This window comes from Desulfovibrio sp. Fe33 (genome assembly GCF_028532725.1).
GTDB lineage: Bacteria > Desulfobacterota > Desulfovibrionia > Desulfovibrionales > Desulfovibrionaceae > Pseudodesulfovibrio.
The window spans coordinates 1-56,760 of the sequence record NZ_JAQKGU010000003.1; the positions used below are offsets into that span (position 1 = coordinate 1).

Sequence of the window (56,760 nt, forward strand, 5' to 3'; positions counted from 1 at the left end):
CGAACGCGAAATCGCCTGGGCCGACAAGCCCGAGCGCCAGTAGGAGTCGGTCATGGCGATCAAGACCGGCGGCGGGTTCCTCAACGAGATCAACGTCACTCCCTTCGTGGACGTGATGCTGGTGCTGCTGATTATCTTCATGGTCACGGCCCCGCTCATGACCCAGGGGGTTGAGGTGGACCTACCCGCCACCCGGACGGTCCGCAACCTGCCGCAGGATTCCGAGCATCTGGTCCTGACCGTGAAAAAGGACGGCAACATCTTCCTGGACGAGTACAAGGTGGGACTGGACGAGCTTGAGGAGCATCTCAAGCGGCTGGTGGCCACCCAGAAGAAGCAGCTTTTCCTGCGCGCGGACCGGGAAGTGCCCTATGGCACGGTCGTCCAGGTCATGGGCGAGATCAAGGCGGCGGGCATCGACAAGCTCGGCATCGTGGCCGAAGAGCCCAAGCCGGACAAGAAAAAGTAATCATACAGAGTTGATAGAGATATGCGGCAGGGCCTCGGCTTTTTCCTTTCCCTTTTGTTCCACGCGGGCGTATTCGTCTTCGCGCTTTACGGCGTGAACTATACGGCGCCGCGCGTGAGCCTGGATCGGCCCGTGTACAACGTGGACCTCATCTCGCTCGCTCCGCCTCCGTCCGGTCCGCCGGTCAAGGTGGAGGCCAAGGCCGAGGCTCCGGCCGAAACCCAGGCTGTGCCTGTGGTGGAGGCCAAGCCGGAACCGGCCGTAGAGGCGAAGCCCGTGCCCGTGGTTGAGGCCAAGCCGGAGCCCGAGCCCAAGGTCCAGGATATCAGCCCCAAGAAAGTCGAAAAGAAGACCGTGGTTAAAAAAAAGGAAGAGCCCAAGCCCGAACCGAAGCCCGAACCGAAGCCCAAGCCCAAGCCGAAGCCCCAAAAAACCGCCCAGCAATTGTTGGCGGAAGGCATGGCTGCCGCCAAGGCGCAGGCCAAGCGCGAAGATGCCGCCCAGAAAAAGAATTTGGCCGCCGAGCTGGCCGCGCTCAAGAAGCGTGAGGGAAGCGACGTCTATGCCCACGGCGGACAGCCTGGCGGGCAGGAGGGCGGTCGGGAAGGCGGCTTCGCCGGTGGTTCCGGTTCCGGCCTGTCCGAGGTCTATGCTCTCATTGTCGGGTCCGCCATCAAGAAAAATTGGCGCTATCCCGCATTCGCAGGCGAGGCCAACCTGACGGCGACCATTGGGATGACCCTTGCGGAAGACGGCAAGATTCTTTCCTCGAAGGTTTTGGAGTCATCGAATAATCCTGAGTTCGACAGTTCCGCCCTTCGGGCCATCAAGGAAACCGAGTATGTCGAAAAGCCGAGAACTCCGCGCGATCGGCTCATTCGCATCAATTTCAACAGCCAGGAACTCTCAGAGTAAACGGTATGAAACGGATAACGCCCCTTTTTGTTTCGATTGCATTCATCTGCCTCGCGGCTTCAGCCGTTTTGGCGCAAGGCCCTTTGACCGTGGATATCCATGGTCCCGGCCAGCGCATGGTCAACATAACCCTGCTCCCGCCCAAAGGACTCGACGGAAATCCCGTCCCTGCGGCCGCCAGCAAGGAATTCGAGGATCTGGTGAAGAACGATCTCACCTACATTCCTTTCCTGAAGCTGGTTCCCGTGGGAGAACTCCTTGGAGGCGACCCGAGCCGGGGCGTCAGTGCGCAGGATATCGATTTCAAGCCGTTCCAACTCGCCCGCGTCGACTTGTGCATGACTACCGGATGGAACGGGCAGTACCTCGAAGCTCGCGTATACGAGACGTTCAGCGGACGTCGTGTGGTCGGCAAAGCCTATCGCGACGTGGCCGACAAGCTGCCCATGGTGGCCGACAGGTTCTGCTCGGCGTTTCTGGAGGCCCTGACCGGCAAGAAGGGGTTTTTCGATTCTCCTATCGCCTTTGTTAAGCAGCAGGGCAAGACCAAGGAAATCTACACCGTCCTGCCGCAGGGCAGGGGGCTTCGGCAGATTTCCGATCTGGGCGGATTCAACCTCAGTCCGGCCTGGTCCGCCGAGGGCGATGAAATCGCTTTCACCCACATCGGCAACGATCGTCATGAGCTGTGCATCTACGACAGCAAGACGCAGAAAATCCGCCGCTACGCCAAGGGCTTGGGCGATACGGTTATCAGTCCTGTCTACGGCCCGGACGATGTGCTCTATCTTTCCCTCAATCTGAACGGGACCACGAACATCTACGAGTTGAGCAAGTCCTACAAGATCGGCAAAAAGTTGGCGCCCAGTCCCTACATCGATGTCTCTCCCAGCTTTGACCGGACGGCCTCCAAGATGGCCTTCACTTCCGGCAGGGCGGGCAACCCGCACATTTATCTTCTCGACATGAAAACCGGGCAGGTCCGGCGCGTGACCACCACGGGCAAGTATAACACGCATCCCTGCCTGAGCCCCGATGGCCGGTATGTGGCCTACACCCATCAAACCGGCGACGGGCACCGCATCTTCCTGCATGATCTGGAAACCGGCAGGGAGAAGCAGTTGACTTTCGGCCCCGGAAACGACGAGTACCCCGCCTTCGGCCCGGACGGATACTTCGTGGCCTTCGCCTCCAGCAGGACCGGCGAATACCAGCTTTATTTAACCACCCGGCACGGAGACAAGCCGCGAAAAATATCCACAGGCAAGGGAGCCGCGTTCGCTCCGGCCTGGGACACTTCCATGCAATGGTAAAATGTAATATAACCGGACTTGATTTTTATTGGGGAAAATGTACATCGTAATAGTCGCGAAAACCGAGCGCTTTCGGATCAATGTAATATGGCCGGGCGACGGCTTTACCAAGGAGTTAGCATGAAAATCAAATGGTATGTCGGTATGGTGGCCCTTATGGCCGTGTCCCTTCTTCTTTTTGCCGGGTGTGCAAAGAAATCCACGACCACCGAGCCTACTCAGGGCCAGGTTGAAGTGAAGGACGACACCCAGTGGACTCCGCCCGCTCATGAGGAGCCTGTTGTCGACGAGGCCGCTCTGGCAGCCGAAGCTCAAGCCCGCGCCAAAGCCGAGGCTGTTGAAGAGCTGACCAATGTGACCATTCGTTTCGCATTCAATTCGTATGACCTCAGCGACGAGGCGCGTTCCTCCCTCGCCCAAAAGGCCAATATCCTGCGCAAGTTCAAGGACGTCAATGTGGTCATCGAGGGGCATTGCGATGAGCGCGGCACCGAGGAATACAACCTCGCCCTGGGCGAACGTCGCGCCCGCGCCGCCTACGAGCATCTGGTCATCCTGGGCGTGGAGCCCGAGCGTATGAAGATCGTCAGCTTCGGCGAAGAGTATCCCGTCGATCCCGCCCACAACGAGACCGCCTGGGCCAAGAACCGTCGCGACGAGTTCATTGTCAAATAGCTCGACGCGCACTGGTGAGAAAATCAACGCCGTCCCGAAAGGGGCGGCGTTTTTTTTAACTTCCTACTTTCGCGACGGAACGCCGCAGAACGAAAAAAACTGCGCCGAAGGCGCTAACATGGGATGCAAGGGTGCGAGCCCTTGCCCGCCGGAGGCGAAATCACCCGACCATTGCCGTGAAGCGGCTTGCTCGATCTGAAAAGGACGGCGTGAGCGGAATGGAGAAGCGAATAATTTAGCCGAAGTCGTCGGATCAGCCGGGAGTTTGACGGGACGGTCTATCCTACCAATGAGACGACGTAGGCCAGGAGGTGTAGACAACCCATGGCGTACAGTCCGGCCACACCGTCATCGAGCATGACCCCGAACCCCCCGGGGAAGGTGTTTTCCGCCCATTTTACGGGCCACGGCTTGAGGATGTCGAAGATGCGGAACAGGACGAAGGCCGCGGGCAGATACCAGATGGGCATGGCGGTGAAGAAAAGCAGTGTGAGCCATTGACCGAACAATTCGTCGACGACCACGCAACCGGGGTCCTTTTTTCCCATGACGATTTCCGCTCGGCCGCAGGCCCAGGTGCCCACGATAAAGACGAGGGCGATGGCGGCCACGCGCATGGGAAGCGTAAGATTTAGGAAAAGCCAGGGCGCGGCCACAACGGCGGCCAGGGACCCCCAGGTGCCGGGGGCCTTGGGGAAGTGGCCCACCGGGCCGAGGGTGGCCAGCGCTGCGGCCAGTTTATCGAGAGGATTGGATGTGGACATGTCGGCTCCAGGCTGTTTTTTCGCTGTGATAATCGGAAACGTGGCCGCAGGCAACATCCTTGGTAAGGGCCGGGGGCGGCCGCCGGTCGATCGCATCAAGGCATCTTGCGAACAGGGAAAAGCGGCATTAGGGTGGCTGACACAGCCCCCTGATAGAGCAGGTGAAGCAAGGAGCAGACGGAATGCAGCCCGCAACGGAACAAGACCTCCCGAGAATCGTCGAAATCTACAATTCCACGGTGGCCACGCGCATTTCCACCGCCGATACCGAAGAGGTCGCCGTGGAGTCCAAGCTGGCCTGGTTTCGCGGCCACACGCCCGGCAAGCGGCCTATCCTCGTGGAGCGTATCGACGGCGATGTGGCGGCATGGGTCAGCTTCGAGTCCTTTTACGGCCGTCCGGCCTATGACCACACCGCTGAAATAAGTATCTACATCGCGCCCGAGCATCGGCGGCAGGGCTTGGGGGGCAGGCTGCTCAAGGAGGCGTTGGATATGACCTTCGAGCTGGGCATCAAGACCGTGCTCGGCTATGTCTTTTCGCACAACGAGGGCTCCATCCGGCTTTTCAAATCCTTCGGTTTCGAGGAGTGGGGAAGGTTCCCCGACATCGCGGAGATGGACGGTCGGGAATACAGCCTGTCCATTCTGGGAAAGCGGGTCAATCCGTAGCCGTTCCGTTTTTTGACGTCCTCGCCGTCGGTGCGTATTAGGTATGATTCGTGAACATTTGCCCGGAGAAAATATGGACGCCAAGCCCAAAGCCGCCGGCAAGAGCAGTTTCGGCCACATTGATCAGGACCTCGCCTTCGACAGCATCATTGTCGGGCCCAGGGCCACGTACCTTGATCTTGGTTGCGGTGCGGGGCTCTATGCCCTGTCCCTGTCCCGCCGGTTGAAGGCCGGGTCCATGATTTACGCATTGGACCTTTGGGAGGACGGCATAGCTGCCCTGGCCGAGTCCGCCCGCCGGGAAGGTCTGGGAAACATCGAACCCATGGTGGCCGATCTTTCGCAACCTCTTCAATTGGACGCCGGGTCCATTGACGCCGCATACATGGCGACTGTGCTGCACGACCTTCCGGAATCCGCCAGACCGGGGCTCATCGCCGAAGTGAGTCGGGTGCTTGTGCCGGGAGGACGCTTTTCCATCATCGAATTCAAAAAACTCGACCATGGCCCCGGCCCGTCCATGGATAAGCGCATCGGTTCAGATGACGCCGAACAATTGGTCGCGCCTTCGGGGTTTGTTCAGGACGGCGTGGCCGAACTCGGCGAATTCACGTATATCGCCAGGTACATCAAGCCATAAGGAATGGGGCTGCGGGAGGCGTGTTTGTTTAAGACGCGTCTTCCCGAAATCTGCGGGTTATGCCGTATACGGCGATGTTGGCTTCGCAGAGGGAACGGATCACTTCCGGAATGATCTGCATGGGAATGATCACTGTGTACGTCCGGTCTGATTTTTCGGGCTCGGGAAAGCCGAAGTTGCAGTGGGACCTGATTATGCGCAGCGCATTTTCCTTGTAGTCGGCCACTTCGAAGCCGACTTCAAAAAGCCTGTCGGAGTAGTCGAGAATATCGCCCTGGTTCGTCATGAAGTCTCCTGCGTCGTATGTTGTCCTGTCGCGGGGGCCGAATGGCGCAACGGCTGCCTTTATACATTCCCCGGCGTCACTATGCCGTATTTCAACAACATTTCGAGAAGCCGCGCCATGGGCAGGCCGACCACGTTGGTGTACGAGCCGCGTATGGCGGTGACCAGAAAGGTGCCCACGCCCTGAATGGCGTAGGCTCCGGCCTTGTCCATGGGCTCGCCGGTCTCGATGTAGCTCATCAACTCGCCTTCGGTGGAGACGCGCATGTCCACGTCCGTGCTCACCGCTTCGGAGAATATCGCGCCGTCGGGCAGGACCACACAGAATCCGGTGACCACCTGATGGGTTTCGCCGGAAAGCGCTTCCAGCATGTCCAGCGCGTCAAGCTTGGAGTGCGGCTTGCCCATGATGCGGTTGCCCAAAACCACGGCGGTGTCCGCGCCGATCACCGTCGCGCCGCGGAATTTTGCGGCCACGTCCAGGGTTTTCAGTTCGGCCATGCGGAGGACGTAATCGGCGGGCCGCTCGTCCGGTTTGGGCGACGGTTCCTCCAGAGGGCTGGGGTGGACGTCGAAAGTCAGTCCGAGGTCGGAAAGGAGTTCGCGCCGCCGGGGCGAGCCCGAGGCCAGGACGATAGGGGATCGATTGGTGAAGGGACCGGTTCTTTTCATGCCCGGAATGTTCCCCATATCATCCTGCGCGTCAACGACGGACTCTTGACGGACGGAACGGCTTGGCGCGGAAAGGACCGTTCTTGGATCGACGCTGTGTTCTGCTTTCCCTTTTATTCTAATAGGTTGTTCCTATGGCAAGTTTTTTGCTTCAAATCGTGCGCGCAAGGCGCAGGAGAAAAGATGCAAAAAATGAGTGCGAAAGACCTTCAGGGATTCACTTCGTTTCACCAGATGGACGGCGCGGACCCGAGCAGAGGGGCCAATGATTGGGCCGTGCCGTGGTCGGACCTGATGATGGTCATGTTCGTCCTGTTCGCCGTATTGTTCATCTATGCGAGCAGTCGGCAGGACGTGAAGATCCTGTTCAGCCGTCAATCCGCTGAAAAGGCCCAGTCGGCCAGCGCCCTGGACCCGCTTATCGGACTCATCGGCCAGATTGCCAGCCGGGCCGAGACAGGCGGATCGTCGGACCTGGTTCGGGTGCCCGAAAACGAGGTGTTGTATCGATCCCGGGCCAACGGCATCACCGTGGTCCGAGAGTCGCCGGGGCAGGTGCGCGTCACCTTGCGCGGCGAACTTTTTTTTGATGGCAATTCCGGACAGCTCAAGCCCGAGTCGGTCGTCTATCTCGACGAAATAGGCGAGGTGGTCCGGCTGAGCCCTGGAATGGTGCACGTCATAGGATTCGCGGATCAAAGCGAAGCGGAAGGGGCGAGCAGCTTCATTTTGTCGTCCGAGAGGGCTGCCGACGTGGCGGGCCGTCTCATCGCGAGGCTCGGCATCGATCCGAAACGGTTGGTCATATCGGGCCGGGGCGCATACCAGCCTGAATTGCCCGATACTTCGGCGGCCAACCAGGCCCTGAACCGCCGGGTTGAAATCGTCATTTCCAACAACTGATCCATCGGAGGCTTTCATGGGCAGAAAAAATATCATCGGCGTGTGCCTGAGCCTGGCCGTTTTCGTGTGCAGTTTTATGCTCACCGGGGCGGCAGGGGCGTATTTCAACCTGGCGGCTTTTCTCGTGGTCGTGTCCGGTCTGGCCGCTGCCATGCTCATCAGCTACCCGGTCCAGCACGTGAAAAACGCATTCGGTGTCGCTCGAACCGTGTACGCCAACGGTCGCACCACGGCGGAGGATATCGTCGATACGCTGCTCGATTTGTCGGTCAAATCCAAGGTGGACGGGGTGCTTTCTCTGGAGCGGTCCGCCAACAAGGCGACCAGCGCGTTTTTGAAGAGCGGGCTGTGTCTGCTGGTGGACAATTACAAGGAAGAAGAGATTCGTGAATGCCTCAACGCGGAGATGGCCTTTTTCAACCTTCGCCGCCAGCAGTCCGAGCGGTTCTTCCAGACCCTGGCCCGAACGGCTCCCGCTTTCGGCGTGGCCGGATCGGTCATAGGTCTCATTGGTCTGCTCATGGGCATCAACGATACAGCTGTTATTCTCAAGAATATTCCGGTGGCCTTCATCTCCACCCTGTACGGCCTGATCCTGTCCCATCTCGTGTTTGCTCCCGTTGCGGAGAACATCAATTATTCCACGAGAGAGGAGTTGCTTAACCAGAAACTCGTCCTGGAGGGCATCGTGGCCATCAGCAAGGAGCAGAATTCCTACAAGCTGGAGCGCAAGCTCGCTTCGTTCCTTTCTCCGGCCGAGCGGGAAGGCAAGACGGAAACCCTGCGCCGCATTACCCGCAAGTATGTGCAGAGGAAGAATCAACCTGTTGAGTTGGCCGACATGCCCGGCGGCGAGGAAAATGGCGAACTGCGCAAGAATACGGAAGCGGCCTGATTCGGAAACACACGAATCGGCAGGAAAAGGAGCCTCTCGGCTCCTTTTTTTTTCGGCCGATTGTGATAGGGTGCATCCCACGGAGGAGAAGGGCGCATGGCCAAAATTCTGGCCGCCGACATCGGCGGCACCAATAGTCGTTTCGCCTTGTTCGAGGCGCATGGCGACACCCTTGAGATGGTGGAGTCCGTTTGGCTCGAAACCCATGGGGCGCGGACGTTTCCTGAACTCGTCGACCAGCTTTGGGACAGCGATTTTCCGGCTGTCCCCGGAGGTTTCAAGGCGGCGGTGCTGGCCCCCGCCGGGGCCGTGTATCATGGCGTGACCTGCCCGAACCTGCCGAACGCCCCTTGGGGCATCGATCTCCGGGAGGTGAATTTCGGCACATCCGCCGTGCGTCTCATCAATGATTTTTCCGCCCAGGCATTCGCCTGTCGAACGAGCGCGGTGGATGACGCCCTTGTCGTTCAGGAAGGAGAGTCTGTTGAAGGCGAGACCATCGGCGTCATAGGAGCCGGGACCGGGCTAGGCTATTCCGCCTTGCTCAAGACCGGCGGAATCTGGACGGCCCTGCCTTCCGAGGGGGGACATATGGCTTTTCCCTTCGTTGGGAGGGAGGAGGCCGGGTACGCCGAATTCAATCGCGTCGAAAGCGGCCGGAACTGGCCGGAAGGAGATTCAGTCGTCACCGGGCTGGGACTCAGGCTGCTGCATCGCTATTTGACGGGTGAGGACCTGTCGCCGAAGGAAATATCCGCCAAGCTTGTCCCGGAAAGCGAAACCACCGTATGGTATGCCCGATTTTACGCCAGAGCGTGCCGCAACTGGGCCATCGGGCTGATGACCACCGGAGGGCTCTTCATATCTGGCGGGGTGGCCGCCAAGAATCCGATGTTCGTGCAGGTGCCGGAATTCATGAATGAGTTTCATAACGCTCATGTTTATCAGGATTTTCTACATGCAATCCCGATTCGGCTCAACGGCAACGAGGCGAGCGGCCTGTTCGGCGCGGCCTTTTATGGCGCACAGATGCTGGCGGGACGTGGCGAGAACGCGTGAGCATGAGGCGTCCCGGTTTCTCCCTGCGCCCGATGCCGGTCTCGTCCTGTTGTTGCCGTCGAAGCGTCCAAGGCTCGGAAGGCGTTTAATTTCCTCTTATATTACAAAGGGGCGACTGGCCTCTTGATTAATTGGCCGGACACGGGTACGAAGCCCGTCATTCCCACACCGCGCAAGGAGTTTATCCGCATGGCAGACAAGAGCCGATATCAGAAGATGTTTCCCGTTTCCTGGGAGCAACTGCACCGCGACTGCCGGGCGCTTTCCTGGCGGCTGGTGGAAAGGGGGCCGTGGAAGGGCATCCTGGCCATCACGCGCGGCGGGTTGGTTCCTGCCGCCATTATCGCCCGTGAGCTGGATATTCACCTCATCGATACCATCTGCCTGTCCTCCTACAATTGGAAGAACCAGGGTGAGGCCAATATCCTGAAGGCAGTGGATTGCGACGGGGAGGGCTGGCTGCTCATCGACGACCTGGTGGATACCGGCAAGACGGCCAAGATCGCCCGCGACATGGTGCCCAAAGCGCATTTCGCCACGGTTTACGCCAAGCCGGAGGGCCGCCCCACGGTGGATACCTTCATCACCGAGGTCAGCCAGGACACCTGGATACTGTTTCCGTGGGACGCCGGATCACAATTCGTGGAACCTATCGTCCAGGTTACCGAATAGGGCTTAGGCTGAAAAAAACAGCATTGAATTTCAATGAACTCGCTGCTTCCCGGCCAAATTGGGTCTTGCCCGATACCGGTAGCTGGGATATGCGTTTTTGATATTTAACCGCTAACGGAGAGGTCCTCATGAAGAAATTGCTGAAACTGATCGGTATATCCGCGGCGCTGCTGATGGCGCTGTCTCTTTTCGCCTGCGGTGAAGCTCCGCAGCCGGAGAAAAAGGCCGAGGAACCGGCCAAGACCGAGGAAGCTCAGGCTCCCGTCGAAGAGCCCAAGGTCGTCAAAGCCGGGTTCATCTATGTCTCTCCCGTAGGCGACGCCGGTTACTCCTTCGCTCACGACATGGGCCGCCAGGCCGTGGAGGCGCTGCCCTTCGCCACTACCAAGTTCGCCGAATCCGTTCCCGAAGGCGCGGACTCCGAGCGCGTCATCCGCAACATGGCCCGCGAAGGCATGGACATCATTTTCGCCACCAGCTTCGGCTACATGGACCCGGTCATGAAGGTCGCCAAGGAATTTCCGGACACCAAGTTCATGCACTGCTCCGGCTTCAAGAAAGGTCCCAACGTCAACAATTACTTCGGCCGCATCTATCAGGCCCGCTATCTGACCGGCCTGGTCGCCGGCTCCATGACCAAGTCCAATGAGATCGGCTACGTGGCCGCTTTCCCGATTCCCGAAGTCATTCGCGGCATCAACGCCTTCACCGTCGGCGTGCGCGAAGTGAACCCGGAGGCCCAGGTCCGCGTGGTCTGGACCAAGACCTGGTATGACCCGGCCCTGGAAAAGGATGCCGCCAAATCCCTGCTCGACGCCGGTTGCGACGTCATCACCCAGCATCAGGATTCTCCCGCTCCGCAGGAAGCGGCTCAGGAAGCCGGCGCTTACTGCATCGGCTACAATACCGACATGGCTTCCTTCGCTCCCAAGGCGAACCTGACCTCCGCCATCTGGAACTGGGGTCCGATGTACGTGAAGACCGTGGAAGCCGTCCGCGACGGCACCTGGCAGGGCGACCAGTCCACCTGGGGCTCCCTGCAGGACGGCGTGGTCGATATCGCTCCCCTGGGCGCCATGGTCCCGGACGACGTCAAGTCCATGGTCAATGCCAAGCGGGACGAACTCAAGTCCGGCAAAGACATGATCTTCGCGGGTCCCGTCAAGAACCAGGCCGGTGAAGTGGTCTTCGCCGAGGGCACCGCCCCCGACGATGCAGCACTGCTCGGCATGGACTGGTTCGTTGAAGGCGTGATCGGCACCACCAACTAGACGGTACAAGTGCTGAAGATCAGAAAAAGAGATGAACCCTGGAAGTGGGGCGCCCTGGTTGTTTTCCTGGGCGCCCTGCTCTTTTCCCTCGCGGTCAGCGGCCTGCTCCTTGAAGGGCAGAGCAAGGACGCGATCTACGGTCTGACCGTGCTCTGGCAGGGCTGTTTCGGCAGTTTTTGGGCCATTGAGGACGTGCTTCTCAAGGCCATCCCCCTCTTCCTTTGCGCGCTGGGCGTGGCCGTGGCCTTCCGTATGCAGTTGTGGAACATCGGGGCCGAAGGGCAGTTCGCCCTTGGAGCCATCGGGGCCACATGGATGGCCTTGGCGTTCCCCGATCTGCCGAGGTTCGTCCTGTTGCCGCTCATGTTCATCATGGCTTTCATCCTGGGCGGGGCCTGGGCCCTGATCCCGGCCTTCCTAAAGCTGAAGCTTCGGGTCAACGAAATCATTTCGACCCTGATGCTCAATTACATCGCCATCCTGCTTCTCGACTACCTGGTCTTCGGCGTGTGGAAGGACCCCGCAAGCTTCGGCTTTCCCATGACTCCCGAATTTTCCGAAGGCGCGATCATTCCCGGCATCGGCGGCAGCCGCGTGCATTGGGGCATATTTTTCTGTGTGGCCGTGGGCGTCGGCCTGTGGGCGTTCATGCGTTTCACCCGGCTCGGCTTCGAGCTCAAGGCCAGCGGCGAGGGCGCGCGCGTGGCCCGCTACGCCAAAATCCGCTATGGGATGCTCGTTCTGTTTGTCATGGGGCTTTCCGGCGGCTTCGCAGGCTGGGCGGGCTGCGTGGAGACCTCGGCCATCCTCAACCGGCTTCAGCCGTCGCTCATGGTCGGCTACGGCTATACCGCCATCGTGGTGGCCTGGCTGGCGCGTCTGGAACCGTTGAACATCGCTTTCGCCTCCTTCCTTCTGGCCGCTCTCAGGGTGGGGGTGGAGAACATGCAGCTCAAGCTCCAGATTCCCGCAGCCTTCGGCACCATCATGGAAGGCGTCATTCTTCTCACCGTCCTGGCCGGGCAGTTCTTCCTGACCTACAAGCTGGTCCGCAAACCGAGGCAGGAGTAGGGTCATGTGGGATTTTCTTATACCGTTGTTCGCGGCCACGGTGCAGTCAGGCACCCCCATTCTTTACGCCACCCTGGGAGAGATGCTCACCGAGAAGGGCGGTGTGCTTAACCTCGGCGTGGAAGGCATGATGGCTTTGGCCGCCCTGGCCGCATTTTGGGTCAGCTATGTCACCGGCTCTCCCTGGCTCGGTTTTCTTGCTGGCGGGTGCGCCGGAATGTTATTGGCCTCGCTGCACGCTTTCGTCTGTATTTCCTGTCTGGGCAACCAGGTCGTGTCCGGTTTGGCTCTGACAATTCTGGGCGGAGGGCTGACTCATTTCCTGGGCGTGCCCTATGTCGGCCTGGCCGCGCCCGGTTTCGATCCCTTCAATTTCCCGCTGCTGTCGCAAATCCCGGGAGTGGGCGAGATATTTTTCAAGCATGACATGCTGGTCTATGTCTCCTTCGTCATCCCGTTCCTGTTCTGGTTTTTCTTCCGGCGGACCAGTCTCGGTCTGCATGTGGCCGCTACCGGCGAGATGCCTGCCGCCGCCGCGGCCGCAGGTCTCAAGCCCATTCGGTTGCGTTACTTCGCGGTCATTGCGGGCGGATTTCTGGTCGGGCTCGGCGGGGCGTATCTGTCCCTGGCGTATACCCATCTCTGGACCAACGGTCTTTCCGGTGGTCGCGGCTGGATCGCCGTAGCCCTGGTCATCTTCGCCTTTTGGCGTCCCGGTCGGGCCGTTGCGGGCGCGTACCTGTTCGGCGGGGTCATGGCCTTTCAGCTCAGGCTTCAGGCAGCGGGCACGCATTTGCCGTCCTCCCTGTTGCTCATGCTTCCGTATTTGCTGACCATTCTCGTTTTGATTCTGTCCGCATGGCGCGGCCGCCGCATTGATGCTCCGGCCGCTCTCGGCACCAACATCGAGCCGGAGGGGTAGGGGATGACCGACCTGCAATTCGTCCGGCCCGTGCGGACCCGGCCACTTGCCGAGGGCGTGCGCCCTGTGGTCAGTCTCAAGGGATTGACCAAACGGTTCGGCAAGGTTGTGGCCAACGACGGCATCACCCTTGATGTCTATCCGGGACGCATCAAGGCGTTGCTCGGCGAGAACGGCGCGGGCAAGTCCACCATGATGTCCATGTTGGCGGGCCGGTACAAGCCCGACGAGGGAACGATCGAGATTGACGGTCGGCCTGTCCGGTTCAATTCCTCCAAGGACGCCATTCAGGCGGGTATCGGCATGGTCTACCAGCATTTCATGCTCGTGGATTCCATGACCGTGGCTGAAAATGTTCTTCTTGGGCAGGAGGGCGGCTTTTTCGTCTCTCCGCGGGAAATGGAACATCGCGTGGGGGAACTGGCAGAGCGATACGGCCTGAATATCGAGCCCGGTGCGCGCATTTGCGATCTGTCCATGGGCGAGCGGCAACTGGTGGAGATTCTTAAGCTTCTTTACCGAGAGAGTCGCATCCTGATTTTCGACGAGCCCACGGCGGTCCTTACCCCGGAGGAGACGCGCAACCTTTTCGAAGCGTTGTGGCGCATGACCGAGCAGGGCAAGTCCATCATCTTCATCTCCCACAAGCTGGAAGAGGTCATCGCCCTGGCCGACGAGATCGCCATTCTCAGGCGGGGGCGGATCGAAGGCGAATTGGACCCGGAATCCATCGAATCCAAAGCCGATCTCGCCTCGCGTATGGTCGGCAAGGAAGTCCTTCTCGAAGTGGACCGCCAGCCCGCCGAAATCGGCGATACTGTCCTTGAGGTCAGGAATCTGACAGGTCTCGGCCTGACAGAGGTGGACCTGAAGGTACGTCGGGGCGAGGTCGTGGCGCTCGTGGGCGTGGCCGGAAACGGTCAAAAGGCGTTGGTGGAGGCCGTGACCGGCCTGACCAAGCCGCCTCTCGATACCGTATTCATCATGGGCCAGCCGTGGCGCAAGTTCTTTGCCGAGTCCACTTGGAACAGGTCCATGTGCTACATCCCCGAGGATCGCCTCGGCCTGGCCACGCTGCCCAACCAGAATTTGGTGGACAATCTGCTTCTGACCACCCGAAAGGGATTCGCCAAAGGGCTGTGGCTGGACAAGAAGAAGGCCGCGAAACACACGGTCCGGCTCATCGAGAAGTTCGATATTCGCCCCGGCCGCATTCACGCCCTGGCGTGGCAGCTCTCTGGCGGCAACCTTCAGAAAGCCGTCCTGGCCCGCGAACTCTATCGCGAACCCAAGCTCATCGTGGCCGAGCAGCCGACACAGGGTTTGGACGTGTCCGCCACCGAAGAAGTCTGGAAGCGGCTGCTTGAAGCCCGGTCCATGGCCGGTGTGCTTTTGGTCACCGGGGATCTCAACGAGGCCCTGCAATTGGCCGATCGTATCGCGGTCATCTACCGGGGCCGCATCCTGAATGTCCTGGACAATACCGACAAGGACATTTTCCGCAAGATAGGGCCTCTCATGGCCGGGATTGTCGATTAGACCCTCCCGTCATGGAGAGTTTGTATAATTTTCCCGCCACTCCGGCCGGATTGATCCATTAATTGTTTTTTACAAGGAGACAGATATGAAGTTCAGCAAATCGCGTGTTATCCTCATGCTGGTCATGGCTCTTACGCTGTGCGTTTTCTCTCTTGCCCAGGCCGGAACCACCCTGGACAAGGTCAAGGCCGCCGGTGAAATCACCGTGGGCAACTCCCCCGACTATCCGCCTTTCGAAGCCATCGGTGACGGCGGCGAACGTGTTGGTTTCGACATCGATCTGCTTGACGCCATTGCCGCCAAGATGGGCGTCAAGGTCAAGTGGGTGACCATGGACTTCGCCGCCATCGTCACCGCCACCCAGAGCGGGCAGGTGGACATGGGCATGTCCGGCTTCTCCATTTCCCCCGAGCGCGCCGAACAGGTGAGCTTTTCCGCTCCGTACATCGCCAGCGGCCAGGTCATCGTGGTTCGCAGCGATTCCGAGATCAAGTCCGCCGCCGACCTCAATGGCCGGAAGATCGCGGTCCAGCTCGGAACCACCGGCGAGCAGGAAGCCGACAAGATCGAAGGCGCCGAAGTTGTCAAGCCCGAGAGCTACAACATCGCCTTCATGATGCTGAACACCAAGGCCGCCGACGCGGTCATCGCCGACATCTCCGTGGCCGACGAATTCGTCAAGCGCGGTATGTTCAAGCGTGCCGGAGAGCCCCTTTCCTACGAGGAGTTCGCCATGATTACCCGCAAGGGCAACGATGATCTGCTCCAGGCCCTGAACAAGGCCCTGGAGGAAGTGAAGGCTGACGGCACCTACGCCGCCATCGTCAAGAAGTGGAATCTGTAGTTTTGGCGTAACCGGGCCGGGGGCGCGAGCCCCCGGCGTTTTCAGGAGTTTAGGCGATGGATTTTTCCCTTATCTTCAAACACCAGGACATGCTCCTGCATGGCGCATGGATCACGCTGCAGATAACCTTTGGGGCATTGTCCCTGGGGCTCCTTCTCGGCATCCTGGCCGGAACCGGGCGCATCAGCCGCCGTTTGCATATCCGCATCATAGCCGACATCTACATCCAGATTATTCGCGGCACCCCCATGCTGTTGCAGATCTTCTTCTTTTATCTCGGTTTTCCGCAGATATTCATGGCGATCACCGGCGAGAGCTACACCCCTGATCCGCTTCTTACGGGTATTGTGGCGTTGGGCATCAACAGCGGTGCATATAACGCCGAAATCATTCGCGCCGGTATCCAGTCCATCAACAAGGGGCAAATGGAGGCCGCCCGCGGCACCGGGTTGACGCATGTGCAGGCCATGTTCCATGTCATTCTTCCCCAGGCCCTTAAACGGATGATTCCGCCCCTTGGCAACGAACTCATCGTCCTGCTCAAGGATTCGTCCCTGATTTCAACCATCGGCGTAGCGGAGCTCATGTTCACCGCCAAGGTGCTGGGCGCACGGTATTACACCTATGTGCCGTTCCTGGTCGGAGTCGGAGTTATCTATCTGACGTTGACTTTCGGGTTTTCCCGCTTTTTCAACGCGCTTGAGCGCAAACTGTCTTCGGGAAGCGGCGCGCGCGAGAATAAAGGTGCGGTCCCGGATTTGGGTTGATCCTGCTTCGGATCGGCCTGAAAGCCCCTTCGCGTTGCGACGCGGAGGGGCTTTTTTGGGTGGGGCACTGTCCCTTTAAAGAAGAGGGAAATCTGGCGTTGAAAGCCGCTCTGCGGCAATAGTCGGGTGATTTCGCCTCCGGCGGGCAAGGGCTCGCACCCTTGCATCCCCTGTATGCGCCTTCGGCGCGGGCTTTTTCGCTCCACCACGTTCTGCGGCAAAAGCCGGGAGTAAATCTATAGGTCCTTTTTTTTTGGGGGGGGGACTATTCCGTTCGCTCCATGAAGAGCGAAAATCAGAAGTGAAAGCCGCTTCGCGGCAATTGCCGGGTGATTTCGCCTCCGGCGGGCAAGGGCTCGCACCCTTGCATCCCCTGTATGCGCCTTCGGCGCGTGCTTTTTCGTTTTGCGGCGTTCTGCCATGAAAGCTGTAATTTGTTGAGGGACTCATTTTCTCCTGTTGACAATTTTGATTCGCAATCATAGTAAACAGTATGAATAAAAATTACGATCCATTGATCCCAGATCGAGATGTGGCTGAATTCCTACAGTTCATGGAAGGGATTTTTCAGTGTTGCCGGGAACGGATGCAGGACCAGAGCGAACGGTTCGATCTTCCTGACGCGGAATTGCGCTGCCTTTTGCAGTTCGACGGGGAACGCTATCTTACGGCCAAGACGCTTGCCTATCGGCTCAATGTCGCCAAGAGCAGGGTGACCAAGCTCGTGTCTTCCCTGATTCGACGCGGTCTACTTGTGTCGTTGCCCGATCCGGCAGATTCGCGTGTTAAGCTCCTCTCGTTAACGCCGAAAGGGGGCAGGCTGCTCAGAGATATTTCCATATTTCGTTTCAAGATGCATCGGGCCGTGCTCGAACAGTTCAGCGCCGGGCAGCGTGTCGCCTTGCTTGATTCCCTGTCATTGCTTTCCCGTCACATGAAGTCGGCGAAGGATATGGTTGAGTAATTTTTTTGATATAAAAGTTAACACTATGAACAATTTGGAGGATGTCATGGCCCATTCAACCAAGACCGGAGGCATGAACCAGAAGCACGCCTTCATTACGTCAAGAGGAACATTGGACGGCGCAATGCCCGCGCTGGTCATGGCGCTCAACTCGGTCAGGCTCGGCAATTCCGCGACCATTTTCTACACGTTCATGGGCATGGACGTTATTCGGCCCGGCGGAATCGAAAAACTGAAGTTTTATCCGGAAGGAACCATGGGCGCGATCCCGGGCATGTCACACATCGCGACTGGCATGATGAAGAAATGGATGAACGAGGCTCATATCCCGGATGCGGCGGAGATGTTCGAGATGGCGCAACTGGAAGGGGTCAAGCTCGTTGCCTGTCACATGACCATGGAGATGATGAAGCTGAAGCAGGAGGATTTCGTGGAAGGCGTCGAAGTCTGGACTGCGGAGGAATTCATCAAATATGCAGGCGAATGCGACCTGTGCCTGTTCACTTGAACAAAAAAAAGCCCCGGGATTCCCGGGGCTTTTTCATGAAATCTACTGCTCTTTGATGAATTTGATTTCACACTTTCCAAGGGTAACCTGTTCACCGTTTTCGTCGATGAATACATAGGTGTCCGAGGATACGTCGTACACGGGATTGTCCTGAGCAAAATAAATTTGCCCAGTCGTGGTGGTGATTTTGTAGCTTGTTGTCGTGCAGGCCGCCAGGACCAAAAGGCACGCTGCAAGCAATTTCGGCAATGCGGACATGAAAACTCCCGAATGTTTCGATATTGGGCAGATAATAGCCCTTTATCGAGCGATTTATCAATGCCTAAATGATTAAGTCGGGTAATATTAACCGAATAGTTTGCCTGCGCGGCTTAAAAACGCGTCGAGACGTTCCTCGGACATGTTGAGCCGCTGGGAAATTCGCTGGATTTCCTTTCCCGCGTCGTACAAGGGATAATCGCTGCCGAACAGGATACGGTCGGGAGTGAAGGCCTCAACGAGACGTTCAAGCAGGTCGTCGTTGACGAAATCCATGACGCTGGAGCAGTCCACGTACACATCCAGCCCGGCCAGGTGTTCGATGGCGTATTCCCATTGCTTGAGTCCGCCCATGTGGGCGGCGATCATGACGGGTTTGGGGAAGGTTTTGCGCAAGGCGGCCATTTTCTTCGGGCAGGACGGGTTCAGGTCGGGCGGCAGGTCGTCGCCGACATGAAACATGCAGATGAATCGCTCGTCCACCAGTTCCATGAGGTCATAGAACGCGGGATCGTCCATGCGGAATCCCTGGAAGTCGGGATGAAACTTGAGGCCCCGGATTCCGTTGGCGGCAAGCCGCTCCAGTTCCTCGCCGTTGCGGTCATAGCCGGGGTGCAGCGTGCCGAAGGGAATAAAGCGGGGAGCGGTTTTCTTCAACTCGATGGCCCAGTTGTTGGCCGGGATGACTTGGCTGGGCGATGTGGCGGCGGCCAGCACGACGGCCTTGTCCAATCCTGCACGGTCCAGCCGTTCGATGAGGTCGTCGGCCTTGCCCGTCCCCACAGGAGTGATGCCGTAGTGATCCACCAGATGGTGGACCGCCTTGTCGGCTATCTTGTTGTGAAAGGCGTGTGTATGTATGTCGATTCGCATGACGGAAGTGTACCCGGTCCTCTCCGGGTATGTAAACGGTTGTTTGAAATACTTGTCGGGAATGCCATGATAATAGAATGATTTTATTGAAATAAATCGCGAAGCCAGCCGGGAATGGGAATGGGCTTGCCGTCTGGGTTGACGCAGGCGTGGCTGGTGGCTCCGGTGGCGTGGAGGACGGTCTTGTCGTCGTTCCATATCTCATAGACGAAGTTCACCGAGGCCCGTCCCCATTTGGAGATGCCGCAGCGCACGTGAATGCGTTCGTCGTAGCGCGCGGGCGTGCGGTAGCGGCAGGAAGCGTCACGCACCGGGAGCATGATGCCGCGTTCCTCGGCCTCGCGATAGCTTAGGCCGGATTCTCGAATGAACTGGCTGCGCGAGCGTTCGAACAGGTGCAGGTATTCCGCATGGTAGAGCACGGCCATGGCGTCGGTTTCGCCATAGGAGACGTAGTGGGTGTACCAGGTGTCTTGCTCGGGGAAGTCCTTTGGGCTCGCCATTACCGTATCCCGAAGATTTTAAGGGCGCGGGCGAGCAATTCGTGCCCGTTGTCCAGTTTTCGTCCCGAGGCAGCGTTCTTCTCGCTGAATCCATCCACACCGGAAGGGGCGCAGCCTGGGCCATTGAGGAGGAAGGGCACCGGGTCGGAAGTGTGTGTCCTTTCCCTGATGGGCGTGAAGTGGTCGCAGGTGACGATCCAGGCGGTCTCTTCATCCTTGAGAGCTTCACGCAGAGGGGCGACGATGCGCGCGTCGAAACGGGAGATGGCCTCCACCTTGTCCTTCGCGCTTCCGCCATGGCCGCATTCGTCCGGGCCTTCGAGGTGGACGAAGACGAAATCGTGGTCCTTGAGGAAGGACAGGGCCGCCTCCACCTTGCCTTCGTAATTGGTGTCGAGCAGCCCGGTGGCGCCCGGCACGTCCAGAACAGCCATGTTCGAAGCGAAACCGAGTCCCTTAATCAGGTCCACGGCGGAAATGACTGCGCCGTCGAGCCCGTTGGTCGCCTTGAAGTCGGGCAGGTTCAAGGGGCGTCCCTGACCCCATGGCCAGATTGAGTTGGCCGCCGAGCGGTTATTGGATCGGTCGGCCAGGATCTGGTGGGCTTCGAAAAGCAGGTCCCACAGGTGCGGGCTCTTGGAAAAGGCGCGCAAATCCGGCTTGATGGGCTTGTCCGTGATGTCGTGCGGCGGGTTGATGAACAGACGGGCATCGTCGGTCAACGCCCCGTTCTTCTGAACCAGCAGATGCCGGTATTGAATGCCGGGGTAGAAGGTATAGGTTTCGTCGCCGAGCTTTTCCTGGAGTTTTTCCACCAGGGGGCGGGACACTTCCGAGGCGATGTGCCCGGAGGAGTAATCGCGCATGGCCCCGTCGATGGCCAGTTTGGAGACCGTCACCAGATTGAGTCGCCAGACAAGGTCGTCCGGATCGAGGGATAGCCCCTGGGCGGCGGCCTCAATGGGGCCGCGGCCGGTGTGGTAGACAGCCGGGTCGAAACCGAGCAGGGCCATGTTGGCCACGTCGGACCCGGGGGCCATGCCCTGGGGCACGGTCTGCGCCAGGCCGACTGCGCCCGTCCGGGCCAGTTCATCCATATTCGGCGTATGCGCGGCCTCCATGGTGGTCTTGCCGCCCAGTTCATCCAGGGGCCAGCCGCCCATGCCGTCCGCTATGAGATAAAGAAGCTTCATGTGCGATCCGTTTACAGGATTCGAAATTTGACGCAGGGCTCCACGGAGAAGTCCATGGCGTCGATTTCAGCCAGCACCGCGTCCGCGTCCCTGGCCGAGGTCTCGTGTGTGATTATCACCAGCGGAATGCCTTCGGCTCCGCCTTCGCCTTTTTGCACCGCCTGAGCGATGGAGACGTTGTGATCGGCCATGGACCGGGTGATGGCGGCCATGACGCCGGTGCGGTCGGCCACGGTGAAGCGGAAGTAGTACTTGGACTCGGAGTCCTCAGGCGGCAGGATGCTCGCCTTGGGGATCGGCTGGTTGTGGAAGCCGGTGTTGTCCGGGCCCGTGCAGCCGTCGCTTATCTTGCGCACCAGGTTCATGATGTCCGCCAGTACCGCGCTGCCCGTGGGGAGGTCTCCCGCGCCTTGGCCGTGCAGCATGATCGGCCCCACCGCATTGCCTTCCAGGCGAACGGCGTTGTAGTTGCCGCCCACTCGCGCCAGCAGGTAGGTGTAGGGGACCAGGGCAGGGTGCACGCCGGCTTCCAGGCGGCCGTCCACATCCATGACGTGGGCCAGCAGCTTGATGCGGTAGCCGAATTCGCGGGCGAACTCGATGTCCATGGGCGTTACGCCGGTAATGCCCTGCACCGGCAATTCGGCCAGGGGATAGTCCACGCCGTAGGCCATGCGGATGAGCACGCACAGCTTGTGGGCGGTGTCGAAGCCCTCGATGTCGAAGGTCGGGTCCGCTTCGGCGTAGCCCAGGTCCTGCGCGTCGGCCAGCGCCGCCTCGAAATCCATGCCCTTGGTGGTCATCTCGGACAGGATGTAGTTGGCCGTGCCGTTCATGATGCCGAGCATCTTGGTGATCTCGTCGCCCGCCAGGCTCTCCTTGAGGGTCTGGACGATGGGGATGCCGCCGGCGCAACTGGCCTCGAACATAAGCCCCACGGCATTGTCTGCCGCTGCCTGGAACAGTTCCAGGCCGTGTTCGGCGAGCAGGTGCTTGTTGGCCGTGACCACGTGCTTGCCCGCGGCGAACGCCTTGAGCATGAGATCGCGGGCCGTGTCCAGCCCACCCATGAGTTCCACCACGATGTCCACGGACGGGTCGTTTACCAACTCGTCCGGGTCATCGGTGAAGACCACGGTCGGACCGGGATCGAAAGCGCGTTTCTTGTTCAGGTCCCGAACCAGGACCTTGGCGATTTCCACGCGCTTGCCGAGCCGCTTTTCAATGCGTCCGGCGTTCATGTCGAGGATTTTGGCCAGGCCGGAGCCGACCGTGCCGAAACCTCCAAGACCGAGTCTGATTACATCCATGTTTATCCCTTGGCGAAGAATTTACGCAGGTTGCGAACGGCCTGGTTGGTGCGGTGACGGTTCTCGACGAAGCTGAAACGCACATGGTCGTCGCCGCACTGTCCGAAACCGAGGCCGGGCGAAACGGCCACACTGGCTTCCTGCAGGAGCATCTTGGAGAACTCCACGGACCCCATGTGGCGGAACTCCTCGGGAATCTGGGCCCACAGGAACATGGTCGCCTTGGGAGGAGTCACGGGCCAGCCGATGCGGTTCAGGCCTTCGCACAGCGCGTCGCGGCGGTCCTGGTACACGGCCATGATCTCGCGGACGGAGTTGTCCATCTCGTCCTGCGTGAACTTGGGATCGGGGTCCAGATCGCCGTTCAGGGCGCAGGCTGCCGCGATCTGGATGGGCTGGTAGATGCCGTAGTCCAGATAGCTCTTGATTCGGGTCAGGGCCTGCACCATTTCCGGGTTGCCCACGCAGTAGCCCACGCGCATACCGGCCATGGAGTAGCTCTTGGTCATGGAGAAGAATTCCACGGCCACATCCTTGGCGCCGTCGGCCTGCATCAGGCTCGGTGCGACATAGCCGTCGAAAACGAAGTCCGCGTAGGCCAGGTCGTGGATGACGTACAGGTCGTTTTCCTTGGCGAAATCAACGATGCGCTGGAAGAAGGGCAGATCCACGCACTGGGTGGTCGGGTTGTGCGGGAAATTGATTATCAGGAGCTTGGGCTTGGGCCAGGTATGCCGGATGGCCGTCTCCAGGTTTTCAAAGAAATCCTGGCCGGGGCCGATGGGCACGCGGCGCACGTCCGCGCCTGCGATGATCGAGGCGTAGGGATGGATGGGGTAGGCCGGGTCCGGAGCCAGAACGACATCGCCGGGGGAGAGCATGGCCAGCGCCAGGTGGGCGAGGCCTTCCTTGGCGCCCATGGTCACGCAGACCTCCTGATCGAGATCAAGGGTGACGTCGAAACGGCGGTAATACCAATCGCGGATGGCCTTGCGCAGGCCCTTGATCCCCTTGGACGCCGAATACTTGGAGTTGCCGGGCTTGTAGGTCGCTTCCGCCAGCTTGTCGAGAATGGGCTTGGGAGTGGGCACATCGGGGTTGCCCATGCCCAGGTCGATGATGTCCGCGCCTGCGTGGCGCAGCTTCATCTTGAGCTCGTTGACCTGGGCGAACACATAAGGGGGCAGTCTATCGACTCTCGCAAACTGTGACATGGTGGAAAACTCCTCAAAATGTATTAGTACAAGGAGTTTTTATTACTCTGCGCCGTGTGTGGTGTCAAAATGAAAATGGCCGGGGGCGTCTCCCCGGCAAGGCCCCGGAATCAAGGATTTGGCGGTTGCGTCTTGACCTTGGAGGCAGTTTTTTTTAGCGTCCATTTTCCAATCAAGAGATGTACGGCTACGCCGAAATTCATAAGGAGACATTTCATGGTTCAGAAATCCGAAACCATTTGGTTCGACGGCAAACAGGTTCCCTGGGATGAGGCCAACGTTCACGTCCTGACCCACGCCCTGCATTACGGCACCGCCGTGTTCGAGGGCATCCGCGCATACGAGTGCGCCGACGGCTCTTCCGAGGTGTTCCGTTTGCAGGAGCATATGGTCCGCCTGGTCAATTCCGCAAAGATTCTCGGCCTGAAGATGCCGTATACCGCGGACGAGCTGACCGAAGCCACCATTGAGACCCTCAAGCGCAACAAGCTGGCGGGAGCCTATGTCCGGCCCCTGGTCTTCGTCGGCGAAGGCGCCATGGGCGTCAACCCCGGCGACAATCCTGTCCAGACCATTATCGCGGCCTGGCCGTGGGGCGCGTACCTCGGCGAGGACGCCCTGGAAAAAGGCATCAAGGTCAAGGTCAGCTCCTTCAGCCGCCATCATGTCAATGTCATGATGACCAAGGCCAAGTCCGCCGGCAACTACGTCAACTCCGTGCTGGCCAAGACCGAGGCCCTGGCCGACGGCTATGACGAGGCGATCATGCTCGACACCACCGGCCACGTCTCCGAAGGTTCCGGAGAAAACATCTTCATGGTTCTCAACGACATCATCTACACCCCGCACACCGACGGCGTGCTGGGCGGCCTGACCCGCGACTCCCTCATCGCCCTGGCCGGCGACCTGGGGTACGAAGTTCGCGAAGAGCCCATTACCCGCGACATGCTTTATACCGCCGACGAGGTCTTCTTCTCCGGCACCGCCGCCGAGCTGACTCCGATCAGCTCCGTGGACCGCCGCCAGATCGGCACCGGCCATGCCGGTCCTGTCGCCAAGCTGCTCCAGACCGAGTTCTTCAATATCGTCAAGGGCGAAAACCCGGACTACGAGCACTGGCTCTACCGCTACCAGGTTTAATAGAAAGTCTAGAAAACCGGGCCATCATCTGGTAAGTAGGGGGAAATCCGGCGCGGAATGTCGGATTTCCCCTTTTCCGTCAATCTTTCCCGGCAAATGCCGTCTCCGCGCCACAGCCCCGAGCATACCCATGAGCACAGCGAATCTCACGGCCAAGTATCGTCCCCAGACCTTTGAGGAAGTTGCCGGACAACAGGCGGTCAAATCCATTCTTTCCAGGGCGGCCGCCCAGGACAGGATCGCGCCCGCTTACCTTTTTTCCGGCACGCGGGGCGTGGGCAAGACCACCATCGCCCGCATCTTCGCCAAGGCGCTCAACTGCGTGAACGCGCCCACGGGCGAGCCGTGCAACGAATGCGACCATTGCAGGCAGATCACTGCGGGCGTGGCTCCGGACGTTATCGAGATCGACGGCGCGTCCAACCGGGGCATCGACGACGCCCGCCGCCTCAAGGAGGACATCGGGTACGCGCCCATCGAATGCCGCTACAAGGTGTTCATCATCGATGAGGCCCACATGCTCACCAAGGAGGCGTTCAACGCTCTCCTGAAGACCTTGGAGGAGCCGCCGCCGCGCGCCACCTTCATCATGGCCACTACCGAGCACCACAAGTTTCCGGCCACGATCATCAGCCGATGCCAGCACTACACGTTCAAGATGCTGCCTCAGGCCGAACTGACGGCGCATCTGGAAAAGATCATGAATCTCGAAGGACTCAAGTACGAGCCCGGCGCGCTTTCCATCATCGCCAAACGCGGTGCGGGCAGCGTGCGCGATTCCATGTCGCTGCTCGGCCAGGCTTTGGCAATGGACGAGGACGTGCTCCGCGAAGCGGATGTGCGCGGTTTCCTCGGACTGGCCGGCCAGGATGTCTTCTTCGGGCTTATGGAGTCCATGCACAACCGCGATCTGGTGGCCGTAGGCCATGTCCTGCGGCAGGTCTTGGACCAGGGGCTCGACCTCGGGTTCTTCCTGCGCGAGCTGACCAGTTGCTGGCGGAACATGTTTCTGCTCCGGCAGGCCGGGGAGGCGGCGCTGCCTCTGCTCGGCATGTCCGGGGAGGAGGCGGCCGGTTGGCTGAATTGGGCCAACAAATTCGAACCCGCCCATATCCATGCCTGTTGGCAGATGACTCTGGACGGCCAGCGCAAGGTCATGACCAGCCTGGAACCGGCTTTGGCTCTTGAGCTGCTTTTGCTCAACCTGACCAGTCTGCCCGACCTCATCAATCTGGAGACCATGGGCCCCCGTTCCGGCGGCGTGTCCAGGCCTCCCGCTTCCGGAGGCGGGCAGGGCGGCTCGGCGCAGGGCGGGCCCGGCGGTTTCATGCCGGGCGGCCGGGGCGACGCGCCCCAGGGCGGACGGCAGTTCGCTCCGCCGCAGCCTGTCCAGCAGCCTCCCCGGCGGCAATCGGTCCCGCCGCAGCCTGTTCAGCCCTCCGCCGCGCCCCCGAGCCGGGCGCCTCGGCCGACGCACGACGCGCGGGAACCGCACGGTTCCGGACCGGTTCCGCCCAAGAGCGCTCCGTCGGCTCGGCCCGACCCGGAGCCCGAGCCCGTTGGCCCATCGGATGCGACGCCCCTGTCCGAAACCGTGACGCAGCGCGTAACGCCCGCGTCCATCCCCGGTCCGCGCGACTGGGAAGGGTTTCTCAAATTCGTGGAGGCGCGCAACGGAGAGGCGGGAGTCCGGGTTTCCATGCTCCATCTGACCTCGGGCGAACGGGAAAGGAATGCGTTGAAGATCGTCTGCAAGAGCAGAACGATGTGTGCGCAACTCAAGGAAAAATCCACCCTGGCCGCCCTCGACGGTCTGACCAGGGAATATTTCGGTCCAACGGTTGAGGTTCGTGTGGAAACAGGCGATATTGCCGAGCCGAAATCGGACAAGCAACTTATGGAAGAGGCGGAAAATCATCCAGGCGTAATCAGGGTCATGGAGGCCTTCAACGCCCAGATGCTTTCTGTAAGTCATAGAAAACACTAAGATACGACTTGAGGAGAATATAATGAAAGGCATGAACGAGATGCTCCGTCAGGCCCAGATCATGCAGCGCAAGATGACCGAGGCCCAGGATGCCCTCAAGACCCGCGAGGTCGAGGCCACCAGCGGCGGCGGCATGGTCACCGTCAAGGTGACCGGCGCTCAGGAAGTCACCGAGGTGCGCATCGAGCCTTCCGTCGTGGAGGCGGGCGACGTTGAGATGTTGCAGGATCTGGTCATGACCGCGGCCAACGAAGCGCTCAAGAAATCCAAGGAGATGATGGAGGAGGCCATGAAGGGCGTCACCGGCGGCATCTCCATCCCCGGCATGTTCTAGCTCCGGCCGGTCGAAGGCGTGCGGAAGCGGCCCGGCGAAAGGTCCGGCCGTCCCATTCGCACGCCTTCGGGCGTCGGTTTTCCCCAAGGAGTCGAATTGCAGAATCTTCCCGGACCGCTCAAGGAAGTGGTCGACCAGTTGTCGAGCCTGCCCGGCATCGGCCCAAAATCCGCCCTGCGCATTGCCCTGACCCTGCTCAAGATGCCCCGCGAACGGGCGGCCGGAGTGGGGCAGTCCATCATCGAGCTGCGCGAGCGGCTTTGTCTTTGCGAGGACTGCGCCTGTCTGGCCGAGTCCAGCCCGTGCGCCATCTGCGCCGATCCCTCCCGCGATACCGGGCAACTCTGTCTGGTGCCTGAGTGGGACGCGCTCCTGGCCATGGAGGAGATGGGCATTTATCGCGGCAAATACCTCGTTCTTGGCGGGCTGCTGTCTCCTCTGGACGGCGTTGACCCCGGGCAGCTTGAAATCGACCGGCTGCGGCGCAGGCTCTCCACCGGCGACTTCACCGAATTGATTCTCGCCCTTGGGGCCACCCTCGACGCCGAGGCGACCGCCTCCTACGTCAAGAACTTGGTGGAGTCCGAATTTCCGGGCGTTTCGGCAACCCGGCTCGCCCAGGGCATTCCCATCGGGGGCGAGGTCAAGTTCATGGACAAGGAGACCCTCAAGCAGTCCCTCGTCCATCGGCAGAAGGTTTAACGGGCTCTTCGCATGAGCGACGAACAACTCATTTCCCTGCCTGACGTCGAGGTTGTCGGCGTCGTGTATCACAACAAGGAAAACGGCTACGCCATCGCCCGGGTTCGGACCAAAAACGAGCCTGGACAGATCACCATCGTCGGGACCTTGGGCGAACTGGCCGGGGGCGCGACGCTGAACCTTCAGGGCAGATGGACGGTGCATCCCAAGTTCGGCCGCCAGTTCGAGGTGGTCACTTTCGATCAGGCAAGGCCCGCCACCGAGAACGGCGTCATTCGCTTTTTGCAGTCGTCCATCAAGGGCGTGGGCGAGAAGACCGCCACCCTCATTGTCGAGGAATTCGGCGTGGAGGTCCTGGACCTGCTCGACGACGATCCTGAGCAGCTCCTGAAGATCAAGGGCATCTCCAAACGGAAGCTTGAGGACATCATCGAGTCGTGGAGCCGCCAGCGGGAGATCAAGAACCTGCTGGTGTTTCTTCAGTCCCATAATGTCCCGACCACTTTCGCGGGAAAGATATTTCATCTCTACGGGGCGCAGGCCGAGGCCAAGCTGCGGGAGAATCCTTACGACCTTGCCTACGAGATTCGGGGTGTGGGGTTCAAGACCGCCGACCACATGGCCATGAAGCTCGGTTTCCCTCCGGATTGCTCGCAACGCCTGGAAGCGGCCATCGCCTACACCATGCTGACTTCCTGCGAGCGCAACGGCCACCTGTTCATTCCCAAGCCTAAGCTGCTTGAGGACGTGGCCCGGATGCTCGACACCACGGATTACGACAAGCTGGAGCTTGCTCTCTACGGGCTTGAGGAGAAGAAGCGCATCCGTATCGAGGATTTGTCCGCGCAGGGCATATCCGAGGCGGTCTACCTCATGTATTTTTTTCATTATGAGAACGAGACCACCCAGCGCCTCTATCAGTTGGTCAGCCACCCCACGCCTATTTCCCGCAAGAAGATCGACAAGACGTTGCCCAAGGTGGAGGACAAGCTCGGCTTTACCCTGTCCGAGGAGCAGCGGGAGGCCGTTTTCGAGGCGTGTTCCAACAAGGTTTTCATTATCACCGGCGGACCCGGTACCGGAAAGACGACCATCACCAAGGCGATTCTCCTGACCCTCAAGGAGCTCGGCCTCAAGGTCATGCAGGCCGCTCCCACGGGCCGTGCGGCGAAGCGCATGGCCGAGGCCACCGGTCATTCCGCCAAAACCGTGCATCGTATGCTGCAATTCCAGCCCGACGGCGGATTTCACTACTGCGAGGACCAGAAGCTCAAGGCTGATGTCCTTGTGGTGGATGAGGCCTCCATGGTTGACGCCCAGCTTTTCGTTTCCATTCTGCGGGCATTGCCGCATACATGCCGCCTTATTCTCGTGGGCGACGTGAACCAGTTGCCCAGCGTGGGGCCGGGCAATGTCCTGGGCGATCTTATCGATTCCGGCCGCGTGCCGTGTTCCGTGCTGACCCACATCTTCCGCCAGGCGCAGGAGAGCTTCATCGTGGTCAACGCCCACCGCATCAATGAGGGCAAATTCCCGCGTCAGCACCCGAGCCCGCCGCCCGAGGCCGATTTCTATTGGGTTCCCCAGGAGGACCCGGTCAAGGTCCAGAGGCTGATTCTCGATTCGGTTTGCGAGCGTATTCCGGAGCGGTACGGGCTGGACCCCATGCGCGATATCCAGGTGCTCACCCCCATGCACAAGGGGGATGTGGGTACCCAGGCCCTGAACGGGGCCCTTCAGGAGCGGCTCAACCCCTCCAGGCCGGGCGTGCGCGAGCTTAAGCGCAAGTTCGCCATCTTTCGCGAGGGCGATCGGGTCATCCAGCTCAAGAACAACTACGATAAGGAAGTGTTCAACGGCGACCTCGGCTGGATTATGGAAGTGAACAAGGAAGATCAGGAGCTTATGGTCGAGTTCGACGGGAACTACGTCCACTTCGAGTCTTCGGATCTGGACGAGATCGGCCTCGCCTACGCGGTCAGCGTGCACAAGTCGCAGGGAAGCGAGTATCCGGCCGTGGTTATGCCCATCGTCACCCAGCACTTCCTGCTGTTGCAGCGGAACCTGCTCTACACCGGACTTACCCGCGCCCGCCAGCTTGCGGTGCTCATCGGCTCGGAACGCGCCTTCAAGATCGGCCTGAACAATGCCACCTCGGGCAATCGCCACACGCATCTGGCCTATCGTCTGCGGGATATTTTCGATCAGAACCGTCTCTACTAGCCCCCGCGCCCTAGCTCGCGGACGGTTGCAAAACAGTACAAAAAATGGTCTGGAATGGGCTGGTCATTCCGTTTGTGATGATTATTATTTCCCATTGGAAGGGGGCGTGGTCCGTACGCCCCGCGTATGAGAGAACAATAAAGTCAAGGAGACGTCAGTCATGCTCAGCGAGAAACTCGAAAATGCGCTCAACGCGCAGATGAACTGGGAAATCTATTCCGCACATATCTACCTTTCCATGGCCTCCCATTTCGCCAACGAGGGGCTGTCCGGCTTCTCCGCCTGGATGTATGCGCAGTATCAGGAAGAAATGTTCCACGCCATGCGGTTCTTCAATTACATCAATGAGGCCGGCGGACATGCCAAGCTCGGCACCATCGATGCTCCGCAGCATAGCTGGGAGACGCCGCTGGTAGCTTTCGAGGAAGCCCTCGAACATGAGAAGGGCGTTACCGCGCGCATCAACAAGATCGCCGATCTGGCCGTGGAGGAGCGCAACCACGCCGTGGGCATCTTCCTGCAGTGGTTCATCTCCGAGCAGGTCGAGGAAGAGGATTCCGTGAGCGATGCCGTCGGCAAGCTCAAGCTCGTGGGCGACGGCGGCGGACTGTTCATGCTCGACCGCGATCTCGGCACCAGGGTCTTCACCCCGCCGACCAACGCGTAGCCGACAGAATTTGTCGGCCGGGAGGAACGTATGTTCCTCCCGGCTTTTTTTTAACGATAAGCAGGGGAAGGCATGTCGGGTAAAAGCATCAATGTCGTCATAGGCGGCGCGGCGGGCCAGGGATTGGTCACCATCGGTCAGTTGCTTTCCAAGGCCGTGGTAAGGGCGGGGCATCATCTTTTGGTGACGCAACGGTACATGTCCCGGGTGCGCGGCGGACTCAACACATATGCCATCCGCATGGGCGGGGAGGACTTGTCCGGCGGAACCGAATCCATCGACATTCTGGCCGCTCTCAACGCCGAGGCTTTTTCCCGGCACGTCGGCGATGTCGTTGACGGGGGGCTGGTTGTGGCCGGAACCGATTTTGAAACCGGGGAGCGTGAAGCCCTCCGCATTCCCTTCGAGGAACTTGCTCCCAAACCGCTTTTTCACAACACCGTCATGCTCGGCGTGCTCGGCCGGACCATAGGTCTTGAACGCGGCATCCTTGAAGACCTGCTCAGGCAGACCTTCGGCAGGAAGGGCGAGGAGGTGATCGGGGCCAACCTGGAAGTCCTGCGCAACGCCTATGCCTGGGCTTCGGATCGGGATTACGGGTTTTCCCGTCGCGTCGGGCCGGGAAGCGGCCCGGGCAGGATGATGCTGAACGGCAACGAGGCCATCGCCCTGGGCGCGCTGGCCGCCGGCTGCAATTTTGTTTCCTACTATCCCATGACGCCGTCTTCCTCCGTGGCCATGACGCTCATCGCCAAAGGCGCGCCGCTCGGGCTGCAATACGAGCAGGCCGAGGACGAGCTGGCGGCCATGAACATGGCCATGGGCGCATCCTACGCCGGAGCCAGGACCTTGGTGACGACCTCCGGCGGCGGCTTCGCTCTCATGGGAGAAGCCGTCAGTCTGGCGGGCGTGTCGGAAACCCCTGTAGTTTGCATCGTGGTCCAGCGGCCCGGTCCGGCCACGGGGATGGCCACCCGGACCGAGCAGGCGGATCTCGATCTGGTGCTTCACGCCGGACACGGTGAGTTCCCCAGGGCCGTCTTCGCGCCCGCCACGCCCGAAGAATGCTTCTATTTGACGCATCGCGCCTTTGATCTGGCCGAGACCTATCAGACTCCGGTCTTCGTCCTCTCCGAGCAATATCTGGCGGATTCCTACCGGGATGTGGAGCCTTTTGACCTGGACGGCCTTCCCGAGGTTGCCCGGCCGCTTCTGGAATGGAACGGCGGCGAATACAAGCGCTACGCCGAGACGGAAGACGGCGTTTCTCCGCGATTGGTTCCCGGATTTTCCGAGGCCCTGGTTCGGGCCGATTCGCATGAGCATGACGAAAGCTCGCGGGTCACCGAGGACAAGGCCGTTCGCGTAAACCAGAATTCCAAGCGGTTGCGCAAGGAGTCCGGTTTGTTCGAAGAGGTCATCGGCCCGGATTATTACGGCGGGGAGAACGCCGATGTGCTGCTGGTTTGCTGGGGGCCCACATTGGGAGCCTGCCTGGAGGCTGTGGACCGCTACGAGGGCGACAAATCCCTGGCCGTACTGCATTTCAAGCAGGTCTACCCGTTGCGCGAGGAGCAGTTCATGGACTTCCTGGAAAGCGCGGGCAGGGTTGTCGCCGTCGAGGGCAACGCCACGGCCCAGTTCGCCCGGGTCATCGCGGGCGAAACCGGCTTCGTGATTCCCGACCGCGTCCTGCGGTTCGATGGCCGCGCCATGACCTGGGAATACGTCCTCAAGGGCCTTACCGACATCCTCTAGAACTGGAGCGGCAACTTATGGTTTCTATAGAAGAATACGGCGATTTTGATACTTCCTGGTGTCCCGGTTGCGGCAATTTCCTCATCCTCAAGAGCCTTAAGCAGGCGCTTGCCGTGCAGGGGATCGCGCCCCGCGACGTCATCATCTCGTCCGGGATAGGCCAGGCGGCCAAACTGCCGCACTATCTGCGTTGCAACATGTTCAACGGGCTTCACGGCCGGGCGCTGCCCGTGGCCCAGGGCATCAAGATGGCCAACCCGGAAGCGGCCGTGCTTTGCGTTTCCGGCGACGGCTGCACCTATGGCGAAGGGGGCAACCACTTTCTCGCCGCCATCCGACGCAACATCGATCTGACCTTGCTTGTCCACGACAACCAGATTTATGGCCTGACAAAGGGCCAGGCCAGTCCTACTTCGGCGCGTGGCCATGTAACCAAGGCCCAGCCTGAGGGCAACCGATCCGACGCCTTCAACCCGGTCAGCGTCGCCGTGGCCATGAAGGCTGGCTTTGTCGCCCGCGCCTTTTCCGGGGAACCGGAGCATCTGTCCGAGGTCATCAGGGAGGCCATGGCCTACAAGGGATTTTCTTTGGTGGACATTCTCCAGCCTTGTGTCTCCTTCAACAAGGTAAATACCTACGGCTGGTACAGCCAGAGAGTCTATTTCCCCCAGAACCACGACCCGTCGGACTGGGGCGCGGCCATGGTCCTGAGCGAGGAATTCGGCGACCGGATTCCGTTGGGGATCATCTATCGGGCCGAAAAGCCTGTGTTTGGTCTTGGCGCAAGGCTGGCCGAACATGAATACGATAAAAACGACTTGAAAGCGGTGTTGCAGTCGTATACTTAGCTCGGTTGCTGCGTGAAATCACTTTTAACGAGGTTATAATGAGCAACGAAGCGGAAAAGATCATCTATTCCATGTACAAGGTGACCAAGCGTCACGGGCAGAAGGAAGTTCTCAAGAACGTCTCCCTGTCCTATTTCTATGGCGCCAAGATCGGCGTGCTCGGCCTGAACGGTTCGGGCAAATCGTCGCTCCTGAAGATCCTGGCCGGAGTGGACGATCGGTTCGAGGGCGACATCCAAGTCAAGGACGGATACTCCATCGGCTATCTCGAACAGGAGCCTCTGGTTGACGAGACGCGCACCGTGCGTGAGGTCGTCGAGGAAGGCGTGGGCGAGATCATGAGCATCGTTCGTGAATACAACGCCATCAACGAGAAGTTCGCCGAGCCCATGGAACCCGAGGAGATGGACGCCCTTATCGAGCGTCAGGGCCAGGTGCAGGAACTCATGGACGCCAAGGGAGCCTGGGACATCGATTCCAAGCTCGAAATGGCCATGGATTCCCTTCGCTGCCCCCCCGGCGATACTTCGGTTTCCGTCATTTCCGGTGGTGAACGCCGCCGCGTCGCCCTGTGCCGCCTTTTGCTCCAGGCCCCGGACATCCTGCTTCTCGACGAGCCGACCAACCATCTGGACGCGGACTCCGTGGGCTGGCTGGAACGGTATCTTTCGTCCTTCCCCGGCACCGTTATCGCCGTTACCCATGACCGTTACTTCCTGGATAACGTGGCGGGTTGGATTCTTGAACTCGACCGCGGCCGCGGTATTCCCTGGAAGGGCAACTATTCCTCCTGGCTTGAGCAGAAGCAGAACCGTCTCGCCCAGGAAGGCAAGCAGGAGGCCGACCGCCAGAAGACGCTGGAGCGCGAACTGGAATGGATCCGCATGTCGCCCAAGGGCCGCCGCGCCAAGTCCAAGGCGCGCATCAATGCCTACGAGTCCATGCTTTCCCACGAGGCCGAGCGTTTGGCGGACGATCTGCAAATCTACATTCCGCCGGGACCCCATCTCGGCAAGCAGGTCATCGTGGCTGAAAACGTGACCAAGTCCAAGGGTGACAAGCTGCTCATGGAGAATGTCAGCTTCATTCTGCCGCCTAACGCCATCGTCGGCATTATCGGTCCGAACGGCGCGGGTAAATCCACCCTGTGCAAGATGATCGTGGGCGAGGAACAGCCCGACTCCGGAACTCTGACCCTTGGCGCCACGGTCAAGCTCGCCTACGCCGACCAGAACCGCGATTCCCTCATTCCCGGCAAGACCGTGTATGAGATCATCAGCGGTGGGGCCGAGTTCATCAAACTCGGCGACCGCGAGGTCAACGCCCGGGCTTATTGTTCCCGTTTCAATTTTGCGGGACAGGATCAGCAGAAGAAGGTCGACGTCCTTTCCGGCGGCGAGCGCAACCGCGTGCATATGGCCCAGATGCTCAAATCCGGGGCCAACGTGCTGCTTCTCGACGAACCGACCAATGATCTGGACGTCAACACCATGCGCGCCCTGGAGGACGGCCTGGAGAATTTCGCGGGCTGTGTTCTGGTCATCAGCCACGACCGCTGGTTCCTCGACCGTATCGCCACTCACATCATCGCCTTCGAGGGCGATGCGCAGGTGGTTATGTTGGAAGGCAACTACAGCGACTACGACGCCGACCGCAAAAAACGCCTGGGCGCTGATGCGGATCATCCGCATCGGTTGAAATTCAGGAAGCTGACGCGATAAGCGAACATACAAAAGGCCGGGTGACCGGCCTTTTTTTTTGATCCATATATAACTCACCGCTTTCGTTACAGAACACTGCGGAGCGAAAAAAATCCGCGCCAAGGGCGCTTACAAGGGATGCAAGGGGCGAACCCTTGCCCGCCGGAGGCGAAATCACCTGACTATTGCCGCGAAGCGGCTTGCAACGCCTGATTTTTTTCTTCAAGGCGTTAAAATGGAAGTTCCCTTCATCTTTGTTGTGCGGCAATCGGCGAGGCGCGCCTTCAAGCCCGGCGGAACTATCCCCGGCAGGTTGCCGATTCACTCTTGCCGATGGCGGGGCGGCGGTCGATGGCCACGGAATTGCCGGGAATGGACTTGGCGTATTTCTTGATGTGAGCGGCGCGCTCCCCGATTTCCATGAGGGAGCAGGGACCGTCGATTTCAATGACTCCGAGGGAGATCGTCACCAGGGGATACCTTCGTTCCTTGTCGTCGCGCCCTCTGGCTCGAATCCATCCGCGTTCCTTGTCTTCCATGCAGTAGCAGCTTTTGACCAGGCGGCCGAAACAGCGGGTGATCGATTGGCATAGCTTGTGGACGGAATCGGGCGGGGTGATGAGCACGAAGTCGTCGCCGCCGATATGGCAGAGGCGGGCGTCGTGGGGCGCATGTTTGCGCGTGGCCCACGACATGATGTCGGCGGCCAGCTTGATTATCCGGTCGCCGCTTTTGAAGCCGTAGGTGTCGTTGTAGACCTTGAAGTGGTCCAGATCGCCGTAGATGATGCTGAACTGCCGTTTCTGCTTGATGCGGGTTTCCACTTCCTGCTCGATGGCCACGTTGCCGGGCAGGCCGGTCAGGGGGTTGGTTCCCTTGGCCATCTCCACCTGAATTTTGGCCAGGACGTTGAGCAGGTCCTGGACCGTGACCACGTCGTAGAGCAGCCCTTTCTTGGTCACGATGATATCGTCGTAGGTCTTGATGTGCTCCCGCTTCATGGCCGTGCGCGCGGCCTGTTCCACCGGCATGTCCGCGTCCACGATGAGCGGGCTCTTGTCCATGATCGTGTCGATGCTCCGCTTGTGGTACAGGGCTATGCCGAACTGGGAGGAAAGCTGGCGGTTGAGGTGGTATTCCATGACCAGCCCCTTGGGCACGTTGTCCCGGACGACAACGATGTTCGTGAACGTATCGTTTTTACGGAAGAAATCGTGGGCAGAGGCTACCAGGCAGGACATCTCCATGGCGTGAGGGGCTTTGGCCAGATCGCCCACGGGCGGGGAACAGATAATATTGTTGGAGATGTCGCCGACGGTTTTGAGATGGCGGCATTCCTCGTTTACATCCGGCTTGGGGGCGGCCGGCCGGGCAAGAAAATACCCCTGGCCGCAGTGAACCCCGATGTTCTTGAGGCAAATGGCCTGTTCCCTGGTCTCGATGCCTTCACCTATGATCCGGGAACCGATTTTGTCCGCGAATGTGGCCGTGGTCTCCACCAGAGCGCGTTTGACCGGGTCTTTGTGGATGTCGTCGATGAGCGATTTGTCGAGCTTGATGTAGTCGGGCTGAAGTTCGGCTATGAGGGTCAGCCCGGAATAGCCCGCGCCAGCGTCGTCCACCGCGATTTGGAATCCCTGGCTGCGGTAGTGCGCCAGGGCGCGGTAGAACAGGTCGAAATCCTGGACGCTGTGCTGCTCGGTGATCTCAAAGACCACGTTGTCCGGGGTCAAACCGTACTTGTCCATGAGGTCCAGGGTCTGGCCCGGGGAAAACGACGGGTCGGCCATGGTCTTAGGATGGATGTTCAGAAAGAGCTTTTGGCCGTCCTTGAGTTCGCCCACGTTGCGAATGGCCGCTTCGCGGCAGAGCTTTTCGAGGGCGAAGAGGCGGCCCAGCTCCTCGGCGGTCTGGAACAGCATGACCGGGGAGCGGAATGCGGACCCCTCGGGTCCGCGCGCAAGGGCCTCCCATCCGAGAATGGTGTCCGTTCGGAAGTCCAGAATGGGTTGATAATGGGCCGAGACCCACCCTTGGACGAGGATGGTGTTGAAGCGGCTGGTGATGGACAGCTCGTTCATGTTCAGGGGACGGCTTTCCATGCGCAGGGCCGTGTTGAGCGCCTTGTTCAGGGCCGCGCCCCACTGGTCGTTGTCGGGCGCTATGGGAATCGGCGCGAAGCCCATGCCGAGGTCGATGCCAAGTCCCGTGTGGCGGAGCATCGTCGGCTCCAAGTCTTTCTGGGCCTGGGTTTTGTATTCGTAGGCGATGTCGGCGGGATTGTTGTCTTGGGGGACAAGGAAGGCCGCTTTGCCTGCTGCCGGTCTGATGACGCGCATGTTGCGGGCTTTGTTGGCGGCCGCCGTGGAAGCCAGGGATTCCCCCAGTTCCTTTTCGAGGAGATCGACGAAGCTTTGTCCGTACATCTCCTTGAGCTTTACATAATCTTTGATGGTAATGAGGATGAGGGTCCTGGTCAGCATGGGCCCGGTAGGGAGTTCCCTGAGAATGTCCGCTGATAGTTCCGTATGCATCGTCGTTCCCCCGTAACTGGAAAGGCGGATCGAGTATGTGTTTGGGCTGCATGGCCATGCCGCCTCGTGACGTCGAGTTGTCACCGCCATGCGACTCGCGCACCCGTTCTCTTACATGGGAGGCGCGATCGGTTGTTACTTCCCGGTGACGGGTCTTTGAAATTTTTGTTTCAGCAATAAAAAAGGCAGCCTGAGGCTGCCTTTTTTGATTAAGCGAAGCTGCGCGGTTAGCGGTAGTAGAGGTTTCGGCCGCCGATGGTCAGGAAGGCCTGATGCAGGTTCTTGCGGATGTCCTTGCGGCTCCACACGCCCTGAATGTGGCCCCTGGAAAGCGCCTTGTAGCAGTTGTGGTAGTTGGGCGGAATTTCCAGACCGGTGGTCTCCTTGATGACGCCGGGACCGGCAAAGCCTATGCGCGAAGAACGCACCGCATACTGGTAGGGCGAGCAGCCCAGGAAAGAGGCCACCGGACCGGCATAGGAGTTGGTGTCGTAAAGGACTATATACAGTCCGCCTTCCTCAATGTAGCGGCGAACGGCCATGGTGACTCGGGGCATCTGGATGAGGCCGTTGACGCCTTCCTGGATGCGGATGCCGGCCGTGCCGTGAATGTAGGCCAGGAACGGCTGGTGCTTGGTCCGGGCCAGTTCCAGGGCGCGGATGAACTTTTCGCCTTCGGCCGCTCCCACGGAGCCGCCCCTGAATTTCGCCACCAGGGTGGCACAGGTGACGCGCAACCCTTCGAGGCTGGCGTTGAAGGTCAGGCAGCTCGATTGCAGACCGGTCTTCTTTTTTGCGGCCTCGATTCTTCCCGAGAAGTTGGGGAAGTCGGTGGGATTGCCGGAAGCGATGTCCCGGTTGAATTCCCGCACGGAACCGCGGTCGAAGACGTTATGGAGATACCACTGGTATTCCATGGGGAAGTTGTAGCCGCAGTTGGGGCAGACGCCCGCATAGTCGGTGAACAGGTCGCGCGCCCAGATATCCAGGCAGCCGCGTTTGCGGGAGTGCGGACAAGTGACTTCGCGGTCCTCAAGGGCCTGGGGGCTGACATAGTCGCTGTCGTTGACCAGGGCGGGCGCTTCCGGCTCGGTCTGGGACAGTCCCGTCAGCTCCATTTCCTTCTGTTTGTCCATGGTGGAGGTGATGCCGATTTTTTTCAGCATACCGCGCAGCACGGCGTCGATTTTGGCCGTGATGACATGCGCCTCGTCCGAGACCTCTTCGACGATCCGCTCCACGCGGTGCTTGAAGGGCTTGATAAGCCCGTACAGGATCAGGCTGGCCGAGTTGGAGACAATGCCCGAACTGGTGGCGCTGAGCTTCTCCAGCAGGGAACGGTTGTCCTGGTAGGCGCTCTGGGCCATGCGGCGGTACTTGCGAAACCGCTTGGCGACCAGGCGTTCGCGGGCCTTCTCGTTGAGAGACCAGCGCACGATGACGTCGGTGTTCTTTTTGAAGTGGCGCAGGGCGACGGCTCGGAACAGCCGCACGCCGCGAACGCTCAACGCCACCTCGTCCGTGGCGCGGACGACCTGCTCACGGACTTGCTTGAAGAAGTCGAAATGATCGGCCCGAGCGCCCAGAGGCGGCTCCTGGATGATTTCGTCGATGTAGCCGTTGGCGAGGTTGTCCTGGGCCGTGATGCGTTGCGCCAAGGCGCAGGACTCGATGAGTTCCGCCGGGGCGCGCTCGGAGCCGCGAATGTGCCCCTCAATGGCGGCCGCACCCTCCGGGGAAATGACGGAGTAGTAGCCGTGGGAGAGCATCAGGCGCTTGTCGGCCATGCCGATGGCCTCGGCGCCGCCGGAACCGCCTTCGGAGAAGATCGCCACGATGGGCACGTCCAGTCCGGCCATTTCATAAATGTTCTCGGCTATCTGCTGCGCCGCGCCGGGGAAGTCCTCGATGGGGTAGGAACCGGGCGTGTTCACGTAGGCGTGGATGGGAATCTGTTCCCGGGCCGCGACCTTCATGTACTTGAGCGCTTTGGAGTTGCCCCAAGGCTTGATGGAGCCGCCATTGCGGAATTCCTCGCCGTGTCCCTTCTCCTGGCCCACGACCATGACCGGCTGGTTTATGATCTTCTTGCCGCGGCGGCGGGTGATGTAGGCGCGGGCGATGAGCATACCGGGATCGATGGAGTGTTCGTCCTGGCCGCCCATTTCAGTATAATTGTCGTAAACGTTCTCCAGGATGTCCTTGAGACTGGCCCGCTGGGGGTGGCGCACGATGCGCACCTTGTCCATGGCGGTCAGTTGGGCGTCGATGGCGGTTTCCATGGTGGACAGCCGCTTGTCCAGGGATTCCACGGCCCGGATGGCCTGCTCCTCGGAGAGATCGGCGTTCTTCTCCTGGAATCGGGAGATTTCCGTGGCGAAGGCGTCCAGCTCGGGGCGGGATTTGTTGCCTAGGATGTCGCGGGCGTAGTTTACCCGGCCCAGGAGGGATTGCAGAGTCTTTTCTATGTTCATAGTTAGAATACGAGGAGGTTTGCGGTTTTTTCAACGAGGAAGGGGATGTTCGATTTCATCGTTCCTCCGGCGGAATCGGAGCCGTTGAGTTGCAGGTCCCGCAGGAATTCCAGCCCGCGGGATTTGGCTTCTTCGAGGTCCTTGCCCCAGATGATGGCCAGAGCCAGGTTGGGGTCGTACTCCGTGGGAATCTGGTAGGCGCGGTCCGTGGGGACGTGGGTGTGCACGGTCAGCCAGTCGCGCTTCTGCCACTTGAGTTCCTCGATCCGGCCTACCCAGGGGGTGAACCCGTTCTCGGTGTCCTCGGCGATGAGGCGGTATTCAATGCCCACCCCGTTGAAGGAGACGTCGTCCTGGGTGTAGCCAAGCGGCTCGCCCAGGCCGATGCGGATCTGCTCGCGGATCAGGTTCACGTCGGGATTGCCGTTGACCGAGCCGATGCAGGCCGAGACGCCGTTTTCCACCTGGATGCGGGTGTTCACTTCCATAAGGAAGGGGTCCCCGTTCGGGGTGACGATCCACTCCCAGGTGCCCACGTTGTCGTATTTGATTTCCTTGGCAATGGACAGGGAGTAGCGGGTGATGTCGTCGAGGAGTTTCCGGGCGTCGAAGCTGTAGGTCAAGCCTTGGGGCCAGAAGCCGGGGGCCACCTCGATGCGTTTTTGCAGTCCGGGAGACTGCACCGAGCAGTTGCGGGTGCCGAAATGAACCGGATTGGTGCCGGACCTGTCGGAGACGATCTGCACTTCAAGGTGGTTGAAGTTGAACACGCGCTGTTCGATGAGCACGCCCTCGTCGTTGAAGGTGCGCAGGGAATAGTTGCGGATACGGCGGTAGGTCTGGCGGAAACGGGCCATGTCCTCGCATTCGTCGATGCCCATTCCGCCGCCGCCGGCCGACGCCTTGACCAGGACCACCGGGCGGCTGATGCCCATTTTGGCCTGGAATTCGAACAGGCTTTCGGCGATGGCCTCGGCCTCAAGCTCGTCATATATTGCCCGGTCGGAGCCGGGCACAGTGGGCACGCCCAGGGCGCGGGCAATGCGCTTGGTGTTGATCTTGTCGCCCAGGTCCCGGATGACTTCCCAGGAGGGACCGATGAAGGTCATGGGGCGGTCGCGCTGGACCACGCGGCGGGCAAAGCGGTAGTTCTCCGAGAAAAAGCCGTATCCGGGATGGATGGCAGTGGCCCCGGACTCGTCCGCCACGGACAGAATGTCCCCGGCGTCGAGATAATTATGGATTCGGTACAGGGATTTTTCCCCGCCCAGCCTGCGGGCCACGTCCAGGTGCCCGGACCGGGAGTCCTCTTTGGTGTACAGGGCAACAAAGGGCAGGCCGAGGTCGGAACACGCCTCCATGATCCGCACGGCGATCTCGCCCCTGTTGGCGATGAGTATCTTTTGTCCGTCTAAGCTCACGTCGAATATCTCTTTCGGGTATGGTTTTTTGCGGAGCACTAAATAGCCTTTCTTCGGCTATCTTGCAAATCTTTTGAAATGGTGTTTGTTCTTTAAAACTAATGTGTTATCTTGAAACACCCGTTTGAATTAATAATTATGGATTTTTAACTAAAATATGTGTAGAAAATCGGTCCGGCAAGTTTTTAGAGGTCATAGTTGCCAGAATTGTCAACAGGTTGAGATCTTGACCAAGAGGAGTTCCGAATGGATTACGTTATTGTAGGAAATGGCGTTTCAGCCATCGGCGCCATCGAGGGCATTCGCCAGCACGACAAAGCCGGTTCCATCACGGTTATCAGCGACGAGGCCGTGCCGACTTACGGCCGTCCGCTCATTTCCTATTACCTTTCGGACAAGATCAAGTTCGACACGCTGCCGTTTCGGCCTGAAGAGTTTTACGAGCGGAACGGGGTCGCCATGCGGTTGGGGTCCAGGGTGCTTTCCGTGGACGCCGCCGATAAGGTTCTGACCCTCGACTGCGGCGACACCGTCAAATACGACAAACTGCTTCTGGCTACCGGCGGCACGCCGGTCCGGCCGGGCCTGCCGGGCGTCGACGGCCCCGGCGTGCACAACTTCACCACCGTCGCCCATGCCGAGACCCTCAAGGAATTGGTGGACAAGGTCAAGAAGGTGGTGGTCATCGGTGCGGGCCTCATTGCGCTCAAGGCCGCCGAAGGATTTGCCGAAAAGGGTGTCGATGTCACCATCGTGGTCCGTTCCCGGATCATGCGCACCTATTTCGACGAGACCGCCGGCGAACTCATCGTCGATCATCTGGAAAAGAACGGCATTCATTTTCTGCAGGGCACGGACACGAAGGCCATCATCCGCCGCGAGGACGGTTCCATCAAGGGCGTTGAAACCGACCAGGGACTGGTTGCGGCGGACGTTGTCATCGTGGCCGCGGGCGTTCGCCCGAACATGGGCCTGGCTATCCAGGCCGGGTTGACCACCGGGCAGGGCATTCGCGTGGATGACTACATGGCCACCAGCGACAGGGACGTCTTTGCCGCCGGAGACGTCGCCGAAGCCAAGGATTTGCTGACCGGCGAATACACGGTCCGCCCCATCTGGCCCAACGCGTATACCCAAGGCCGTTACGCGGGCAGGAATATGGCCGGAGCCGAAACTCCGTACACGGGCGGGATGTCCATGAACTCCATCACCTATTACGGACTTCCGACCATTTCCGTGGGCGAGACCAATCTGGCCGATGACGAACGGTACGAAACCGCCGTGTTTCTCGATCGGGAGAACTCGGTCTATCGCAAGCTGATTTTCCGGGATAACATTCTGGTCGGATGTATTCTTATCGGGGCCATTGACGCGGCCGGGTTCTACACCAGCTTCATCAAGAACGGTTTCGAGCTGGACGAAGCGGGCAAGGAGCGGCTGATGGAAGGCGATCCCTCTCCGGCGCTGTGGCCCGACAGCTTTATTGAAGCCATGATGAACAATCCCTAGATCGGGATTCCTGACGAAATCTCAAGAGCCGCTTTCGAGCGGCTTTTTTGTTTGGATGCATCCTGTATGGCCGACGCGTCGTTTGGCGGCGGGCTTGGGCTTAGACGTTGCGGTAAATCATCATGCAGCCGAGCAGGAAGACGACCGCAAGGGCGAGTTCCCTGTAGCCTTTGTCGGAAAGATGTTTGTACGCCTTGGTTCCGAGGAATATGCCCGTAACGAGGGCGGGCAGGGACAAAACGTATAAATGCAGCACTTCGTCCGTAATCATCCCGGAAACGGCCTGAGAGGCGATGACGACCATGCCCGAGAAGGCAAAGAAGCACGCCAGGGTGGCTTTGGCCTGGTCTTTCGTCCATGGCTGGAGGGCGGTATAGACGATTACCGGCGGCCCCCCGACGCCGAGGCTGCCGCCCAGCAGGCCGGAAAAAAATCCGGCCAGGATGGCCGCCGGTTTGCCGAGAGGTATCGGCTCGGGTCTGGCCAGGAACTGGTGGCTGGTAAAGACGATCATGATGATGCCGACAAAGATCGAAAGCCCATCAGGCGGAACCTGCTTGAGTGCGTACACGCCTAGGGGAGTACCCACGACGCTGGCGGACATTAGTGTGAAAGTGCATTTAAGATTGATGTTCTTGCGCAGGCGGACGGTCAGGTAGAGGCTGATGATGACAGCGAGAAGGACCATGAGCGGAACGCTGGTCTTGATGCTCAGGAAGAACCCCAGCAGCGGGAGGGCGATGAGCCCGAACCCGAATCCGGTCAGTCCCTGGAGGAATGCTGCGGCTAGCACGATGAAGACGATGGCGGCTGTTTCGAGCATTATGGTGGCTTACTGTATTTGTAAGAGGCTGCCAATGTCGATTCTCGTGACTTTAAATTTGGTATAAAATGGTTGCCACCAAATTGAATCGCAGGGTATAGGTATCAACAAATGGAAATCCATTTTTAACTAATCCCAGTATCTCAGGAGGTTGAGTTATGGCCATTGTCATTGATCATGATGAATGTATTGGTTGTGAATCTTGCGTTGAGATCTGTCCTGAAGTTTTCGAAATGGACGCCGACGGGGAAAAGGCTACGGTTATCGATCCGGATTCCACCCTGGATTGCGTGGACGAAGCCATTGAGACCTGTCCCAACGAAGCCATATCCAAGTAGCTGAAAAATTGTAAAAAAAAGACCGCCTATCGGAGGCGGTCTTTTTTTTGCGCTTTCGGGGAATTGCTACTGCAATTCGATGAATTTGCTGCGAACCTCTTCAATGATGTCCCGGCTGTCCGGGAAGTTCAGGGCTTCGCCACGGGATAAGGCGTGAACATGGATCAGACCCGCTTGTTCGTCATAATAAAACTCCGCATCGTCCATGGTGCGTAGAACGCTGCTTCTAAATTCCGCACGCAGATAGTTGCCTTCGCTCAGAAGCACCTTGCCGCCGAAGACAGACTCAACGGCATTGCTCAGGTCAACCATCACTTTGTTGGAATCGCCGGTGGCTTTGATGGGGTCGATTCTGCGCTTTGCATCGTCTGTTTGCGAGGAAATGCAATCGACGTCGTCCGGGCAGACGGCGAACATGCCATTGGTCATGCCCAGGTCCGGGGCTTTGGTCGAGCAGGCCGGGAAGGCGGCCAGGGAGATCGCGATAACGGTAGTGGCGAGTAGTTGTTTCATGGCTTTTGGTATATTTCGAAACCGAACGCAAAAGCAACCACTCATTTCGAATGGAGGCGTATCCCGATCAGCGTGTGCGGGTGGCCATCACCACGCCGGAGAAGATGAGCACGAAACCCGCGGCATGGACCGGAGTCACAGGCTGACCAAGCAAGAGCCAGGCGCCCATTCCGCTGAATACCGGTATGAAATATTGAAATAAGGCCGCATTGCCCGGTCCGATGTGCATGATGGCGGTGTTCCAGAGGAAGAACGCGGCCAGGGAAGCCAGTACGCCAGTATACAAGACCGCTCCGCCCACTGCCGGAGTAAGAGTCCAGGACGGGACGAAATACTGTTCCACGAGGGCCGCGGGGATGAGCGGAATGGTTCCCAGGAGAAAGGTCGCCCCGAGATAGGCGTTTCGGCTGATGGTCGCGGGTTTGCGCTTGACCAGGATGGAATACACGGCCCAAAGGAATCCGGCGCAGAACATCCAGATGTCGCCCAGGCGAAAGGTCAGGTTAAGGAGCGTGTCCAGGGAGCCTCTGGTGGCGATGGCCAGCATTCCGGAAATGGCGATGGCCAGACCGGCCCAGCGCAACGGAGAGATGCGTTCCTTCAGGAATATGCGGGCAAGAATGACTACGAAGACCGGCGTGGTGGCTGCGAACAGGGCCATATTTACGGTGTCCGTGGTACGCGCGCTGATGTACACCATCGTGTTGAACAGGGTCACGCCGGTGATGGACGCCGCCAGAAGCTCGCCGCGATGGTCGAGAAGCGCTTGCATGTCGCGTTGCATGTCGCGTTTGGCGAAGGGCAGGAACACCGCCGTGGCCGTCAACCATCGGAGTGCGGCCAGCGTGACAGGAGGGATATCGTCCACGAAGCCGCTGGCGATGAGAAAATTGCCTGACCAAATGGTCACGGCGAGCAGGGCGAAGATGACTCCGAGTGGACGATTGCCGAACATGCAGAGTGTGATAGTCGAAGCCGTATGGCTTGGCAATCTCTATCTATCCGTCACTATTGGCGCATTTGGAATCCAGCCGAACCGGTCGAGGTCAATGCGTCCGGCGTGGTCGAACTCCACCCCCTCAGCCTGGAGCAGGCGTTTTTGCTCATCATGCCCCTGGAATTCGTCCAAGGCAATCTTGCCCTCGCGATTGACCACCCTGTGCCACGGCAAGTTCTCCTTGCGGGAGCTTGAATGGAGCACCCTGACGACCTGCCGCGCTCCCCGGGCGTTGCCAGCCAAGGCGGCCACGCTGCCGTAAGTGGATACACGCCCCTTGGGAATGGCGCGTATGATTTCGATGATGCTTTGGGTAAGAGGGGAGGCCATGCCGTCAGATAAACCGCTACGAGTGCGCAAGGCAAGCCCCCCCCAGAGTTCGTCACCCGGTTTCCTCTCCGCTGTTTGCAAGAGCCGTTACTTGAACAACCGTTCGTCCTTGTGGTCGGGGCTTTGTTCCCCGTCCACCAGCAGATAGCGGTTCTCCCATCGTTTCAACATGGTGACGAGTACTATCATGTTGGCGTTGAGTCGGGTGATTTCCTTTTTCGTGGCCTTGGTCCATTTCCAGATGAAGAGCGGGGCGAAGATCAGGCAAAAGAGGAGGATGAGCGCCAGGATGCAGAGGATGACCAGGATCACGCCATTAGTTGCCATGACATAAGGTTCCATGAGGTCACCATATTGTTCGTGTGGTTGCAGTGGGGCCGGAAATGCATCGTCTTCCAGGCCGGCAACGGTGTTGGTAGCCGGTTGCTCCTGTTCGGATTAGCACGGATCGGGCATGGCCGGGCCTGAACAACGTTCCGGTTCGTGGCGTTGACGCAAAAGAAGATGGGAAACATGATTTCGCAGGATTTATTCGGAATGCCATGACTTTTGCTCCAACCCCGTCCGTTTGGCGGACGCGCTTTGGGATGGGTTCCGGAACAATGGGCAGCCTTTGAGCGAGCACTTCTTATATAGCCTGTGATTACGCAAAAGCAAAGTGATGTCTCCGAATGGCCACACGGTGCGGCGGCAATCTCGGTTAAAATCTTGGAGGCGGATCGCGAAACCCTGTCGACGAGGTTTCTACGGAGGTACTGGTCTTTTTCCCGGCGAAGCAATTCAGCCGTCTAGCGGCCAGTCAAGATGCCGAAAGGAAGTTGGCGGTGTTCGATCGGTTTGAGTTTTCGGTGGGCGACTTCGTTGGATATTCTTGTCATGCCTATTCGTTTTACTCGCAATGTTCCCATTCAATTAAATTTAGGCATATTCCGAAATAATTCGTCTTTATTCGTTGTTTTTGAGCGATGCCTACAGCATTTGCGGGCTGATTTTGTTTGTTTGCAATTTTTCCATGTTGTCCTGAACGGCTTGTTGTCGGAAGTAAAAGGCGCCATTGGTGAGAATTGGCACCATGTGATCTTTTTCACATGGCTGGATCTATGATTAAGTCTTTATCTCTCGCTGAAGAGAGGCGAATTAAAGGTCTCAACTGGTTGAAGAGGGACGGGAAAGTTATGTTCCATGTTTCACAATTGGCGTTTGACAAGCGTTTTATGATTATGTAGTTCGATTCCCGGCGCACATGAGACCATTGTTTGTGTGCTGGTCGGTAGAGAGCGTTCAGGATCAACTTTCACTGGCGTACCATTTCTCGGTCTTGTTTGAGAAAAATGGCACAATCCGGAATCCGGAAGTTGATCGGGATCAACATGTTTGGATCGCACGCTTTTTGCCGAAGGAATGGATAGAGTCCGTAATGCGAACTCTGGTCGACAACCCGGTTTTGCACGAATCGAAGGTGGTTGGCCCACGATCCCTGGTCGCCTTGAGGAATCGTCTCTGTCCTGACGGAAGACGTATGAACTTTCCGAAGGCCCCGTGTTCGGGACCAAGCCGGAGGGAGGGAAGTCTTGCCCGCATGACGCCATGCCGCAAGGAAAGACGAGTTGTTCTTTTGGCCGGTTCGTCCGGTGGAATTTTTAATAATACGGATTAAATACAATGGATAACGCACATCATCACACAGCTTCCGCAGGCACAGTCCCGTCCTCCCGAGTACACGTTGAGCATTACACGCCTGAAGCGGGTGTTTGCACCAAGGAAATCGACTTCGTCGTGGATAACGGCAGCATCGACTACGTCAACTTTTCCGGTGGGTGCGAGGGCAACCTCAAGGCCATCGCTTCCATGATCGAAGGCATGAACGTGGACTTCGTTCTTGATCGCTTCAGCGGCATCACCTGCGGCTCCAAGTCTACCTCCTGCATGGATCAGTTCTGCCATGCCCTGCAGGAATACAAGGAAAAGCATCAGACCCGATAAGTCCAGCCTTCGGCCTTGGGCCGAATACGCAACCGACGCAAGGGCCGACGAATATCGTCGGCCCTTTCGTTTTTTTTTGCCGGGGTCAGTTCTAGCGAGGGCAGACTTGGCGGACCAAGGCCACTGGTGTGTGGGGAGTCCCTTAGTTGCCATTGGTAACCAGAGTTATCTGGTCGGCCTTTGAATCTCCATTTGCAACCTGGGAACAGAAAACGAATCACGAGTCTGGCCGGCGTCTGAATAGTGAGCCCTATCCCTCACAAAACTTGACGAAGCATATAGATTTTCTTCACTGCGTCTAGGTAATCTGTTATGGCTCAAGCATGAGGTGTGTTCAAATAACAAAGCCTGAGGTCTGTCCTTTCTGCGGAACAAAGTTGCGTGCAGGCGTTTGCGTCTGCTCTGGTTGCGGCGCGCAGCATGTTACCGACATCAAGCCGCTGAACTGGTTCCTAGGTACCTTCATCCTCACCGTAATCTTCTCATCTATCTTTGTCGGTGAGGCTCTGTTTGGGCTTGGAGCCGTATTGGGGGTGGCCTTTGGAGTCCTTGCTCAATGGGTTAGAGATTCCTCGGCAGAGTGGACGCGATAATACTTCCGCAGCCTCCACAGTCTCATTCGATCTGATTAAATTCGCTTTGTCGGGGCATCTGTTCTGTTCAAATTCAACCCCAAGCCGGACCAGCTTTTGTCCTTTCCCTTTTGACTCATTTAGGTGTGTCAATCGGATGCGTCACGATTTGAAGGCTTCCGGCGAAAAGCTGGACATGGTCAAGTTGCTGCAGAGTATTGCGAAATTTGCGGGGTAAACTCATCTTGGCTCCCCATCACGGACTTGAATAGCTGACCCATCTATTAATCGTCGCTTGCTTGTCGCTTTGTTTGGATGGATTTTGGATCAATCGAATATTTTTCCGCCTATCATCGTCAAAACACCATCAAAAAAAGGGTTACGGAAAATCCGTAACCCCTTGAAATATGGCGGAGAGGGTGGGATTCCAGAAGTTGAACCTTCAAACCCTGTTATCATTGATATTTTTGTCTTCGTTTTCTGGCTCTGGTGTAGCAGTCTGGTGTGGCAGTTGGCAAGTTAATCATTTGAGGCTTCGTTGATAAGTCGACTTGCCTGTAGGAGTTCCTCATAGTCATCGTATTTCTCACAGGTTACCAGCATGTCACCATTAGCTTGAAGCCCGGTTGCACTCAATCCGGGGAACTCATGATTGGATGTTTTGATTCCCCACGCACATCCCGCATAGATGGTATTGTAGAATGTGTGACCTTCAATATATGCCCATTTGGGAAAGGTCATCACCCTTTTCACTACTGTTCGGTCTTCCTTGATTAAAGCAGCAGGGACAATGTGATACTTGTCGCTATCGGTTTGCTCCAAAAGCATCAGCCGAATTCTTTCCTGATGGGGGCCAAGGTCAATATGTCTGAATGTTGGTAGGGAACTAATTCCAACTCGGTAAAGGATGCTTAGGTGGTAGAGCTTAAACCGAAGATATTCGATCCCTGTAAGGGTGATATCCTCGTCAGGAATTGAGTCAGGTAGTGCGTTGGCGTTGAGCCAATATCGAGCGAAATAGTCTTCATATTTACGGCTTAGGAGTTGTTCGCAGTCATGGCAAAACAACCGTTCCCATAAACCTTTCTGACGCACGTCGCGTGCGCCTTGAGTCGTGTAGGCATAGTATCGGTGGTTTGAATCAACTACCAAACGATACAAGTGGTTAGGGTAGATATGTGATTCCCTAAGAGGAGCCTCAGTCTGGCAGAGTTTGCATACTGGCATCTCTTCCTCGAATTGGAGGGACGGGAGGTTTCCCCTTCCAGGTTGAAGATTAAACTCAGCCATACAAAAACAGATACACCCTAAGACATAAATACACAAAGAGAAAGCCCGTCCAGCAAGGTAGGCGGGCCGGGCATTTGCGGACGCCGTAAGGCATTCTGACTGTCGATTCGACCCTTGGCTAGGACGACCGGCCAGGACGCGTCAGAGGCGAAATTTGGAAGCCGTTTTGGCTACCCCTTGATGATCCGGTAAAGAGTCTGGCGGCTAATACCGAACTCTGCTGCCAACGCCTTCTTTTCCTCTTCCTGACCACTGCGTCGCCTGATCTCGTTCATCTGTTCCTTGGAGAGTTTTGCCGTCCGTCCACAGTACTTGCCCCCTGGCCTATGCCTTGGCGATTCCTTCACGCTGCGGATTTATACAAATTCCCGTTTGAATTGTGCGATCACTTAATAGGACGCAAAGTTCAAAGGTCTTCTCCTGGTTGTTTGCATCTTTTCTCTAAAAAACAGAAAAAAGGGGTTGCGGGAATATGCCGTAACCCCTTGAAATATGGCGAGGGTGTCTGTGTGATTTTATATCTATCTGGCTGTAGTTGTTTGAGATAAAAAATCACATTTTTTTGTTGCCCCCAAAGTTGCCCCCAGAAAGGTGGCGGTGTGAGGATGGCGGAGAGTGTCCTATTCGGCAAATCATAACGAACAAAAGCACCCTTATTTTTTCGCGTTACTGAAACCAAAACTTCCACCGACGGTCTACCGCTATGCAACCCTAGACTTTTCACCGCCCCCCTATGCCACCGCCGCCTTATACTCCCGCTCCATCTGTCGGGCGTAGTGCCGCAAAAAGTGATAGGTCGCGTACTCGGCCCATGCCCTGGACTGTGCGAAATGAAAGGTCGCCCGGTATCGGGACATGAACGAATAGGCCGTCTGTGTCGCCGCCTTGGGTTTCATGCGGCTCCGATAGTTCCCGGCCACGATATCAGAGAATGGGGCCTCTACGACTACCATGAAGGCATCCAGTCCCCTGGCCCTGGTCAACTCCCGCTCGAAGCGTTCCCGGCCCGTAGAGATGGACTGTACGAAGTCGGCCAGGCTTTTGCGCTCAACGGCCACCCGGCTTTCCAATCCAGCAAGCGAGTAGTCGCCAGTTGAAAGAGTGCCCTCGATCACGGCTACGCCCTCATACTTGTCGCCCTCGAAGTGGAAGGGCGATTGCTCCCGGCTGTCTCGGATGATCTTCATTTACCGGCCCTCCTCGGCTTCACAAACCTGGCGGGTAGGTCAGTCCTCGGCGTAAACGTCTGCACCCTCCATGAAGGGCAACCGGACCGCTTCCCGCAACTCTCACACGCTTGACCCCGGTAGACCCAATGGCCGCCATGAAGAGGGCAAGGGGCCAGGTGCGGATATGCGGCCATCTCAATTTCACTTTCATGAAACCCCTGCACAATATCCACAATAGGGGCCTCTATCGGAGGTATTGTGGATATTGTGCATGTATTCTTAGTCTGTGAGTTTTGATTCAGCCACCTGTCGGAGAATCCCATTTTATGATCTCCTGGCCTTGGGGTTGACCGCATAAGGTTGGCTTTTGTGTTGCTTTGGCAGCTTGATAATCAGCCCATACTCTTCCAGAACATCCAGGCCGGGGCTAACCTCTTTCATAGTGGGGAACGTCCCTCGGACTCTTTTCAATGCGTCACGCCCTGTGAATCGCTCCACGCCGTCACGATCTAGCCAACCCCATATTTTCTTAGCACACTCGGTCCGAGGATCGACGCCCATGAGGTCAAGGGCTGCCTTGGCATGTTCCACCAATATGGATGCAAGGTTGGTTGCTGCCAACATCACATCTTTTCCAATTTTGAGGTCCCAAGGGCGTTCACAATATGCGCAATGGAAAAGGCCAGCTAACCGCACTGCCTGGCCGGGGAGCTTTCCCGCCCAATCGGTCATATCTGCGAACTCTCCACCGGGGCCGAGTTCTTCCTCAACAGCCTTGTTGAAGTCCTCCCATACGTTTAACGCTTCGGGGGTCAGGTGGATCAGGTGGTGGGTATCCTGGCCGTCATCGCCCATACGGGCGGGGAGGTCCAAGAGTTCCCTTATCAAGCGGTTGTACTCGGCCTCTATCGTCTGTGATACGGCTCGGGTTTGCCCCCTGCTTCCAAGCAGGCTCTTGGGCAGCCAGAACAGCATACGGCCTACCAACCCACGCCCGCGCATGACGCTGTTTTCGCCGAGGACCGTTATAACGCTCGGCTGCGGACAAAGAGCAAGGGTCAACGTCGGTGACTCCAACACGATTGGATCACGCCCGCGTCGGTCAACATGGACAGCCTCTTGCCCCCACGCCTTCAACACAAGGTCTAGGTTGGCAACGCCCTTGGAATAGCGGCCCGCCAAGGTGTCAAGTATCCCCCCCTCAGCTTCGATAATGGCGATTCGTCCTCCCTGCGGTTCCATGATCTCGGCCATGGCCTCCGGGGTTACATCGTCGGCAAGTAAACGGGGGATAGTTGGGACTTCCGGCAATTCGGCTTCAAGTTGTCGGACTTCATCTAAGACGGCCCTGCGGTCCTCGTTAGTCTTTGCACTGGCGATCTTCTTCCGCTTGGCGTTGATGGCCTGTTCCAGTGTAGCTCTTTCGGACTTGGCCGTTCGCACAGCATCCACCATTTCGGTCCTGCGCTCTTTCTCCCATTGGACAAGAGGCCGTTTGAATATCTCCACCACACCGCTTTTTCTTTGACCGGGAGGAAGCGCACAACACTGAAATAGGTTCAGTGGCTCGGAGTAGCCCGGCTTGACTTGGACGCGGGCCTTGCCTTGTACGGCTGTCGCAACGGCAGAGAGGGCGGCTGTCAGGGACAATTCAAGCGGCACCTGTAGGGCCTCGGCCACGTCCTGACAGATATGGGCCAGGGGACCGGGGATCATATCAGCTTGAAGCTGAGGCAACACCACGTCGTCTAGATGGACGGGCGCGGGGTAATCCTCCTCGCTCGGCTTTTGGTCCTCGATGGGCTGAGGTCCATTGCACCGGGCCAATTGCTCCCGCACAGCATCCAGCCCCGCCAATTGGTGAAGGTCGTTGAAGTCGGACAGGTCGGGGCGATCTTCAAAGAGGGGGACAACCAACTTGCCTCCCACGCCTTGCGCTGCGGCCTCGGCCTTGGTTCTGCCGGGGTTGCCCTTGGTCCTAGCGTCGTTGTCTCCAGCTATGACGATCTCTCGGTCGGGGTAGGTCTTCCGCGCCAGCTCCGCTACGGGTTTGAGGTTCCCGGCATTGAACGCGCAAAGAACGGTTGCCCCGGTTGCCTCATACACGGAAAGACCTGTGGCAAGGCCCTCCACGATGAACAACCGGCCATCGTCGCCTTTGATTGGGAAAAAACCACCGGCAACTTGTCCACCAGGAAGGAACAACTTGGAGCCGTCCGCGTGGATGAATTGAAGCGTCTGCGGCTGCCCGTCTTTGCCGAGGACCGGCACGACCAGGTTGTCATCATCGACACGAAGCCGAGCAACTGCTCTTACTCCTTTGGCGGTCAGATACGGGTTGCCGTCCTGGGCGTCAGGAAGCCCGTTTAGGGCCTCGACAGCCTTGGCGCGGGCCTCGGCATAGCGGCGGGCCTGTTCTTTTGTCCTGGCTGCCCTGTCTCGCTCTATCCTGGCCTTGAGGGACTGCCTCTCGGCCTCGGACATTGCGGAACTGTCGCCATCCGTCCAGGTGCCGGACTCTCCGGTGCGCCAGTTTTGCCACCAACCGGACGCGGGCTGGTCCAGATGTAGCACATAGGCAGCGTCTTTACCCTGCGGCTTCCCCTGGGTCCCGCAACGGTGCAACTCGCCGTCTGCTAGGATTTCGCCGGGGACGATCCCGGCACGGTGAAGCTCGGCCTCAAACGCGGAGATGATATCTTGCGGGGTCATGCTGCCACCCCCTGTCGGTCTTCGGCCTCCTCAATGTGGACTTGGAGGGCATCCACCATGAGAGAGGTCCGAGCATCCCACGGCCAACCGGCTGCGGCCACACGGTCAATCATGCGGCTCTGAACTCGGCGGGCGATCCTGGGGGCAGCCTGTTTGACGGATTCAAACGGAAGCGGTATGAATTGGGCAACGGTTTTTCTTTCGCCCCTCGATGTCTCGGCAGGATTGACGGGGGCTTTTGCTTTGTTCAGCATCAGGCAGCCTCCCCGTCCTTGGGTTCGCGGTTGCGCTCCTCCATCCACTCACGGACGGCGGCAACGTCAAAGGCGGTAGTACGCGGTCCGAGTTTTACGGGCTTGGGAAACTGGCCATTTTTAATCCAGCGCCAAATGGTGGGTTCGCTTGCAGGAATAAAGTTGAGAAGCTGCTTGATCCGCAGGAAGCCGGTGTCAGGGAATACCGGGGTGCCAGATGTCATAAAAACCTCCAAATAGTCTGAGCCGTGGTGAGGCTCGGTTAGACTTTATGGAAGTTAGATAAAAAACAGGTGGTGATTAGGTAAGCGTGGCAGTTTTGACGAACTGGTATCTTGTTACCTAAAGGGGAGTACGTCGCCAGCCTGGATGCACTCGCACGTTCTTGAAAAATGCCGCCGGAAGACAGAATCCTCAGATCCGGCAAATCCAAGAGACTCAAATTGGGGAAGGTCCCTAAGTCTTCGGCAATGATCAGCCAAGTTATGCTCTCCGGTTACTTCAACCTGATCGTAAAGCCAAATACCAATGGCCCTTGCGCGATTGTGTAGCCTCTGAATAGGAACGGACGGTGATTCTCGCTTGATAGCGCTCAACACTTCACGCGGGTAGCCCGGTCTGCCGCCATGTAAGGAGTCTTCAAGTTCCTGCCTCCATTGAGACTCCCCAGAATTGATTCTGGTCATCAGCATGAGGAGGCGGACGGATTCAAGGGCCTCGGCCATATTTCCCGAGACATCAATTCTGATATCTAGGATTTCCCCCTCTGACTTGATCTGTTCCACCCATGGATTTTGGACCGGCGAAAGTCCTACTCCAAGATTTTCTGGAAATGTTTCTGAGGCTACGGCGTCTAAAATGTCGGTAGCTTTTTCTTTACAGGTCCAATCAGCCGGGAAAAGGGTTTTTCTTTGTTGGTGACTTTTTCTTGCCTGGTAAAGAGCATCCCGTTGGGCTGGGGTTAATCCGCCCCACAAATCAAGTGGGGCCAGCGATTCGATTGCCGAGAAAAGAGCGTTTCTCCAATAATCGTCTTCCTCTTCTGGCGTGGCTTCCACAAAGACATCAATAGCGGCCCATTCTTCATTCTCCAATCTGATGAATTCGGGGTTTCTGGAAACGTATTGCCCCCTCCAAAAAAGGAATTGCTCAAGCTTATTGTTACTCACGCTAGGCCCTCCCGTTAGCCTTCTCCCGTTTGCGTCACGCCCAACCCCGGCGGGAGGCCGGGGCTTTCACCTGGGGGAGCTACCCCCAAGCTAGGGCGTGAAATCTATGCTGCCCCAGCCGAAGCCGGGGGGCGTGTTGTACCGTTGCTAGATTTTTTGGACCGGTTCAAGGATATCGGAAATCTCGCGGACTTGTCTTGTCGCCAATTCCATTGCGTGAGCCATTCCAAAAACCTCTTCTCCCTTTTCCCGGTCCATCTCACAATCCCCCCGAATTTCAAGGCTTCCTTCTATAAAACTGAGAAAAGAATGAAGCTTGGAGAGTTCCCTTTGAGCCTCAGCCATACGTTCGCTTTGGGTCAGCAACGACTTATCCATGAGATGCCTCCGCTCGGAGTCTTCTCGGCATGTCGTCAACCTCGCAAGCGAGGTCGGAAAGTCTCTTTCCAAGGGAAGCGAGCATGTAAGCCGAGCCGAACACCTGACTATAAGACTCATTGCCCGTTCTGTCGCTGATGTTGTCGAGCAATTCACTGATGGCATTGACTGCATGCCCGATCTCTCCAATCTCGTGAGCGTGTTCGAGACAACTTTGCCTAAGCGCCTTCATAGGAATGCCATTGCCATCAGGGGATGTTCCCGCTACTTTCAGTTCAGCCATGATTCTACCTCCTGTGTAGGGTTGTGGTCAGGTCCTATCGGGGTGGTTGCAGCACCCCGGCAGGGCCATTTCTTTTGCTCGATATGGGCTTTATGCTTGCTTGAAAATCGGCACCACCTTGCCGTCTGCGTCCTTTTTCAGTTTGTCCAGGAAGTCAGCCCAGCTTTGCATCATCTCGCGGCGCTGGGGCAAATATTGGCTTCGGTTGTATGCCGCTCGAATTGCGTTTTTCGGGGTATGGGCCAGTTGCGCCTCGATAACATCCGGTTCCCAGCCCGTTTCGTTCAAGAGGGTGGAGGCCATAGCTCGGAAGCCGTGGGCGGTCATTTGGTCATTGGTGTATCCGAGATAGCGCAAGGCCGCGTTCAGCGTGTTTGCTGATATGGGTTTGTCGCCACGGTTGCCGGGGAAAAGATACTTGCCCGATCCGGTCAGGGGGTAGAGATCCGCCAGCACGTCAACGGCTTGCCGGGAGAGCGGGACAAGGTGAGGGCGGCGCATCTTCATCTTTTCGGGGGGAATCCTCCAGGTGGGTGTCTTGCCTTCCAGTTCAAACTCGCTCCACTCAGACTTGCGGAGTTCGCCAGGACGCACGAAGAGCAGGGGGGCAAGGCGTAGGGCGCAGCGGGTTGTGTGTTGGCCGTGATAGCCGTCTATGGCGTTCAACAATGCGCCGACTTCGCGCACGTCGGTTATCGCCGCAAAGTGTTTCTTCTCGGGGGGAGGGACAGAGCCTTGAAGGTCCCTTGTAGGATCGCGCTCGGCACGGCCTGTAGCGACCGCAAAGCGCATTATCTGGCCAATCTTCTGCATCTGTCGCCGGGCAGTCTCAGCCGCGCCCCTGGATTCAATGCGACGGATACATGCGAGGATTTCAGGCGGGGTCAACTCCCTGATCGCCCGGTGTCCTAGCCAGGGGAAGACGTCTTTTTCAAGACGCTGGATAATGGATTTGCCGTAGGGCTTGGAGAAGGCGTGCTTGTAGCGGTCGAACCACTCCAGGGCGATAGTTTGGAAGGTTTCACCCTCGGCACGTTCCAGCGCCTTTTCTTCCTGGCGGACCTGAGAGGGGTCCTGGCCGTTGTCCAGTAGCTTGCGGAAGTCGCGGCGCTTGTCGCGGGCCTCGGACAAACTCACGTCGGGATAGGTGCCGAGAGAGAGCCGCTTCTCCTTGCCCCCAAAACGGTACTTGAGCCGCCACCACTTGCCCCCACGCGGGGAGACTTCAAGATATAGTCCTTTCTCATCGAAAAGACGGTAGATTTTCTCTTTCGGCTTGGCGTTCCGGCAGGTCACATCGGTTAACGGCATGGGGGCAACTCCTTGCTACTTGGGGCAACCTTTTTCCATTTGCCCCCATTATTGCCCCCAGTTGCCCCAATATGTCAATAAACCCTATTTTACCTTATGAGACCACCTAGAAAGCAAAAAACCCCGTATTAACGGGGCTTTCTGTATCTCTCAAGACCTCTTGAGGCTGAA

At 58.4% G+C, this 56,760-nt stretch carries 56 protein-coding genes; 30 read left to right on the plus strand and 26 right to left on the minus strand.

What is annotated here, in order from left to right:
- Positions 1-52 precede the first annotated feature (52 nt).
- From tolR to pal, 4 genes are all read left to right on the plus strand, one after another.
- The gene (gene tolR / locus PSN43_RS05070; RefSeq protein WP_272698658.1) at positions 53-469 is read left to right on the plus strand and encodes a protein TolR; all 417 of its coding nucleotides are present in this window, start codon (positions 53-55) and stop codon (positions 467-469) included.
- 21 nt (positions 470-490) lie between these two features.
- Positions 491-1,384 carry a TonB family protein gene (locus PSN43_RS05075; RefSeq protein WP_272699642.1) on the plus strand — a complete coding sequence of 298 codons (894 nt, stop codon included), beginning with the start codon at positions 491-493 and terminating at the stop codon, positions 1,382-1,384.
- A gap of 89 nt (positions 1,385-1,473) precedes the next feature.
- Positions 1,474-2,697 carry a protein tolB gene (locus tag PSN43_RS05080; protein WP_272699643.1) on the plus strand — a complete coding sequence of 408 codons (1,224 nt, stop codon included), beginning with the start codon at positions 1,474-1,476 and terminating at the stop codon, positions 2,695-2,697.
- 120 nt (positions 2,698-2,817) lie between these two features.
- Positions 2,818-3,372 carry a peptidoglycan-associated lipoprotein Pal gene (gene pal, locus PSN43_RS05085; RefSeq protein WP_272699644.1) on the plus strand — a complete coding sequence of 185 codons (555 nt, stop codon included), beginning with the start codon at positions 2,818-2,820 and terminating at the stop codon, positions 3,370-3,372.
- Between the two features lie 278 nt (positions 3,373-3,650).
- Here the strand turns inward: pal and PSN43_RS05090 are convergent, their stop codons facing one another.
- Complete coding sequence (locus PSN43_RS05090; protein WP_272699645.1) at positions 3,651-4,136, minus strand: phosphatidylglycerophosphatase A family protein; 486 nt, start codon at positions 4,134-4,136, stop codon at positions 3,651-3,653.
- 182 nt (positions 4,137-4,318) lie between these two features.
- On the opposite strand from PSN43_RS05090, the gene PSN43_RS05095 reads away from it, so the two are divergent.
- A complete protein-coding gene (locus PSN43_RS05095) occupies positions 4,319-4,807 on the plus strand; it encodes a GNAT family N-acetyltransferase (protein WP_272699646.1) in 489 nt (162 codons plus the stop codon).
- 73 nt (positions 4,808-4,880) lie between these two features.
- Positions 4,881-5,447, plus strand: a complete 567-nt coding sequence (locus tag PSN43_RS05100; RefSeq protein WP_272699647.1) for a class I SAM-dependent methyltransferase — start codon at positions 4,881-4,883, stop codon at positions 5,445-5,447.
- A gap of 28 nt (positions 5,448-5,475) precedes the next feature.
- Here the strand turns inward: PSN43_RS05100 and PSN43_RS05105 are convergent, their stop codons facing one another.
- Positions 5,476-5,733, minus strand: coding sequence for a hypothetical protein (locus PSN43_RS05105; protein WP_272699648.1), 258 nt, complete (start codon positions 5,731-5,733; stop codon positions 5,476-5,478).
- A gap of 59 nt (positions 5,734-5,792) precedes the next feature.
- Positions 5,793-6,404 carry a Maf family protein gene (locus tag PSN43_RS05110; RefSeq protein ID WP_272699649.1) on the minus strand — a complete coding sequence of 204 codons (612 nt, stop codon included), beginning with the start codon at positions 6,402-6,404 and terminating at the stop codon, positions 5,793-5,795.
- 192 nt (positions 6,405-6,596) lie between these two features.
- Here PSN43_RS05110 and PSN43_RS05115 point away from each other — a divergent pair, with 192 nt between their 5' ends.
- The 12 genes from PSN43_RS05115 (at position 6,597) to PSN43_RS05170 (ending at position 17,819) form a co-directional block, all read left to right on the plus strand.
- The gene (locus PSN43_RS05115) at positions 6,597-7,307 is read left to right on the plus strand and encodes an OmpA/MotB family protein (protein ID WP_272699650.1); all 711 of its coding nucleotides are present in this window, start codon (positions 6,597-6,599) and stop codon (positions 7,305-7,307) included.
- Between the two features lie 16 nt (positions 7,308-7,323).
- Positions 7,324-8,202: a motility protein A gene (locus tag PSN43_RS05120; RefSeq protein WP_272699651.1), complete on the plus strand. Its 879-nt coding sequence runs from the start codon at positions 7,324-7,326 to the stop codon at positions 8,200-8,202.
- A 96-nt stretch (positions 8,203-8,298) separates the two neighbouring features.
- Positions 8,299-9,261, plus strand: a complete 963-nt coding sequence (locus tag PSN43_RS05125; RefSeq protein ID WP_272699652.1) for a glucokinase — start codon at positions 8,299-8,301, stop codon at positions 9,259-9,261.
- 189 nt (positions 9,262-9,450) lie between these two features.
- Positions 9,451-9,933, plus strand: coding sequence for a xanthine phosphoribosyltransferase (gpt, locus tag PSN43_RS05130; RefSeq protein WP_272699653.1), 483 nt, complete (start codon positions 9,451-9,453; stop codon positions 9,931-9,933).
- A 128-nt stretch (positions 9,934-10,061) separates the two neighbouring features.
- Positions 10,062-11,204: a BMP family ABC transporter substrate-binding protein gene (locus PSN43_RS05135; protein ID WP_272699654.1), complete on the plus strand. Its 1,143-nt coding sequence runs from the start codon at positions 10,062-10,064 to the stop codon at positions 11,202-11,204.
- Positions 11,205-11,213: 9 nt separating this feature from the next.
- Positions 11,214-12,275: an ABC transporter permease gene (locus PSN43_RS05140; RefSeq protein ID WP_272699655.1), complete on the plus strand. Its 1,062-nt coding sequence runs from the start codon at positions 11,214-11,216 to the stop codon at positions 12,273-12,275.
- 4 nt (positions 12,276-12,279) lie between these two features.
- Positions 12,280-13,197, plus strand: coding sequence for an ABC transporter permease (locus PSN43_RS05145; RefSeq protein WP_272699656.1), 918 nt, complete (start codon positions 12,280-12,282; stop codon positions 13,195-13,197).
- Between the two features lie 3 nt (positions 13,198-13,200).
- Positions 13,201-14,736 carry an ABC transporter ATP-binding protein gene (locus PSN43_RS05150; RefSeq protein ID WP_272699657.1) on the plus strand — a complete coding sequence of 512 codons (1,536 nt, stop codon included), beginning with the start codon at positions 13,201-13,203 and terminating at the stop codon, positions 14,734-14,736.
- A gap of 85 nt (positions 14,737-14,821) precedes the next feature.
- Positions 14,822-15,580 carry a basic amino acid ABC transporter substrate-binding protein gene (locus PSN43_RS05155; protein ID WP_272699658.1) on the plus strand — a complete coding sequence of 253 codons (759 nt, stop codon included), beginning with the start codon at positions 14,822-14,824 and terminating at the stop codon, positions 15,578-15,580.
- 56 nt (positions 15,581-15,636) lie between these two features.
- Positions 15,637-16,347, plus strand: coding sequence for an amino acid ABC transporter permease (locus PSN43_RS05160; RefSeq protein ID WP_272699659.1), 711 nt, complete (start codon positions 15,637-15,639; stop codon positions 16,345-16,347).
- Between the two features lie 493 nt (positions 16,348-16,840).
- Positions 16,841-17,311, plus strand: a complete 471-nt coding sequence (locus tag PSN43_RS05165; RefSeq protein WP_272699660.1) for a MarR family winged helix-turn-helix transcriptional regulator — start codon at positions 16,841-16,843, stop codon at positions 17,309-17,311.
- 46 nt (positions 17,312-17,357) lie between these two features.
- Positions 17,358-17,819, plus strand: coding sequence for a DsrE/DsrF/DrsH-like family protein (locus PSN43_RS05170; protein WP_272699661.1), 462 nt, complete (start codon positions 17,358-17,360; stop codon positions 17,817-17,819).
- Between the two features lie 42 nt (positions 17,820-17,861).
- Here the strand turns inward: PSN43_RS05170 and PSN43_RS05175 are convergent, their stop codons facing one another.
- The 6 genes from PSN43_RS05175 to PSN43_RS05200 form a co-directional block, all read right to left on the minus strand.
- The gene (locus PSN43_RS05175; protein WP_272699662.1) at positions 17,862-18,077 is read right to left on the minus strand and encodes a YgdI/YgdR family lipoprotein; all 216 of its coding nucleotides are present in this window, start codon (positions 18,075-18,077) and stop codon (positions 17,862-17,864) included.
- Between the two features lie 87 nt (positions 18,078-18,164).
- The gene (locus tag PSN43_RS05180; protein WP_272699663.1) at positions 18,165-18,950 is read right to left on the minus strand and encodes an amidohydrolase family protein; all 786 of its coding nucleotides are present in this window, start codon (positions 18,948-18,950) and stop codon (positions 18,165-18,167) included.
- 83 nt (positions 18,951-19,033) lie between these two features.
- Positions 19,034-19,453 (minus strand): acyl-CoA thioesterase, encoded by a 420-nt coding sequence (locus tag PSN43_RS05185; protein ID WP_272699664.1) that lies wholly within the window; start codon positions 19,451-19,453, stop codon positions 19,034-19,036.
- A complete protein-coding gene (locus PSN43_RS05190) occupies positions 19,453-20,646 on the minus strand; it encodes a cofactor-independent phosphoglycerate mutase (protein WP_272699665.1) in 1,194 nt (397 codons plus the stop codon). Before PSN43_RS05190 ends, PSN43_RS05185 begins: the two co-directional genes overlap by 1 nt.
- An 11-nt stretch (positions 20,647-20,657) precedes the next feature.
- Positions 20,658-21,956, minus strand: coding sequence for a homoserine dehydrogenase (locus PSN43_RS05195; protein ID WP_272699666.1), 1,299 nt, complete (start codon positions 21,954-21,956; stop codon positions 20,658-20,660).
- A gap of 2 nt (positions 21,957-21,958) precedes the next feature.
- Positions 21,959-23,170, minus strand: coding sequence for an aminotransferase class I/II-fold pyridoxal phosphate-dependent enzyme (locus PSN43_RS05200; protein ID WP_272699667.1), 1,212 nt, complete (start codon positions 23,168-23,170; stop codon positions 21,959-21,961).
- 216 nt (positions 23,171-23,386) lie between these two features.
- Here PSN43_RS05200 and PSN43_RS05205 point away from each other — a divergent pair, with 216 nt between their 5' ends.
- The 9 genes from PSN43_RS05205 (at position 23,387) to ettA (ending at position 34,550) form a co-directional block, all read left to right on the plus strand.
- Complete coding sequence (locus tag PSN43_RS05205; RefSeq protein ID WP_272699668.1) at positions 23,387-24,310, plus strand: branched-chain amino acid transaminase; 924 nt, start codon at positions 23,387-23,389, stop codon at positions 24,308-24,310.
- A gap of 130 nt (positions 24,311-24,440) precedes the next feature.
- Positions 24,441-26,297: a DNA polymerase III subunit gamma/tau gene (gene dnaX / locus PSN43_RS05210; protein ID WP_272699669.1), complete on the plus strand. Its 1,857-nt coding sequence runs from the start codon at positions 24,441-24,443 to the stop codon at positions 26,295-26,297.
- Positions 26,298-26,319: 22 nt separating this feature from the next.
- Positions 26,320-26,631, plus strand: a complete 312-nt coding sequence (locus PSN43_RS05215; protein ID WP_272699670.1) for a YbaB/EbfC family nucleoid-associated protein — start codon at positions 26,320-26,322, stop codon at positions 26,629-26,631.
- Positions 26,632-26,727: 96 nt separating this feature from the next.
- Entirely contained in the window at positions 26,728-27,333 is a 606-nt protein-coding gene (recR, locus tag PSN43_RS05220; protein ID WP_272699671.1) for a recombination mediator RecR, read from the plus strand.
- A 12-nt stretch (positions 27,334-27,345) separates the two neighbouring features.
- The gene (gene recD2, locus PSN43_RS05225) at positions 27,346-29,556 is read left to right on the plus strand and encodes an SF1B family DNA helicase RecD2 (RefSeq protein ID WP_272699672.1); all 2,211 of its coding nucleotides are present in this window, start codon (positions 27,346-27,348) and stop codon (positions 29,554-29,556) included.
- Between the two features lie 160 nt (positions 29,557-29,716).
- A complete protein-coding gene (locus tag PSN43_RS05230; RefSeq protein ID WP_272699673.1) occupies positions 29,717-30,223 on the plus strand; it encodes a ferritin in 507 nt (168 codons plus the stop codon).
- 72 nt (positions 30,224-30,295) lie between these two features.
- Positions 30,296-31,981: a 2-oxoacid:acceptor oxidoreductase subunit alpha gene (locus tag PSN43_RS05235; RefSeq protein WP_272699674.1), complete on the plus strand. Its 1,686-nt coding sequence runs from the start codon at positions 30,296-30,298 to the stop codon at positions 31,979-31,981.
- Positions 31,982-31,998: 17 nt separating this feature from the next.
- A complete protein-coding gene (locus PSN43_RS05240) occupies positions 31,999-32,829 on the plus strand; it encodes a 2-oxoacid:ferredoxin oxidoreductase subunit beta (RefSeq protein ID WP_272699675.1) in 831 nt (276 codons plus the stop codon).
- 38 nt (positions 32,830-32,867) lie between these two features.
- Positions 32,868-34,550 carry an energy-dependent translational throttle protein EttA gene (gene ettA, locus PSN43_RS05245; RefSeq protein ID WP_272699676.1) on the plus strand — a complete coding sequence of 561 codons (1,683 nt, stop codon included), beginning with the start codon at positions 32,868-32,870 and terminating at the stop codon, positions 34,548-34,550.
- Positions 34,551-34,828: 278 nt separating this feature from the next.
- Here the strand turns inward: ettA and PSN43_RS05250 are convergent, their stop codons facing one another.
- The 3 genes from PSN43_RS05250 to PSN43_RS05260 form a co-directional block, all read right to left on the minus strand.
- Complete coding sequence (locus PSN43_RS05250) at positions 34,829-37,012, minus strand: GGDEF domain-containing protein (RefSeq protein WP_272699677.1); 2,184 nt, start codon at positions 37,010-37,012, stop codon at positions 34,829-34,831.
- 278 nt (positions 37,013-37,290) lie between these two features.
- Positions 37,291-39,537 (minus strand): carboxyl transferase domain-containing protein, encoded by a 2,247-nt coding sequence (locus PSN43_RS05255; RefSeq protein WP_272699678.1) that lies wholly within the window; start codon positions 39,535-39,537, stop codon positions 37,291-37,293.
- 2 nt (positions 39,538-39,539) lie between these two features.
- The gene (locus PSN43_RS05260) at positions 39,540-40,958 is read right to left on the minus strand and encodes a biotin carboxylase N-terminal domain-containing protein (protein ID WP_272699679.1); all 1,419 of its coding nucleotides are present in this window, start codon (positions 40,956-40,958) and stop codon (positions 39,540-39,542) included.
- 246 nt (positions 40,959-41,204) lie between these two features.
- Here PSN43_RS05260 and PSN43_RS05265 point away from each other — a divergent pair, with 246 nt between their 5' ends.
- Positions 41,205-42,467: an NAD(P)/FAD-dependent oxidoreductase gene (locus PSN43_RS05265; RefSeq protein ID WP_272699680.1), complete on the plus strand. Its 1,263-nt coding sequence runs from the start codon at positions 41,205-41,207 to the stop codon at positions 42,465-42,467.
- 100 nt (positions 42,468-42,567) lie between these two features.
- Here PSN43_RS05265 and PSN43_RS05270 read toward each other — a convergent pair whose 3' ends face one another.
- On the minus strand, positions 42,568-43,290 hold the full coding sequence (locus PSN43_RS05270; RefSeq protein WP_272699681.1) for a sulfite exporter TauE/SafE family protein: 723 nt from the start codon (positions 43,288-43,290) through the stop codon (positions 42,568-42,570).
- A gap of 158 nt (positions 43,291-43,448) precedes the next feature.
- Here PSN43_RS05270 and PSN43_RS05275 point away from each other — a divergent pair, with 158 nt between their 5' ends.
- Positions 43,449-43,628, plus strand: a complete 180-nt coding sequence (locus PSN43_RS05275; protein ID WP_269942575.1) for a ferredoxin — start codon at positions 43,449-43,451, stop codon at positions 43,626-43,628.
- A 66-nt stretch (positions 43,629-43,694) separates the two neighbouring features.
- Here PSN43_RS05275 and PSN43_RS05280 read toward each other — a convergent pair whose 3' ends face one another.
- The 4 genes from PSN43_RS05280 to PSN43_RS05295 form a co-directional block, all read right to left on the minus strand.
- The gene (locus tag PSN43_RS05280; RefSeq protein WP_272699682.1) at positions 43,695-44,141 is read right to left on the minus strand and encodes a DUF1499 domain-containing protein; all 447 of its coding nucleotides are present in this window, start codon (positions 44,139-44,141) and stop codon (positions 43,695-43,697) included.
- Positions 44,142-44,208: 67 nt separating this feature from the next.
- Positions 44,209-45,096, minus strand: a complete 888-nt coding sequence (locus PSN43_RS05285) for a DMT family transporter (protein WP_272699683.1) — start codon at positions 45,094-45,096, stop codon at positions 44,209-44,211.
- 39 nt (positions 45,097-45,135) lie between these two features.
- Complete coding sequence (locus PSN43_RS05290; protein WP_272699684.1) at positions 45,136-45,468, minus strand: MGMT family protein; 333 nt, start codon at positions 45,466-45,468, stop codon at positions 45,136-45,138.
- An 87-nt stretch (positions 45,469-45,555) separates the two neighbouring features.
- Positions 45,556-45,795 carry a hypothetical protein gene (locus PSN43_RS05295; protein ID WP_272699685.1) on the minus strand — a complete coding sequence of 80 codons (240 nt, stop codon included), beginning with the start codon at positions 45,793-45,795 and terminating at the stop codon, positions 45,556-45,558.
- Positions 45,796-47,130: 1,335 nt separating this feature from the next.
- Between PSN43_RS05295 and PSN43_RS05300 the strand changes: the two genes are divergently transcribed.
- Complete coding sequence (locus PSN43_RS05300) at positions 47,131-47,451, plus strand: TIGR03905 family TSCPD domain-containing protein (RefSeq protein ID WP_272699686.1); 321 nt, start codon at positions 47,131-47,133, stop codon at positions 47,449-47,451.
- Positions 47,452-48,542: 1,091 nt separating this feature from the next.
- Here the strand turns inward: PSN43_RS05300 and PSN43_RS05305 are convergent.
- From PSN43_RS05305 to PSN43_RS05345, 9 genes are all read right to left on the minus strand, one after another.
- On the minus strand, positions 48,543-49,118 hold the full coding sequence (locus PSN43_RS05305; protein ID WP_272699687.1) for a hypothetical protein: 576 nt from the start codon (positions 49,116-49,118) through the stop codon (positions 48,543-48,545).
- A 365-nt stretch (positions 49,119-49,483) separates the two neighbouring features.
- Positions 49,484-49,660 (minus strand): helix-turn-helix domain-containing protein, encoded by a 177-nt coding sequence (locus PSN43_RS05310; RefSeq protein ID WP_272699688.1) that lies wholly within the window; start codon positions 49,658-49,660, stop codon positions 49,484-49,486.
- A gap of 384 nt (positions 49,661-50,044) precedes the next feature.
- Positions 50,045-50,500, minus strand: a complete 456-nt coding sequence (locus PSN43_RS05315; protein ID WP_272699689.1) for an ERCC4 domain-containing protein — start codon at positions 50,498-50,500, stop codon at positions 50,045-50,047.
- Between the two features lie 306 nt (positions 50,501-50,806).
- Positions 50,807-53,194, minus strand: coding sequence for a DUF3987 domain-containing protein (locus PSN43_RS05320; RefSeq protein ID WP_272699690.1), 2,388 nt, complete (start codon positions 53,192-53,194; stop codon positions 50,807-50,809).
- A 253-nt stretch (positions 53,195-53,447) separates the two neighbouring features.
- Positions 53,448-53,672 carry a helix-turn-helix transcriptional regulator gene (locus PSN43_RS05325; protein WP_272699691.1) on the minus strand — a complete coding sequence of 75 codons (225 nt, stop codon included), beginning with the start codon at positions 53,670-53,672 and terminating at the stop codon, positions 53,448-53,450.
- A 114-nt stretch (positions 53,673-53,786) separates the two neighbouring features.
- Positions 53,787-54,617, minus strand: a complete 831-nt coding sequence (locus PSN43_RS05330; RefSeq protein ID WP_272699692.1) for a hypothetical protein — start codon at positions 54,615-54,617, stop codon at positions 53,787-53,789.
- Positions 54,618-54,764: 147 nt separating this feature from the next.
- Positions 54,765-54,995, minus strand: a complete 231-nt coding sequence (locus PSN43_RS05335; RefSeq protein ID WP_272699693.1) for a hypothetical protein — start codon at positions 54,993-54,995, stop codon at positions 54,765-54,767.
- Positions 54,988-55,278 carry a hypothetical protein gene (locus PSN43_RS05340; protein ID WP_272699694.1) on the minus strand — a complete coding sequence of 97 codons (291 nt, stop codon included), beginning with the start codon at positions 55,276-55,278 and terminating at the stop codon, positions 54,988-54,990. Before PSN43_RS05340 ends, PSN43_RS05335 begins: the two co-directional genes overlap by 8 nt.
- A gap of 90 nt (positions 55,279-55,368) precedes the next feature.
- On the minus strand, positions 55,369-56,589 hold the full coding sequence (locus tag PSN43_RS05345; RefSeq protein ID WP_272699695.1) for a tyrosine-type recombinase/integrase: 1,221 nt from the start codon (positions 56,587-56,589) through the stop codon (positions 55,369-55,371).
- Positions 56,590-56,760: the final 171 nt, after the last annotated feature.

Coding starts and splice junctions, on each gene's coding strand:
- tolR (WP_272698658.1), top strand. CDS start 53: ATGGCGATCAAGACCGGCGGCGGGTTCCTCAACGAGATCAACGTCACT.
- PSN43_RS05075 (WP_272699642.1), top strand. CDS start 491: ATGCGGCAGGGCCTCGGCTTTTTCCTTTCCCTTTTGTTCCACGCGGGC.
- pal (WP_272699644.1), top strand. CDS start 2,818: ATGAAAATCAAATGGTATGTCGGTATGGTGGCCCTTATGGCCGTGTCC.
- PSN43_RS05090 (WP_272699645.1), bottom strand. CDS start 4,136: ATGTCCACATCCAATCCTCTCGATAAACTGGCCGCAGCGCTGGCCACC.
- PSN43_RS05095 (WP_272699646.1), top strand. CDS start 4,319: ATGCAGCCCGCAACGGAACAAGACCTCCCGAGAATCGTCGAAATCTAC.
- PSN43_RS05100 (WP_272699647.1), top strand. CDS start 4,881: ATGGACGCCAAGCCCAAAGCCGCCGGCAAGAGCAGTTTCGGCCACATT.
- PSN43_RS05105 (WP_272699648.1), bottom strand. CDS start 5,733: ATGACGAACCAGGGCGATATTCTCGACTACTCCGACAGGCTTTTTGAA.
- PSN43_RS05110 (WP_272699649.1), bottom strand. CDS start 6,404: ATGAAAAGAACCGGTCCCTTCACCAATCGATCCCCTATCGTCCTGGCC.
- PSN43_RS05115 (WP_272699650.1), top strand. CDS start 6,597: ATGAGTGCGAAAGACCTTCAGGGATTCACTTCGTTTCACCAGATGGAC.
- PSN43_RS05120 (WP_272699651.1), top strand. CDS start 7,324: ATGGGCAGAAAAAATATCATCGGCGTGTGCCTGAGCCTGGCCGTTTTC.
- PSN43_RS05125 (WP_272699652.1), top strand. CDS start 8,299: ATGGCCAAAATTCTGGCCGCCGACATCGGCGGCACCAATAGTCGTTTC.
- gpt (WP_272699653.1), top strand. CDS start 9,451: ATGGCAGACAAGAGCCGATATCAGAAGATGTTTCCCGTTTCCTGGGAG.
- PSN43_RS05135 (WP_272699654.1), top strand. CDS start 10,062: ATGAAGAAATTGCTGAAACTGATCGGTATATCCGCGGCGCTGCTGATG.
- PSN43_RS05145 (WP_272699656.1), top strand. CDS start 12,280: ATGTGGGATTTTCTTATACCGTTGTTCGCGGCCACGGTGCAGTCAGGC.
- PSN43_RS05150 (WP_272699657.1), top strand. CDS start 13,201: ATGACCGACCTGCAATTCGTCCGGCCCGTGCGGACCCGGCCACTTGCC.
- PSN43_RS05155 (WP_272699658.1), top strand. CDS start 14,822: ATGAAGTTCAGCAAATCGCGTGTTATCCTCATGCTGGTCATGGCTCTT.
- PSN43_RS05160 (WP_272699659.1), top strand. CDS start 15,637: ATGGATTTTTCCCTTATCTTCAAACACCAGGACATGCTCCTGCATGGC.
- PSN43_RS05165 (WP_272699660.1), top strand. CDS start 16,841: ATGAATAAAAATTACGATCCATTGATCCCAGATCGAGATGTGGCTGAA.
- PSN43_RS05170 (WP_272699661.1), top strand. CDS start 17,358: ATGGCCCATTCAACCAAGACCGGAGGCATGAACCAGAAGCACGCCTTC.
- PSN43_RS05175 (WP_272699662.1), bottom strand. CDS start 18,077: ATGTCCGCATTGCCGAAATTGCTTGCAGCGTGCCTTTTGGTCCTGGCG.
- PSN43_RS05180 (WP_272699663.1), bottom strand. CDS start 18,950: ATGCGAATCGACATACATACACACGCCTTTCACAACAAGATAGCCGAC.
- PSN43_RS05185 (WP_272699664.1), bottom strand. CDS start 19,453: ATGGCGAGCCCAAAGGACTTCCCCGAGCAAGACACCTGGTACACCCAC.
- PSN43_RS05190 (WP_272699665.1), bottom strand. CDS start 20,646: ATGAAGCTTCTTTATCTCATAGCGGACGGCATGGGCGGCTGGCCCCTG.
- PSN43_RS05195 (WP_272699666.1), bottom strand. CDS start 21,956: ATGGATGTAATCAGACTCGGTCTTGGAGGTTTCGGCACGGTCGGCTCC.
- PSN43_RS05200 (WP_272699667.1), bottom strand. CDS start 23,170: ATGTCACAGTTTGCGAGAGTCGATAGACTGCCCCCTTATGTGTTCGCC.
- PSN43_RS05205 (WP_272699668.1), top strand. CDS start 23,387: ATGGTTCAGAAATCCGAAACCATTTGGTTCGACGGCAAACAGGTTCCC.
- dnaX (WP_272699669.1), top strand. CDS start 24,441: ATGAGCACAGCGAATCTCACGGCCAAGTATCGTCCCCAGACCTTTGAG.
- PSN43_RS05215 (WP_272699670.1), top strand. CDS start 26,320: ATGAAAGGCATGAACGAGATGCTCCGTCAGGCCCAGATCATGCAGCGC.
- recD2 (WP_272699672.1), top strand. CDS start 27,346: ATGAGCGACGAACAACTCATTTCCCTGCCTGACGTCGAGGTTGTCGGC.
- PSN43_RS05230 (WP_272699673.1), top strand. CDS start 29,717: ATGCTCAGCGAGAAACTCGAAAATGCGCTCAACGCGCAGATGAACTGG.
- PSN43_RS05235 (WP_272699674.1), top strand. CDS start 30,296: ATGTCGGGTAAAAGCATCAATGTCGTCATAGGCGGCGCGGCGGGCCAG.
- PSN43_RS05240 (WP_272699675.1), top strand. CDS start 31,999: ATGGTTTCTATAGAAGAATACGGCGATTTTGATACTTCCTGGTGTCCC.
- ettA (WP_272699676.1), top strand. CDS start 32,868: ATGAGCAACGAAGCGGAAAAGATCATCTATTCCATGTACAAGGTGACC.
- PSN43_RS05250 (WP_272699677.1), bottom strand. CDS start 37,012: ATGCTGACCAGGACCCTCATCCTCATTACCATCAAAGATTATGTAAAG.
- PSN43_RS05255 (WP_272699678.1), bottom strand. CDS start 39,537: ATGAACATAGAAAAGACTCTGCAATCCCTCCTGGGCCGGGTAAACTAC.
- PSN43_RS05265 (WP_272699680.1), top strand. CDS start 41,205: ATGGATTACGTTATTGTAGGAAATGGCGTTTCAGCCATCGGCGCCATC.
- PSN43_RS05270 (WP_272699681.1), bottom strand. CDS start 43,290: ATGCTCGAAACAGCCGCCATCGTCTTCATCGTGCTAGCCGCAGCATTC.
- PSN43_RS05275 (WP_269942575.1), top strand. CDS start 43,449: ATGGCCATTGTCATTGATCATGATGAATGTATTGGTTGTGAATCTTGC.
- PSN43_RS05280 (WP_272699682.1), bottom strand. CDS start 44,141: ATGAAACAACTACTCGCCACTACCGTTATCGCGATCTCCCTGGCCGCC.
- PSN43_RS05285 (WP_272699683.1), bottom strand. CDS start 45,096: ATGTTCGGCAATCGTCCACTCGGAGTCATCTTCGCCCTGCTCGCCGTG.
- PSN43_RS05290 (WP_272699684.1), bottom strand. CDS start 45,468: ATGGCCTCCCCTCTTACCCAAAGCATCATCGAAATCATACGCGCCATT.
- PSN43_RS05295 (WP_272699685.1), bottom strand. CDS start 45,795: ATGGCAACTAATGGCGTGATCCTGGTCATCCTCTGCATCCTGGCGCTC.
- PSN43_RS05300 (WP_272699686.1), top strand. CDS start 47,131: ATGGATAACGCACATCATCACACAGCTTCCGCAGGCACAGTCCCGTCC.
- PSN43_RS05315 (WP_272699689.1), bottom strand. CDS start 50,500: ATGAAGATCATCCGAGACAGCCGGGAGCAATCGCCCTTCCACTTCGAG.
- PSN43_RS05320 (WP_272699690.1), bottom strand. CDS start 53,194: ATGACCCCGCAAGATATCATCTCCGCGTTTGAGGCCGAGCTTCACCGT.
- PSN43_RS05325 (WP_272699691.1), bottom strand. CDS start 53,672: ATGACATCTGGCACCCCGGTATTCCCTGACACCGGCTTCCTGCGGATC.
- PSN43_RS05335 (WP_272699693.1), bottom strand. CDS start 54,995: ATGGATAAGTCGTTGCTGACCCAAAGCGAACGTATGGCTGAGGCTCAA.
- PSN43_RS05340 (WP_272699694.1), bottom strand. CDS start 55,278: ATGGCTGAACTGAAAGTAGCGGGAACATCCCCTGATGGCAATGGCATT.
- PSN43_RS05345 (WP_272699695.1), bottom strand. CDS start 56,589: ATGCCGTTAACCGATGTGACCTGCCGGAACGCCAAGCCGAAAGAGAAA.